This window comes from Rhodococcus koreensis (assembly GCF_900105905.1).
Classification (GTDB): Bacteria; Actinomycetota; Actinomycetes; order Mycobacteriales; family Mycobacteriaceae; genus Rhodococcus_F; species Rhodococcus_F koreensis.
Genome location: NZ_FNSV01000004.1, coordinates 228,113 through 285,783 on the forward strand (window position 1 = coordinate 228,113; position 57,671 = coordinate 285,783).

52 protein-coding genes and 3 pseudogenes (1 of these 55 cut by a window edge) are annotated in these 57,671 nt (G+C 64.6%); 35 read left to right on the forward strand and 20 right to left on the reverse strand.

Annotation, left to right across the window (positions count from 1 at the left end; genetic code table 11):
- Positions 1–479: 479 nt before the first annotated feature.
- The 3 genes from BLV94_RS51455 to BLV94_RS03775 all read left to right on the forward strand — a co-directional run bounded on the left by BLV94_RS51455 (position 480) and on the right by BLV94_RS03775 (position 1,651).
- Positions 480–602 carry a hypothetical protein gene (locus BLV94_RS51455; protein ID WP_279635325.1) on the forward strand — a complete coding sequence of 41 codons (123 nt, stop codon included), beginning with the start codon at positions 480–482 and terminating at the stop codon, positions 600–602.
- Positions 603–645: 43 nt separating this feature from the next.
- Entirely contained in the window at positions 646–975 is a 330-nt protein-coding gene (locus BLV94_RS03770) for a hypothetical protein (protein ID WP_074933575.1), read from the forward strand.
- A 316-nt stretch (positions 976–1,291) separates the two neighbouring features.
- A complete protein-coding gene (locus BLV94_RS03775) occupies positions 1,292–1,651 on the forward strand; it encodes a WhiB family transcriptional regulator (RefSeq protein WP_072950941.1) in 360 nt (119 codons plus the stop codon).
- Between the two features lie 314 nt (positions 1,652–1,965).
- Here BLV94_RS03775 and BLV94_RS03780 read toward each other — a convergent pair whose 3' ends face one another.
- The gene (locus tag BLV94_RS03780; RefSeq protein ID WP_072950917.1) at positions 1,966–2,217 is read right to left on the reverse strand and encodes a hypothetical protein; all 252 of its coding nucleotides are present in this window, start codon (positions 2,215–2,217) and stop codon (positions 1,966–1,968) included.
- 136 nt (positions 2,218–2,353) lie between these two features.
- On the opposite strand from BLV94_RS03780, the gene BLV94_RS03785 reads away from it, so the two are divergent.
- Positions 2,354–2,698, forward strand: a complete 345-nt coding sequence (locus tag BLV94_RS03785; RefSeq protein WP_072950919.1) for a histone-like nucleoid-structuring protein Lsr2 — start codon at positions 2,354–2,356, stop codon at positions 2,696–2,698.
- Between the two features lie 163 nt (positions 2,699–2,861).
- Here the strand turns inward: BLV94_RS03785 and BLV94_RS03790 are convergent.
- Positions 2,862–3,361 (reverse strand): annotated as a pseudogene (locus tag BLV94_RS03790) (N-formylglutamate amidohydrolase).
- Between the two features lie 441 nt (positions 3,362–3,802).
- On the opposite strand from BLV94_RS03790, the gene BLV94_RS49290 reads away from it, so the two are divergent.
- Entirely contained in the window at positions 3,803–3,958 is a 156-nt protein-coding gene (locus BLV94_RS49290; RefSeq protein ID WP_167372110.1) for a hypothetical protein, read from the forward strand.
- Between the two features lie 329 nt (positions 3,959–4,287).
- Here BLV94_RS49290 and BLV94_RS03795 read toward each other — a convergent pair whose 3' ends face one another.
- Positions 4,288–5,364: a PDDEXK nuclease domain-containing protein gene (locus BLV94_RS03795; RefSeq protein ID WP_072950921.1), complete on the reverse strand. Its 1,077-nt coding sequence runs from the start codon at positions 5,362–5,364 to the stop codon at positions 4,288–4,290.
- A 401-nt stretch (positions 5,365–5,765) separates the two neighbouring features.
- On the opposite strand from BLV94_RS03795, the gene BLV94_RS50370 reads away from it, so the two are divergent.
- Positions 5,766–6,098 carry a hypothetical protein gene (locus tag BLV94_RS50370; RefSeq protein ID WP_072950924.1) on the forward strand — a complete coding sequence of 111 codons (333 nt, stop codon included), beginning with the start codon at positions 5,766–5,768 and terminating at the stop codon, positions 6,096–6,098.
- Positions 6,099–6,102: 4 nt separating this feature from the next.
- Positions 6,103–7,023: pseudogene (locus tag BLV94_RS03805) on the forward strand (hypothetical protein); the annotation flags it as partial.
- Here BLV94_RS03805 and BLV94_RS03810 read toward each other — a convergent pair.
- Positions 7,007–8,314: an IS256 family transposase gene (locus BLV94_RS03810; protein ID WP_072950926.1), complete on the reverse strand. Its 1,308-nt coding sequence runs from the start codon at positions 8,312–8,314 to the stop codon at positions 7,007–7,009. The pseudogene BLV94_RS03805 and the gene BLV94_RS03810 overlap by 17 nt on opposite strands.
- A gap of 145 nt (positions 8,315–8,459) precedes the next feature.
- Here BLV94_RS03810 and BLV94_RS49295 point away from each other — a divergent pair, with 145 nt between their 5' ends.
- Together BLV94_RS49295 and BLV94_RS03820 are read left to right on the forward strand one after the other, a co-directional pair.
- A complete protein-coding gene (locus BLV94_RS49295; protein ID WP_167372103.1) occupies positions 8,460–8,660 on the forward strand; it encodes a hypothetical protein in 201 nt (66 codons plus the stop codon).
- A 475-nt stretch (positions 8,661–9,135) separates the two neighbouring features.
- The gene (locus BLV94_RS03820; RefSeq protein ID WP_072950943.1) at positions 9,136–9,399 is read left to right on the forward strand and encodes a hypothetical protein; all 264 of its coding nucleotides are present in this window, start codon (positions 9,136–9,138) and stop codon (positions 9,397–9,399) included.
- A gap of 290 nt (positions 9,400–9,689) precedes the next feature.
- On the opposite strand, the gene BLV94_RS03825 is transcribed toward BLV94_RS03820, so the two are convergent.
- Complete coding sequence (locus tag BLV94_RS03825) at positions 9,690–9,932, reverse strand: DUF3263 domain-containing protein (protein ID WP_083395447.1); 243 nt, start codon at positions 9,930–9,932, stop codon at positions 9,690–9,692.
- 419 nt (positions 9,933–10,351) lie between these two features.
- On the opposite strand from BLV94_RS03825, the gene BLV94_RS03830 reads away from it, so the two are divergent.
- The 3 genes from BLV94_RS03830 to BLV94_RS03840 all read left to right on the forward strand — a co-directional run bounded on the left by BLV94_RS03830 (position 10,352) and on the right by BLV94_RS03840 (position 12,223).
- Positions 10,352–11,371 carry an alpha/beta hydrolase gene (locus tag BLV94_RS03830; RefSeq protein ID WP_244163473.1) on the forward strand — a complete coding sequence of 340 codons (1,020 nt, stop codon included), beginning with the start codon at positions 10,352–10,354 and terminating at the stop codon, positions 11,369–11,371.
- A 73-nt stretch (positions 11,372–11,444) separates the two neighbouring features.
- Positions 11,445–11,846 carry a DMT family transporter gene (locus BLV94_RS03835; RefSeq protein WP_244163474.1) on the forward strand — a complete coding sequence of 134 codons (402 nt, stop codon included), beginning with the start codon at positions 11,445–11,447 and terminating at the stop codon, positions 11,844–11,846.
- Between the two features lie 5 nt (positions 11,847–11,851).
- Positions 11,852–12,223 carry a DMT family transporter gene (locus tag BLV94_RS03840; protein ID WP_072950931.1) on the forward strand — a complete coding sequence of 124 codons (372 nt, stop codon included), beginning with the start codon at positions 11,852–11,854 and terminating at the stop codon, positions 12,221–12,223.
- Positions 12,224–12,346: 123 nt separating this feature from the next.
- On the opposite strand, the gene BLV94_RS50375 is transcribed toward BLV94_RS03840, so the two are convergent.
- From BLV94_RS50375 to BLV94_RS03860, 6 genes and pseudogenes are all read right to left on the reverse strand, one after another.
- Positions 12,347–13,264, reverse strand: a complete 918-nt coding sequence (locus tag BLV94_RS50375; protein ID WP_244163475.1) for a hypothetical protein — start codon at positions 13,262–13,264, stop codon at positions 12,347–12,349.
- 501 nt (positions 13,265–13,765) lie between these two features.
- Positions 13,766–14,011 (reverse strand): annotated as a pseudogene (locus BLV94_RS52310) (winged helix-turn-helix domain-containing protein); the annotation flags it as partial.
- A 7-nt stretch (positions 14,012–14,018) separates the two neighbouring features.
- Positions 14,019–15,722, reverse strand: a complete 1,704-nt coding sequence (locus BLV94_RS50385; protein ID WP_244163477.1) for a serine/threonine-protein kinase — start codon at positions 15,720–15,722, stop codon at positions 14,019–14,021.
- Between the two features lie 220 nt (positions 15,723–15,942).
- Positions 15,943–16,545, reverse strand: coding sequence for a TetR/AcrR family transcriptional regulator (locus BLV94_RS03850; RefSeq protein ID WP_072950933.1), 603 nt, complete (start codon positions 16,543–16,545; stop codon positions 15,943–15,945).
- Between the two features lie 164 nt (positions 16,546–16,709).
- A complete protein-coding gene (locus tag BLV94_RS03855; RefSeq protein WP_072950934.1) occupies positions 16,710–18,053 on the reverse strand; it encodes a C40 family peptidase in 1,344 nt (447 codons plus the stop codon).
- Between the two features lie 270 nt (positions 18,054–18,323).
- On the reverse strand, positions 18,324–19,370 hold the full coding sequence (locus BLV94_RS03860; RefSeq protein WP_072950935.1) for a TIGR03617 family F420-dependent LLM class oxidoreductase: 1,047 nt from the start codon (positions 19,368–19,370) through the stop codon (positions 18,324–18,326).
- Positions 19,371–19,550: 180 nt separating this feature from the next.
- On the opposite strand from BLV94_RS03860, the gene BLV94_RS03865 reads away from it, so the two are divergent.
- From BLV94_RS03865 to BLV94_RS03875, 3 genes are all read left to right on the forward strand, one after another.
- A complete protein-coding gene (locus BLV94_RS03865) occupies positions 19,551–20,762 on the forward strand; it encodes an acetyl-CoA C-acetyltransferase (protein WP_072950936.1) in 1,212 nt (403 codons plus the stop codon).
- A 17-nt stretch (positions 20,763–20,779) separates the two neighbouring features.
- On the forward strand, positions 20,780–22,930 hold the full coding sequence (locus tag BLV94_RS03870) for a 3-hydroxyacyl-CoA dehydrogenase NAD-binding domain-containing protein (protein WP_072950937.1): 2,151 nt from the start codon (positions 20,780–20,782) through the stop codon (positions 22,928–22,930).
- A gap of 76 nt (positions 22,931–23,006) precedes the next feature.
- Positions 23,007–23,633, forward strand: a complete 627-nt coding sequence (locus BLV94_RS03875) for a TetR/AcrR family transcriptional regulator (RefSeq protein ID WP_072950938.1) — start codon at positions 23,007–23,009, stop codon at positions 23,631–23,633.
- Here BLV94_RS03875 and BLV94_RS03880 read toward each other — a convergent pair.
- The gene (locus tag BLV94_RS03880) at positions 23,626–24,585 is read right to left on the reverse strand and encodes an NAD(P)H-dependent flavin oxidoreductase (protein WP_074933577.1); all 960 of its coding nucleotides are present in this window, start codon (positions 24,583–24,585) and stop codon (positions 23,626–23,628) included. The two genes, BLV94_RS03875 and BLV94_RS03880, sit on opposite strands and share 8 nt — an antisense overlap.
- A gap of 163 nt (positions 24,586–24,748) precedes the next feature.
- On the opposite strand from BLV94_RS03880, the gene BLV94_RS03885 reads away from it, so the two are divergent.
- The 8 genes from BLV94_RS03885 to BLV94_RS03920 all read left to right on the forward strand — a co-directional run bounded on the left by BLV94_RS03885 (position 24,749) and on the right by BLV94_RS03920 (position 33,996).
- A complete protein-coding gene (locus BLV94_RS03885; RefSeq protein ID WP_072949338.1) occupies positions 24,749–25,927 on the forward strand; it encodes a TetR/AcrR family transcriptional regulator in 1,179 nt (392 codons plus the stop codon).
- A gap of 262 nt (positions 25,928–26,189) precedes the next feature.
- On the forward strand, positions 26,190–27,302 hold the full coding sequence (locus BLV94_RS03890) for a LuxR C-terminal-related transcriptional regulator (protein ID WP_072949339.1): 1,113 nt from the start codon (positions 26,190–26,192) through the stop codon (positions 27,300–27,302).
- Positions 27,299–28,495, forward strand: a complete 1,197-nt coding sequence (locus BLV94_RS03895; protein WP_072949341.1) for a helix-turn-helix transcriptional regulator — start codon at positions 27,299–27,301, stop codon at positions 28,493–28,495. Before BLV94_RS03890 ends, BLV94_RS03895 begins: the two co-directional genes overlap by 4 nt.
- 322 nt (positions 28,496–28,817) lie before the next feature.
- A complete protein-coding gene (locus tag BLV94_RS03900; RefSeq protein WP_072949342.1) occupies positions 28,818–29,270 on the forward strand; it encodes a ketosteroid isomerase-related protein in 453 nt (150 codons plus the stop codon).
- 33 nt (positions 29,271–29,303) lie between these two features.
- Positions 29,304–29,807, forward strand: coding sequence for a ketosteroid isomerase-related protein (locus BLV94_RS03905; RefSeq protein ID WP_072949344.1), 504 nt, complete (start codon positions 29,304–29,306; stop codon positions 29,805–29,807).
- Positions 29,808–29,809: 2 nt separating this feature from the next.
- Entirely contained in the window at positions 29,810–31,384 is a 1,575-nt protein-coding gene (locus BLV94_RS03910; protein WP_072949346.1) for an AMP-binding protein, read from the forward strand.
- A gap of 63 nt (positions 31,385–31,447) precedes the next feature.
- On the forward strand, positions 31,448–32,947 hold the full coding sequence (locus tag BLV94_RS03915) for an aldehyde dehydrogenase family protein (protein ID WP_072949348.1): 1,500 nt from the start codon (positions 31,448–31,450) through the stop codon (positions 32,945–32,947).
- A 236-nt stretch (positions 32,948–33,183) separates the two neighbouring features.
- Positions 33,184–33,996 carry a hypothetical protein gene (locus BLV94_RS03920; protein ID WP_143051327.1) on the forward strand — a complete coding sequence of 271 codons (813 nt, stop codon included), beginning with the start codon at positions 33,184–33,186 and terminating at the stop codon, positions 33,994–33,996.
- 944 nt (positions 33,997–34,940) lie between these two features.
- Here the strand turns inward: BLV94_RS03920 and BLV94_RS03925 are convergent.
- The 8 genes from BLV94_RS03925 to BLV94_RS03960 are packed head-to-tail and all read right to left on the reverse strand — an operon-like array spanning position 34,941 to position 45,373.
- Positions 34,941–35,543 (reverse strand): TetR/AcrR family transcriptional regulator, encoded by a 603-nt coding sequence (locus BLV94_RS03925; protein WP_072949352.1) that lies wholly within the window; start codon positions 35,541–35,543, stop codon positions 34,941–34,943.
- A 25-nt stretch (positions 35,544–35,568) separates the two neighbouring features.
- Complete coding sequence (locus BLV94_RS03930) at positions 35,569–37,152, reverse strand: AMP-binding protein (protein WP_072949353.1); 1,584 nt, start codon at positions 37,150–37,152, stop codon at positions 35,569–35,571.
- Positions 37,153–37,181: 29 nt separating this feature from the next.
- On the reverse strand, positions 37,182–38,336 hold the full coding sequence (locus BLV94_RS03935) for an acyl-CoA dehydrogenase family protein (RefSeq protein ID WP_072949355.1): 1,155 nt from the start codon (positions 38,334–38,336) through the stop codon (positions 37,182–37,184).
- A 38-nt stretch (positions 38,337–38,374) separates the two neighbouring features.
- Positions 38,375–40,165 (reverse strand): acyclic terpene utilization AtuA family protein, encoded by a 1,791-nt coding sequence (locus tag BLV94_RS03940; RefSeq protein ID WP_072949356.1) that lies wholly within the window; start codon positions 40,163–40,165, stop codon positions 38,375–38,377.
- On the reverse strand, positions 40,162–40,983 hold the full coding sequence (locus BLV94_RS03945; RefSeq protein WP_072949358.1) for a TIGR03084 family metal-binding protein: 822 nt from the start codon (positions 40,981–40,983) through the stop codon (positions 40,162–40,164). The genes BLV94_RS03940 and BLV94_RS03945 overlap by 4 nt, the downstream gene beginning before the upstream one ends.
- Complete coding sequence (locus BLV94_RS03950) at positions 40,983–41,762, reverse strand: enoyl-CoA hydratase/isomerase family protein (protein WP_083395448.1); 780 nt, start codon at positions 41,760–41,762, stop codon at positions 40,983–40,985. The genes BLV94_RS03945 and BLV94_RS03950 overlap by 1 nt, the downstream gene beginning before the upstream one ends.
- Positions 41,763–43,766 (reverse strand): ATP-binding protein, encoded by a 2,004-nt coding sequence (locus BLV94_RS03955; RefSeq protein ID WP_072949360.1) that lies wholly within the window; start codon positions 43,764–43,766, stop codon positions 41,763–41,765.
- 8 nt (positions 43,767–43,774) lie between these two features.
- Positions 43,775–45,373 carry an acyl-CoA carboxylase subunit beta gene (locus BLV94_RS03960; protein WP_072949362.1) on the reverse strand — a complete coding sequence of 533 codons (1,599 nt, stop codon included), beginning with the start codon at positions 45,371–45,373 and terminating at the stop codon, positions 43,775–43,777.
- A 227-nt stretch (positions 45,374–45,600) separates the two neighbouring features.
- Between BLV94_RS03960 and BLV94_RS03965 the strand changes: the two genes are divergently transcribed.
- From BLV94_RS03965 to BLV94_RS04020, 12 genes are all read left to right on the forward strand, one after another.
- Complete coding sequence (locus BLV94_RS03965) at positions 45,601–46,161, forward strand: flavin reductase family protein (RefSeq protein WP_072949364.1); 561 nt, start codon at positions 45,601–45,603, stop codon at positions 46,159–46,161.
- Between the two features lie 48 nt (positions 46,162–46,209).
- The gene (locus BLV94_RS03970; protein WP_072949366.1) at positions 46,210–46,797 is read left to right on the forward strand and encodes a hypothetical protein; all 588 of its coding nucleotides are present in this window, start codon (positions 46,210–46,212) and stop codon (positions 46,795–46,797) included.
- Positions 46,798–47,240: 443 nt separating this feature from the next.
- Positions 47,241–47,654 carry an SCP2 sterol-binding domain-containing protein gene (locus BLV94_RS03975; RefSeq protein WP_005563683.1) on the forward strand — a complete coding sequence of 138 codons (414 nt, stop codon included), beginning with the start codon at positions 47,241–47,243 and terminating at the stop codon, positions 47,652–47,654.
- 47 nt (positions 47,655–47,701) lie between these two features.
- Entirely contained in the window at positions 47,702–48,940 is a 1,239-nt protein-coding gene (locus BLV94_RS03980; RefSeq protein WP_072949368.1) for an acyl-CoA dehydrogenase family protein, read from the forward strand.
- Between the two features lie 579 nt (positions 48,941–49,519).
- Positions 49,520–50,236: an MlaE family ABC transporter permease gene (locus tag BLV94_RS03985; protein WP_230990442.1), complete on the forward strand. Its 717-nt coding sequence runs from the start codon at positions 49,520–49,522 to the stop codon at positions 50,234–50,236.
- On the forward strand, positions 50,233–51,087 hold the full coding sequence (locus tag BLV94_RS03990; protein ID WP_072949370.1) for an MlaE family ABC transporter permease: 855 nt from the start codon (positions 50,233–50,235) through the stop codon (positions 51,085–51,087). The genes BLV94_RS03985 and BLV94_RS03990 overlap by 4 nt, the downstream gene beginning before the upstream one ends.
- 15 nt (positions 51,088–51,102) lie before the next feature.
- Entirely contained in the window at positions 51,103–52,299 is a 1,197-nt protein-coding gene (locus BLV94_RS03995; RefSeq protein ID WP_072949372.1) for an MCE family protein, read from the forward strand.
- Positions 52,299–53,321: an MCE family protein gene (locus BLV94_RS04000; RefSeq protein ID WP_016881222.1), complete on the forward strand. Its 1,023-nt coding sequence runs from the start codon at positions 52,299–52,301 to the stop codon at positions 53,319–53,321. The genes BLV94_RS03995 and BLV94_RS04000 overlap by 1 nt, the downstream gene beginning before the upstream one ends.
- Complete coding sequence (locus BLV94_RS04005) at positions 53,318–54,565, forward strand: MCE family protein (protein WP_072949374.1); 1,248 nt, start codon at positions 53,318–53,320, stop codon at positions 54,563–54,565. The genes BLV94_RS04000 and BLV94_RS04005 overlap by 4 nt, the downstream gene beginning before the upstream one ends.
- Before the next feature lie 2 nt (positions 54,566–54,567).
- Positions 54,568–55,845: an MCE family protein gene (locus BLV94_RS04010; RefSeq protein ID WP_244163479.1), complete on the forward strand. Its 1,278-nt coding sequence runs from the start codon at positions 54,568–54,570 to the stop codon at positions 55,843–55,845.
- Positions 55,845–56,990, forward strand: coding sequence for an MCE family protein (locus tag BLV94_RS04015; RefSeq protein ID WP_072949378.1), 1,146 nt, complete (start codon positions 55,845–55,847; stop codon positions 56,988–56,990). The genes BLV94_RS04010 and BLV94_RS04015 overlap by 1 nt, the downstream gene beginning before the upstream one ends.
- On the forward strand, positions 56,987–57,671 hold the start of the coding sequence (locus BLV94_RS04020) for an MCE family protein (protein WP_072949380.1). It continues 737 nt past the right edge of the window; only the first 685 of its 1,422 coding nucleotides appear in the window; the start codon lies at positions 56,987–56,989; the stop codon falls past the right edge of the window. Before BLV94_RS04015 ends, BLV94_RS04020 begins: the two co-directional genes overlap by 4 nt.

Genomic DNA, 57,671 nt, shown 5'->3' on the forward strand with positions numbered 1-57,671 from the left:
GACAACGGACCCTCCCCCCGGGGGGCGGGCGGTCCAACCGTCGGCGGACCGGTTGCACGCAGCCGCTGCAGTCCTGCGCGTCCGGAGGTGCGTGCATCGGTAGTTGCACCGACGGTGCGGCGGAGTGCGCTGGGCGTGCAGTCTCATATCGGCCGGCGTCGCCGACGACGGCACTGATCGGCGGTGGCGAACCGCGGGCCGGCGAGCGGTGACGGATCCGTGGCTTCTGCCCTCGTCGGGGGGCTTTCGTGAGAGTTCACGGGGACGGGCCCGGTGCGGGGGGACGTGTCATCGGACCAGGTGGGCGTAGTGCGCCACTCGTGCGCGACGCGCTGAGTCTTCGCCCTTCATTGAGCCGGGACACTCGGGCTGCGAGGGGGTCGAGGAGCGGATCGCTACCCAACCCTAAAGAAGCTAAAAAAGCTAAAAGGGACGTCCTGACCTTCCTGCGGCGTGCCGACCGACATTCCCTGGGTGCGGTGCCCCTCGACGAGGTGGCGCAGGCCATCCGGGAGCCGATCGAGGGCACCGAGCGCTCGATCGCCGAGGCCGACTGCCGCACCGCGGCGGAGGCCACGAACGGGTTATCCGGTTCTGATTAAGCTTGTCGGATAACACATTTGGCGGCAGAACCGGACCGCGGCGGTGGTCTCCACCGGCGATGTCACCGTGGGTGTCGCCGCGGCCCGCCGCCGGATCGGATCGTTGGTCCTCGAGCCGAGCCTCGCGGGGATCTCCGACGTCGACCGGAGTTTCCTGGTCGCGATGTCGCAGGACGACGGCCCGAGCCGGATCGGCCAGATCGCCGTCCGACTCGGCGTGGACGGAACCTATGCCAGCCAGTACCGGTTGCGGCTGATCGACGCCGAACTGGTCGCGTCGGTCGGTCACGGGATGCTCGACTTCACCATGCCGTACCTGCGCGAGTACTTGCGCGAGCACGCCGCCGCGCTGGGGCTGCCGAGGCATTCCTGAACTCTGAGGTCGCGCCGCCGGCGGATCCATCGGTTGCCGTGTGAAATGAACAACGCACGAATGCCACCGAACGTGCAGGTGAACCGCCCTGGTCGGAATCCTGGGGCGGGCCGGGATGTTGGACATGCGACCGAGTGGCGCCGGGGCCGCACGCTCCGGTATACCTCTGCAAACAGGGTGACCGGTTTCCTATATCGACACGGCGTAACCGGTACCCCGTGGCCACATGAAGGCCTGACGCCCGTTCTCCCTGGCCCGGCGATCCATTCCCGGGCTCGGAGCAACGACGGGCCCGGAAACGGAAAGGGAATCGGCAGTGTCACCCGCAGGAACCGCACCGCTACCGGCGTACCAGACCCCGACTGCCGGGGTGGGGTGGCAGGAGCGGGCCGCGTGCCGCGGACTCGACTCGTCGGTGTTCTTCTCCCCGGACACCGAACGCGGCCAGGCCCGGGCCCGGCGCGAAATGCGGGCCCAGCAGATCTGCCATAACTGCCCGGTGCTCGCCGCGTGCCGTGACCATGCCCTGGCGACGGGTGAACCGTACGGAACCTGGGGCGGGATGACCGAAACCGAGCGCAGGCGACATGCCCGCCGCCGCGGCGAACGCCGATCGCTGCCACCGCGGCGACCGGAATCCGGCGATGCCGAACGCGAGTGGGCATCCGCCCGGTAGCGGACGCGGCACCGATCCTCGGACGCACCCAGGGTCGCCCGCGCCGGCGGCCTCCCCCGTGCCCTGCTGGAGGCACCCACCATCTGCGTAGGGTGTTGGATCGGCCCCCGGAAGCACATCACCGGAGGCGGTGGTGGTCGGCTTCCACGCGGCTGGATGGGGCGGCCTTGCCGTCGCACCCGTTTGTTGCCATGCGTCCTCGAGCCGCGCCGTAGCCGTCGTCGTCGATCATGTTCGGCAGGCCGGCACCACCCCCACGCAGGGCGGTTCGGCACCCCATCTCGGTCCTCACCCGTGGTGAGGTCGGTGTTCGTCTACTGCGTGGGGTTGCTGCGACCACGCAGTCGGTCCCGGTAGTCGTGCAGCCGGACCACCGCCGAGTGCTCGGGGTCGACGAACAACAGACTCTCGTCCCGCAGGATCCGGGCGGCGACACGATCGCACCGATAGGCGAACGCTGCGATGTGTTCGGACGCGGTGACGTCCTCCGCCAGCCGCAGGGGAAGGCGCGCGATGCGGTAGCCGAGTCTGATCGCGTTCAGCGGTAGCGACCTCATCGTCGTCATTGCACGATGCTAGGCCGGTGCGCACGCCCGGTGGTTCGGCGGATCCCGCTGTCGGCCGCTGAGCTCGGCGGGGTTATCTGGTACTTCCAGTACTGTCATCAGATCCGGACCGACGAAGAACGCGAGGAGTGGATCTGTGGCACGCAAGGTCGTGGTGGAGCTGGTCGACGACATCGACGGCACCGTGTTCGGTGACGACGGCGAGAGCATCCACTATGCCGTCGACGGCGTCGAGTACGTGATCGACCTGAAGGACGAGCACGCCAGGGAGCTCCGCGAGACGTTCGAGTACTACATCGCCCACTCCACCCGGGTCGGCGGCCGCAAACACCGCGCGGACCGGTCGGCTGCCCCTGCTGCGCGGCGGTCGTCGGACGAGACGAAGAAGATCCGGGCCTGGGCGCGCGAGCAGGGCTACGAACTGTCTTCCCGTGGCCGTATCCCCGCCGAGATCGAGCAGGCCTTCCGCGACGCCCACTGACCACGGGTGACCCGTACTCAGGGTCGTTCACCGTCGGCGAACACACCGGCTGCGGAATGCCCGCGCAGGGGTCCGCCGTGGAACAGGCCGATGGTGGCGCGCAAACCCCGGGTGCCGCACCGGAACTGTCGCCGCGAGCGACCACGTGCTGCACGTCGTGAGGTCACGCAGTGGTGACGATCCGAATCTCGGGATCGGTACCGCCCGTGCGCATCCGGTAGTGCGGACAGCCGACTACTTGGTGGGGCACGCGGATCGCCTGCCGGTCGGTATCGAGGTAGAGCCGGTACGCCAGTTGCCCGTCCCGGTGCTCGCCGGTGTGCGGGTCGACGGCGCGAGGAAATACCCCTGCCCAGCGTCGACATCGGCGAAGATCGCCCGCGCCCACTCGTTCGGTTCGGCGGTGGACAGATGCCGCGGCAGGCCGGTGGCGGTGTCGATGCTGTGTACGAGCACGGTGACCACGAACCCCGAGACCGCCGGCGCCCACGGTGCGGCCGGGACCTCGAACACCGTCAGCGAGGTGTGGATCCGCAGTGCGATGTTGGTGCCGGTCCGGGCCGGGGTGGTGATGATGTGCGGGTGCGCCGAGGGCACCAGTGTGGTCAGTAGCGGGAGCGCTGGAGGTTGCTCGGCGGGGAGGTCGCCGGAGGGAGCGGACACCAGCAAAGGCTACGGGTTCACCCGGTTCACGGCCCGCGCGGTCACCGGCACGGCGGCAACATCCGGTGCTGGTGGACGCGAATGCCCACAATCGGTGTGTGCTCTGCGCTGATTCTCGGGCCGGGCGGGGGCCCGCGGCGGGGATCGGGGCTGGGTGCTGATTGTCGCCGAGACCACCGATTCGTCGGCGCTCCGCGATCGAGAGGTCCTCGGCTTGCTGTGCGCCCGTCACCCCGAACCGGGCTGCAACCGAGAACCGACAGATGTTCGAACACACGTTCGAAGTGCGTGTTAGGCTCTCCCTTGCGGGGCGGGTGGAGGCCGAGGGTCTCGGGAAGCATCCGCCCCGCGCCAACTCGAGTGCCGAGGTGAGACCGATGGACAGTGTGATGCGCAAGGCCGATGAACTCGATCGTCTGGTGGGCGAGCTGGTGAGCCTGGATGAGCAGCGCGTGGGTATCGGTACCAAGCTCGTCGAGCTCGAGCACTATTTTCCGCAAGGCCGGCTACCCCGAGTTGTCGCGGCGTGCGCTCGATGCCTTCATGACGCGGTACCTGGGACGCGTCCTCGAGCTCGCCGACGGGATGCGCGAATAAGTGTGGACCCCAAACGCGTTGGCCTGACCGCGGAACCGTAGCCGCGCGAAGTTCGTGTCGGTCGTGGTGTGTAGTCTTTGCGCGGTTCCGGGGATCCTCCCCCCAATTCGATTCTCGGAACCCCTGCCCCGGCGTCACCCCCCGACGTCGGGGCACCTTAATGCCCGGACCTTGGGGTTTGACGCCACACCGGCGACGACCGCGGCTCGTGCAGCCCGGCCCGGGCCGGTGCCCCCGCCGCCACGGGCGATCCGGACGCTCCGACGCCGACGTCGGGTGCGGGCCCGATCCCCGTCAGCGGATCCCCTGTCGGACACGCATGTCCCGCATCACCCGCCGGATCCACTGCGTGACGTTTGTTTCCGATGGGGTTGTGTCGGCTGCGGGGTGTGGTCGTCGAACTCGAGGGCGACCGCGCGCGTGAGGGCGTCCTCGGCAGGGAGCGCGGCCTGCTCGGCGGGCGAGAGATCGTAGCGGGAGACGGCGATCGGCTGGGTGGTGCCGGCCAGTGCGTACCGGACGACGGACTCGTTCTTGTCCGCCACCAGCAGCATCCCGACCGTGGGCTGGTGCTGCGGCCTGCGCAGCCGGTCCTCGACGAGGGCGACATAGAAACCGAGCTGGCCGGCATCGCGCGGGTCGAACTTCGTGGTCTTGAGTTCGATGACCACGTACCGCAGTTGCTCGACGTGAAAGAAGAGCAAATCGACAAAAAATTCATCGCCCTCGACATCGAAGTGGACCTGGCGGCCCACAAATGCGAACCCGGGGCCCAGCTCGCGAAGGGTATCGATGATGCGCTCGACGAGCCGATCCTCGAGCTGCCGCTCGGCGGCATCGCCGTCGATGGCGAGGAACTCGAGCGTGAACGGATCCTTGGTGATCTGCTGAGCGAGCTCGGAATCGGTGCGCTCGAGAGCGTGCGGGAAGTTGGACGGGGCCGCACCCTCACGCAGGTGCAGTCGGGTCTTGATCTGGTGTGCCAGCACGGGACGACTCCAGCCGTGTGCGATGTCCTTGGCGCTGTACCAGTCACGCAACTCGGCATCGTCGAGCTTCTCGAGCAACTCGATGACATGACCCCAGGGCAATTGGCCAACGGGTCGTTGACCGATTGCCTCCTGGTCCGGCCACGCCTCGGCGAACCTCCGCATGTACTTCAGGTTGGCCGGCGAGAAACCCTTCGCATTGGGGAACTCTGTGCGCAGATCCGCGGAGAGCCGGGACAGGACCTTACTGCCCCACGGTGCCGTCTTCTGCCGCTCGATGATCGTCGCCCCGATCTGCCAGTAGAGCCTGAGCAGTTCGGTGTTCACCCGGCGCTGGGCGATGTAGCGCGCCTCGTGCACGAGCCGCTTGATGCTCTCGAGCGTGGCGGAGTAGTCGGTAGGGACAGGGGAGGACATTCCTCGAGGCTAATGGAAACCGCTGACCCCTCTCGTATCGCGGGGATGCGACCCAGCGGGACGAATCTGGGCCACTGACCAGGTCCATCTGAGGATCGATGAGCGGTCGCGATGGCGAGCCGATCGAGGACAGTCTGGTTACCCGTGTCGGTGATACCGATGGCGGTTGACACGCTCGCGTGGACGCCAGCGATCGTCGACCCATTCGACGTCGCGCGTTCGGGAGATAGGGGGGAACCGGCGACCCGACCGGAGCCCAGGTCGCAGAGTTCAACGCGCAAATGTGCGTGCAGTACTGCGCGTAATACAGCGTGTTACCTTGCGCGTATCGACTAGTCTGGGTCCAGCGGCCGCCGGCAACACGGACGGCGGCCACAGGGGTGCGGGCAAAAGGAGTGGGTATGGCGCAGGCCGGAAAGCGGGGAGGCCACTCGTCGCGGACGAGCGAGGGAGGTCGAACGTCGAAGCCGCGCAAAAATACCCGAAACTCGGGCGGCGGTCCCGTCGCCGCGGCGCCCACCGAGAGGTTGACCTCGAAGCTCGAGTCCCGCAGGGGTCCGGTGAAGGTGCAGCTGAACACCTGGGTGCTGGCGTCGACGGAGGCCCGGTTGAAGTGGCTGGTGAAGGACCGAGGGTTCACGGTGACCAGCGTCGTGGACGTGGCCCTGCAGGAGTTGCTCGACCGCTACGACGTACCACCGGCCGACCCTGATGGTCGGATCGGGGAACGGTAGAGCGATGAGTCGTCCGTGGGAGCAGATTGCCCTGTTCGACCTGCATCAGCCCTCCGCCCCGGATCCTGACACCGTCGAGGCCACCGAGATCGACGCGGAGCAGACCGCCGCGCAAGAACCGCCGACACCTACCGCTGATGCAGAATCGCCGCCACCGACCGCTGCCGCGGAACCAGCGGAATCGCCGACTGTATCGGCACCCGAGCCGGCGACAGCATCGGGCCGGCCGGTGTGGGAGTCGTTGCCGGTGGGTGTGGAGGCGGATGAGCACGCTGTGATCGTGACCGCCGCGGGAACCTATACCCCGTCGGGGCGGGAGTTGACGGGTCCGGTCGATTCGGTGGAGAAGCTGGACAAACTGGTGCGCTGGGCCGCTTTGACGCCGTTGGGTTCGCCGCCGCAGGTGTGGATCGTGGGCCAGGGCGCGTGTGAGGCGTTGGGGTGGGTGATCGACCCGGGCAGTGAGGACGACTTCGACGACATGGAGGCGCTGCGTACCCGCGCCGCCGCCGACCTGACCGCGGTGCTGCAGGCGACGTTGACGCCGATGCTGACCGCGGGGTGGGAGCTGCGGGGTGATCCGGGGCACGTGGTGCATCTGTCCCGCAGCATCGGCAAGTTCACCTCGATGGTCGATGTGGTGCTCGAGCCGTACGTGTGGACGTACTGGAACAAGGACTTCGGTTGGAACAACCGGGTCGGGGAGATGGGGATCCTCGGCTCACCGACGGCGGGAACGTATCTCCCCGACGAGGACCTGCCGGCGGCGCGGGAATTGGGTCGCCGGTTGGCGTGGTGTGCGAAACACCTCGGGGTGCTTCCGGGGCCGACACCGGCGCGGACCGGTGCGGCGATCGTCGACAAGATCAAGCGGGGAGATATTGTCAATACCTGTGGACGAGTGAGTTTCAGGCGACCTCCGCTCCGGTGCTTTCGGGCTCAACCGCCCCGGTGTTGGGGCTGATGTCGGTGGGTCGTTCGAGCAGCTTGCCCTTGTGGAACACCGCGCCGGCACGGACGAGCGCGACCAGATGTGGTGCGTTGACCGCACGCCAGCGTGCCTGGGCGGCGTCGATCAGCTTGTAGGCCATGGCAAGTCCCGCCGCACGGGATCCGGGACCCTTGGTGACCTTCGTCCGGAGCCGCACCGTCGCGAAGGTAGATTCGATGGGATTTGTGGTGCGGAGATGCACCCAGTGCTCGGCCGGATACTTGTAGAACTCGAGCAACACATCCATGTCGTCGGTGATCTTCGCGACCACCTTCGGATACTTCGCGCCGTAGTCGAGTTCGAAGGCCTTGATCGCCACTTGCGCCTTGTCGATGTCCTCGGCGTTGTAGATTTCCTTCATCGCCGCGAGCGCCCCGGGATGTGCCGACTTCGGTAGCGCAGCAAGTACATTGGCCTGCTTGTGGAACCAGCACCGCTGCTCCCGGGTTTCCGGGAACACCTCCCGCAACGCCCTCCAGAACCCCAGGGCGCCGTCACCGACCGCGAGAACGGGAGCGGTCATGCCGCGGCGTCGGCAGCCGCGCAGCAGGTCCGCCCACGACTCGGTGGACTCGCGGTACCCGTCGGTGAGGGCGACGAGCTCCTTCCGGCCGTCCGCGCGGACCCCGATCATCACCAGCAGGCACAGTTTGTCCTGCTCGAGCCGCACCTTGAGGTGGATGCCGTCGACCCACACATAGACGAAGTCGGTGCCCGAGAGGTCCCGATCCTGGAAGGCCTTGGCCTCGTCCTGCCACTGGGTCGTCAACCGGGTGATCGAGGCCGCCGACAACCCGGCACCCGATCCGAGGAACTGCTCGAGCGCCGGCCCGAAGTCGCTGGTGGAGAGCCCGTGCAGATACAGCAGCGGCAGCACCTCGTTCATCTGCGGGGACTTGCGCACCCACGCCGGCAGGATCGCGGACGAGAACCGCTGTCGCTCGCCGGTGTCCGGGTTGACGCGCTTGTCGTTGACCCGCGGGGCCTTCACGCTGACCGCACCAGCGGCGGTCAGCACGTCGCGTTCGTGGTGGTAGCCGTTGCGCACCACCAGGCGGTGACCGTTCTCGTCGACCTGATCAGCGAACTGTTCGATATAGGCGGCGACCTCCGCCTGCAGCGCGGCCGCCAGCATCTGCCGGGCACCGTCACGGACGATTTCGTCGAGCAACGACCGCCCGCCGTCGTCGGTGGAGCGGTCGTTGTCATGTACTACCGTGAGCACGGGCGTACCTTCCCAACCAGCGTTGCAGCGCTGGTCTTGATCGAATACCTGTTTTCTTGCAGATCATCATCCGGGAAGGTACGCCCTCCCCGACCCACAGGTATTGATCATTTCTCCCTGCAGTGACGACAGGTCCCCTAACGGAATGACTGGGCCGGTGAATGTGGGTGACCGCGTCAAGGTGCATAGCGACGCCACCTCGGAGTTCGTCATTGTGAGCCTCGACGGCGAGGACGCGGTCATCGAGTCGGTGCGCGACGACGTCCCGGCCGGTTCCCCTTCCATGCCCGACTCGACCGGTTGGTTCCGGTCGAGTCCTGACCCAGACAAGAAAATTGCCATCTGAACAGCAGAGATGACACGTCCCCTCGTGTGGGTTATCGTCCGCTCGTCGCGGCGATCGCATCGGTGATCTGCCCGCGCTGCTCGGCGGTCGGGTCGCGGACCCGGGCATCAAGGCGATGCCGAGTATGACCATGACCCCGGCCGGCCCGATCCCGGATCCGCGCATGTACGTGACGGCGACGACCTACGCCAATTATTCGCTCGCCACGACAGACGCGACGGCCGACAGTCGCGGGCGCATCCAACCTCTACGTCGCGGCCCCCCCGCCCCTGTCGGCCGATGCTGCACAGATTTTGTGTGGCAGCAGGTTTCACGCGCCAGGTGCGGCGATGTTTAGAGTCACCTCATTGCTGTGACTCAGAACATATCTCGAACGGGGTACAGAGATAACCCTGAGGGGGACTGTCACACGCTTCCAGCAGTGGTTTGCTTCAAGTTCTCCGCAGTCCACCTGATTCTCGAAATGTGAGTGACCATGACTCAAGATGAAGTCGCCATGTTTACCTTCGCCCTGCGCTGGGCGCCCTACGGTGGCGGAGACGAGCACATCCTTCCCGAGTTCGGACTCCTGCCCGCAGTGTTCTACCGGCGTCTCCAGGCCATACTGATGGCGCGCGCGCTCGACGGAGTCGAATTCGCAACAAGGCGTGGTCTGCTCGAACTGTGCGCGGTCAAGACTTCGGGGTCGAGTTCATCGGCATCCAGTGCCGGACGACGAGAGGTAACACAGAGCGTTTAGGCGGCTCTCCGGCACAAGGCTCTGCGGTCGATCGGTTCGTCGATTTCTGACGTTGAGAACGACCTCAGCGGTCGGTGTCGATACCCCAGCGCTCGACAGGAATCGTGGATGCAGCGAATATTTCGTTTCGAAGCCGCCGGGATGTGTCAGGGACTCACGTCGCGGGACTCGCTGCGATGTCGGCGGCCGGCTCACCGCCGAATCAAGCTCGGGACAGCCAGGTGCATACGCGGCAGCACGGTGCAGCCGTCGATTCCGCCGCGGGGTGTCCCCGTCGCCGAGCACCGTATCTACGCCGTAGGGGCGGGCCGTGAGGTGCGTAGGGACACGAATCGTCGGAGGTCGTCTCGGAAGTTGGGATCGAGTTGGTCGGCTGTCGGTCCTGCCAGGATGCTGTTCAGTCTCGCAACGTAGCAGGCTGGAGTCATACCGAACTCGACCAGAAGGTCGCCGGTTGTGCCACCGCCGTAGGGAAGCCATCGGCGCGCGAACTCGATGATCCTCATGTCTTCGATGACAGAGTCGTCGATCACGGTGCTACCTCCAACCGTCATACCATGGACAAACGTGGAGAGATGCGTCTTCCCGACCGAGGTGTTCCGGGACGGTGCCCCGGAACCGGTCAGGCTGTCGCCAGAAAGACACTGCTGTGTGAAATTCATGCTGAGTGCGCGAGACCATTCGATCTGTCTAGTGCACCAGCGCGCGGACTGGACTGCAACTCCTTGTCTGAAGGATCCCCCTGTTGGGGAGTGTGTTTCCCCCTCAGGGGGAGTCCGGTCGGGTGGCGTGAGCCATATCTTGAGAGATGTCTTGGTACGGCGTTTGGGGTCTATGTGGCTCAATCCCGGCAGTTCATCCCTGGAAGTTTGGAGCTCCGATGTCAGCCGTCAGGTCGGTGAAACAACCCGGGGAGGGGGTTGGCGTTGTGGGAGGGAACCACTCACGAAGGGTGGGGACCGAATCGGACTTCTCGACACGTTCGAGCTTCTTTCCGGGCAACAGCATTCAGTCAAAGCTCCTGACGCACGCGTTGCGTGTGACCGTTAAGCCGGCGCTCGGCGTGTGGGCGCATATTCCGAGCGCACGTTGGACCGCGCGGGTGGTTGACCAGGCCGCGCGTGTGCTACCCGCGCTCGATGGGGTCGGGCATCGTCGTGTGCGCTTGACCGATTGTGACGCGGATTGGATCCAGGCGCACAACGCCGACCTACACAGCGTGGTCCTCTACCTACATGGTGGGGGTTTCCTGACCGGTGGCCTCAATACGCATCGCCGTCTCGCTTCTCGGATTTCGCAGTCGGCCGATGCCAGCGTGCTCAGTGTCAACTACCGACTGATGCCCACCCATGCGATAGGGGATGCGGTCGCCGACGGGATCGCCGGCTATCGCTGGTTGCTGGCACGAGGATTCTCCCCGACCCAGATCGTCATCTCCGGCGATTCCGCCGGCGGATATCTCGCGTTCATGGTGGCACTGGCACTCGCCGACCTGGATCTGCCGAGACCGGCCGGTCTGGTCGCATTGTCACCGCTCACCGACTTGGACCCGACCGTCAAGTTGCAGCATCCCGCGTCTGCACGATGTCCGATCCTTCCCAGTTCTGCGCTGGTGGCGCTGACCGCCCTCACCGAGCGCGTGGAGCACCGTACTCGTGGCGTCTCGGGACTGCCGTTGTCGCCCGTCAATGCAGACCTGCGCGGGCTTCCGCCAGTACTACTTCAGGTCGGATCCAGAGACATGCTGTATCCCGATGCGCGGCTGATGTTCGAGTGCCTCACCGATGCCGGGGTTCCCGTCGCCCTCGAGATCTGGGACGGCCAGTTCCACGTCTTTCATGTGGCTGCGGATCTTCTGCCCGAGGCGCGCAGGGCAATTGAGCACGTCGCGGAGTTCATTCGCGCGGTGACCACCGCTCAAAACGGCGATTCGGCGCCGGACCCCCTCGATTCGGACCGCGAGATCGCGTGACACAGGTCGGTACGGCGATGCTCTGGGATTGAATCCCGTACGGCAGATCGCTGCGATGTGACAGCAGATCTGTGTGAGCAACATTGTCGGCACGAGCCGCACAGGCGATTTTGCGTGGACGGGTACGGCAAATCCTCACGACGGATGGGAATCGATTTCAATGGCGTGGCTGTTGCTTGTTATAGCGATTGTTCTCGAGGTTGCGGCTACGAGTATGTTGCCGCTCACGCAGGAGTTCACCCGATTTCGGGTGTCTGCGGCGGTGTTGGTGCTCTATGGGGGTGCGTTCTTTCTGTTGGCGAATGCGGTCAGGCAGATCGACATCGGCGTTGTGTACGCGCTGTGGTCCGCGCTGGGGACGGCGGCGGTGGTTGCACTCGGCGTCCTCTTCCACGGAGAACGTGTCTCGCGGGTCAAGGTTGCCGGTCTGGCTCTCACCGTCGTCGGTATCGTCGCGATGAATTTTGGAGGTTAGGCGCCATGGGTTGGTTCTACCTCATGGGTGCGGTTGTCGTGGAAATCTTTGCCACCACCGGCCTTCACTCGACTGACGGGTTCACGCGGCCGCTTCCGACGGTCGGGGTTCTCGCTGGATACCTCCTTTCATTTTTCTTCTTGTCGAAGGCGCTCAGATCGCTCCCTCTCGGGGTCTCGTACGCGTTGTGGTCGGCAATTGGCACCGCCTCTATTGCGGTGGTGGGAGTGCTGCTGTTCGGTGATGCTGTATCGGTTCCACGAGTGGCTGGATTGATATGCATCATGGCCGGTGTGGTCATTTTGAACATGGAGGCGGACCGTGATTCCAGGCCTACCGTGTCCGTGGACACCCTGCAATCGGTGGAGTGCGACTGAATTCACTCTCGCAGGGCGTGGGCCTTGTGATGACGTGCGAGCGTTCCCCGCGCGGAGGAAGGTCGATCGTGGGCGGACTTCTCGTCGATGGTCCGGTTGGACGACTACGTGTGTGCTGTCATATCAGGTCGGGGCCAGTAGGTTGGCGATGCGTGCGTCCTCGTCCAACAGTATTTGGGGTAGTCCGAGCTCCGTGCATTTCGCCGCGACCGGAGCCAGCACGGTGCGCGCTTCCGCGAACCGCTCGGCGACGGACAAGCACATCGCCAACAGCAGTTTCGCGCGGATGAGCGCCCGGGGTCTGGCCTGACTTTCGATGCTGAGCACGAGGTCCTTCGCCCGCGCGCAGGCATGCTCGATCTCCTCCGGGGAACCCTCGCGGAGTAGCAGTCTGATCGACGAATCTTCGTCGAGTTCGGATGTGATGGTGGCGATCCCGTCTGCTTGCGGGCGATACGCCGTCAACGCCATCAACCGCGTGCGGATCTCGTCGCCGACGGGAAGCCCTGCGCGGATCCGCTCGTTGACCATCCGCGCGGCCAGACGTGGCAGCCGCAGCGATTCGGCAATTCTGGCGCCCTCGTCCAGCCGATTCTCGGCCTCCGCATGATGTCGGAGTGAGGCTTTGACCCGTGATCCGGTGCCGTAGGTGGCGAGCATGAATTCCACCAGCCCGCCGCCCTCGGAACCGAGTTTGTAGCTTTCGTCCAGGAGCTGTTCGGCCTCTGCGATCGTGCCCATCTCGTAGAGGAGCGCTCCGAGCAGAGCCCCGGCGAGTCGTGCCGCGTGGGCGTGAACCCCAGATTTTCCGGTCATCGCTACGGCGGAGCGGAAGTAGTTTTCTGCCGCAGGAATGTCGAGTTGTTCGTATGCCGCGGCGCCGGCCAGACAGTATCCGTACATCACACTGAAGGGGCCGCTGGTTTGTGCGTGATATGCGGCGGCCCAGTCCTGCCAACGGCGCGCTGCATCGAAGTCGAATGTGTAGAGGGCCACGAAGGAAGCGATGCTGCCGGCGCCCGACGCGAGGAAGGGCCGCACCGTGTCAGGGTGGTGCAAGCAATCGGTGACGAGTTCCTGTACCCCGGCGATCTCATCGGCAAAGAGTTTGCCGGATGCTTGGACGACGGCAGCTTCGACGCGAAGGGCGTGGATTGCAGCCTCGTCTACCTCGGTGTTCGTGAGTGCGGCATCGAAGAGATCGAGGGCAGCTCGCATCTGTCGTGGACGCTGCATCAGTATGTTCGCCCACGCGATGTTCAGTTGGAGTCGGGCACTTGTCACAGCAACGTTCGGGGGAAGTTTCGCGACCAGGCCGAGGAGGGTTGTCATCCGCGAGTCCTCGATGAGTGTCATGCCGCCGTCCTCGACCAGTCGAAGGGCGTGGTCGGTGTCGCCGGCGGCAAGTGCGTTGTCGACAGCCTCGCTGAGCATATTGTGGTCGGCAAACCAGTGCGCGGCGATCCGGTGAAGTTCTTCGCGACGGCCCGGATGGAGGCGTTCGAGGCGGCGATGAAGGAGATCGGCAAAGAGGTGGTGATACCTGAACCAGTCCCTGTCGTCATCGATGCTTTGCAGAAACAGGTCTCGGCGTTCGATTTCCTCGAGCATCTCTTGGCCGGATGGAACGTGTGTCAGCAGGCCGGCGAGGTCACCGCAGATCTTCTCCGTGATGGCGGTGGACAGGAGGAACTCGAGGATTGTCGGCTCGAGCGTGCTCAGGACGTTCTCCACCAGGTATTCGTGGATGGCATGGTGGCCTCCGGAAAGATGCGCGATGAAGTCCATACGATCGCTACGCCCGCGTAGTGACAGGGACGCCAGTTGCAGCGCCGCGACCCACCCGTCGGTCGAGCTTCGAAGACTGCTCACTTCTTGGTCGTCGAGTTGTGAGTCCGTTGACGTCGACGAGGAATGCCCTGGATTCTGCGGTGTCGAAACGCATTGCCGTCGGCCCGATCTCGACGAGTTCGTCGCGTACTCGCATGAGGCTCAGCGGGAGACCGGATTGGGATCGTGTTGCGACGATCACCTGGACGTGATGGCATCCGTTCTCGAGCAGGAAGTCCATTGCCGCCACAGTGTCGGAAGAGGTCACCCGGTGCCAGTCGTCGATCACAATGGCGATCGCGCGGCCGCCGTCGTGGATGTCGTTGATCAACGAGGGCAGCACATATCGCGCGGCATCTTCGTAGTGATCTTCGAGGATGCGCTCGAGGTCGGGCGCGATCGTGGGCAGCGCGGTGTGGATCGCCTTCACCAGGTGGGACAGAAACCAGGCGACGTTGTTGTCATCGCGGTCGATGGTGAGCCAGGCGACGGGCATTCCCTCGGCTATCAGAGCGTGCCGCCATTGGGAGGCCAGCGTGCTCTTACCGAAACCTGCGGGGGCGTGGATCACTGTCAGGCGCCGCCCAGCGCCGGCGCGGAGGGTCTCGAGGAGTCGTCGGCGCTCGACCAACGGCCGTGCCGAGGTCGGGGGACGAAATTTCGTGGCGGCGGTGGGCGGGGTGTTCGGGATTGCTGCCGGGGTCTTCGCCGGGGGAGCCCCGCCGGTGCCGGGCGGGGGCGAGGTGGCTCGGAACGGATCGGCGGGCATCGCCATCGCATCCATCTTCAGCCCGTGCAAGAGCTGCACCGTTCGAAGCTCGTTTCCGAATGCGTCGGCCGATGCTGGTCGATCGGCGGGATCGCCCGCCATGGCGTGTTCGATGGCGGTGCACACGTCATCGGGAATGCCGTGCTCACGCAGGTCCGGGATCGGTTGGTTGGTGACCCGCACGAACTGGGCAACCACCCCTTCCCGGGTGCGGCGCTCGAAGGCGGCGTGTCCCGTCATCAGGCAGAACAGCGTCGCACCGAGACCGTATACATCGGACGCGGGACTCGGTGGTTGGCCCTTGAGCACCTCAGGGGCGGTGAAGGCGGGGGTGCCGACGACGCTGCCCGCGGATGTTTCGAAATCGCCCCCGATCCGGGCGATGCCGAAGTCGGTCAGTTGCGGCTCGCCGTATCCCGTGATCAGGATGTTGGCGGGTTTGATGTCACGGTGGAGGATGCCCTCACGGTGAGCGGCCGCCAGAGCCCCGGCCAGTTTCACTCCGATCCCGAGCACGGTGGGCAACGGGAAGGGACCTTTCTGCCGAAGCAGGGTTTGGAGAGAACCGTGTTCGTGGTAGGGCATCACGAGAAAGAGGGAGCCGTTCGCGGTGACGCCGACGTGGAGAATTTGGACGATGTGGGGATGGCTGGAGAGTTTGCCCATGGCGCGTTGTTCTCGTACGAAGCGGGTGCGGTCGTCGGGTCCGACCTCGGAGGTCAGCACCTTGACGGCGACCGTTCGATCGAGGGAACGCTCGGTGCAGCGATAGACCACCCCGAATCCTCCGCGTCCGATTTCCTGTGCATTCTCGAGTCCGGCCATGTCCAACTCGGTGGCGATATCACGGCTCACATCGCGCTGAGTATTCGGCAGGTCGACTTCGTCGCACTCGTCCATCGGTAGCTCAATCCTCTGTGTACTTCTACCTTATTGTGGCAGGTCAGAGGATGTTCCACGGCTGTGGGCCTCGGCATTCGGGGCGACGTCCGCCCGCAAGCGGCTCATGCGCACCTCCAACCATGTGATCCACCTCACATGCTAGCCCAGTGCGATTCGGTGCTGTTCCCAAATCCGACTGGACAGCCAGGGGTGGCGGCAGATCCCAACTGGTCAGCCGCTACCGACGCCGCATTCCCTCGAAGGTCAGGCGTAGGACTGCGTCGGCGAGATCCTCGGCTGATCCTCCAGCTCGCGGCCGGTGCCACTCGATGAGCGAGTTGATCATGCCGAACACGAGGCGGCCGGTGAGCGCGGGATCGATGCCTGGCCGAAGGTCACCCTCCTCCGCGGCCCCGACGACGAGGTCACGCACAAAGAGATCGAATTCCCGTCGACGGGCGAGGGCGCGGCGTTCCACGGGAGTGTTCCCACGAACGCGCAGCAGGAGGGTGACGTAGGGCAGTTCTGCGACCAGGATCTCGGCGGTGCGCCGGACGAGGTATTCGAGGCGGTCGATGTGTCGGCCGCTGGTGGCCTGCCGTTCGGTGGTGAGGGCGAAGAGTGCGTCGAGCGCCCGCGTCAACGCTCGCTCCAGCAGTTCGGGCTTTCCTGAAACATGTTGGTAGATAGACGACTTCGTGATTCCCAGCCGCTGGGCCAAGGCTTCCATGCTGGTGCCCTCGTAACCCTTGTCGTTGAAAACTTTCACGGTGACGGCGAGGAGGGATTCGAGGTCATAGCCGGGTCGGCCGGGCCGCTGAGCGGGGTGTGCGGTCGTCATGGGTTACGGTCCTTCCCGGTGCGCCCGTGCGACATTGCTGTGCCCGTCGAGATCGTCTGCCATGTCCGTTTTCGCCAAGGTGATGGTGCTCTGGCTCCGCGGTTCGGCAGGGGCGCACTCCGGATGGTGGTCGAGCCCGTGTCGACGGATCCCCGGGTGCCGTCTCACACCACTCGCCGCGCTTTCATTCCGTCGAACACGGGAGCGATGCGAACCACGTCGCCGGTGGTGGGCGCGTGCACCATTTTGCCGTTGCCGAGGTAGATTGCCACGTGCCCAGGACCGGCTGGGCCCCAGTTGCCGAACAGCAGATCACCGGGTCTGGCGTCGGCGAGGGGAATCTCGGTACCGACGTTCCACTGAGTTTCCGAGGTGCGGGGGAGGGATACGTTCTCTGTTGTTGCGGCGTGGACGGCGTAGGAGGTGAGTCCGGAACAGTCGAAACCGCCGCCGGAGGGCCCGTTCACGTTGCCGCCGCCCCACACGTAGGGAAGGCCCAGATAACGCAGGGCGGCCTCGACGATCCGGCCGCCGACGCCTCCCCAGTCGCCGGACCCAGGGTCGAGGATCGACGCGAAGCGGGATTCGGCCGCGCGGATCTTCGCCACGTAGGGCTTTGTCTGATTCTCGTAGTCGGGGAGTCCTGAGGGCATTCCGCCCGATCGGCGGACGGCTCCCACGCCGGCGTTGTATCCGGCGAGTGTCAGGTCCAGCACGTCACCCGAGACGAGGCCGGCCTGCTTCCACGAATCGATCTCCTCGTACATGTCGCAGAGCAGATGTCCTGATGCCATGACCGAGTCGCCGACGGCGAGGACGTCCGCCTTTCCGTCGCCGTCGGCGTCGCGCCCGTATTTTGCCCAGGTGCCGGGCATGAACTGGCCGGGACCGCGGGCGCCATCCGGCGACACGGGCGCCGAGGCGCCGTATCGGAAGTTGTTCTCCGCCGAGTACAAGGCTGCCAGGACAGGGGCCTTGATGCCGTCGCAGATGCTTCCCGCCTTCTGAAACCAGGGGACGAATACTGCGATCGCCCCCAGCTGTGAGGCGGCCCGAGTGGGGGCGTCGTAAACGGTGGTGAGGTGGGAGATTTCGGAGACGGCAAGCGGCGTCGAGTCGAATTGTTCAACGGGGTCACCGTATTCGGGGATCTTCCCGTCGGATTCGAATTCGGGTTCGTGCTCGGTGGCAGGAATATCGCCCGTGGTGTCACCGGTCGCGTCGGGTGGGGGAGGGGCGCTCTCGGGTGGTGGCGCGTAGGTTTCTATCGCATCTTGGAAGGCATCTGCGGTCTCGGTGATTGCTTGCTGTGCTGCGTCTTGCGCCTCGGGAGGTAGCTGCTCGACGGCGTCGTTGACCTGTTGCCCGATCGCGGGTGCGGCATCGGTGATCTGTTGTACCTGTTGGGTGCCATAGTCTTTCAAGGCCGGAGGCGCATCCGATCCGTGTATCGCGCCGCCGAGCGCTGTGGCGACTGCGACAATGATCGCCGAAGGATCGACCGACATCTACTTCCTCCCGTGCTGTGACCCAACCCTGTGAAATCTTCTGATGTGATCCAAGTCTCGACCACTGGGCGGCGATGTTCCTCACACCATTTGGGGATAAGGGTCCACCTTTGGAGAGATTCGCCGGGTGTCGTGTCGGGACTTCCCTTGCGGGCGGGACGCGCCCCTCGAATTGAACTGGCCGATCCCGCGACGATCGCGCCGGGTCGGTCCAGCGATGATGTCGCCGCCTCACCAGGGTGACCGCGGGTGGGCGGTGGGTGTTGCGGATCAGGGAGTTGTGGGCCGATTGTGGACTCCGGAGACAACCGTGCTCCGGGTCGCTGCGTCGAGGCCGTACGGGGTGTACAGGGTGAATCGGTCGATGATGCCGCCGAACCTGCGTGATATCTCGGCCGCGGCCGCGTCGGGCTCGCCGACGACCGCGAAGGTGCGCAGGACGGTGTCGTCGATCAGCCGGGTCATGGACGCCCAGTCGTCGATCTTGGACAGCCGGTGGAGCTCGGTCTGCAGATCACCCCAGCCGTGAAGGTCGAGGACCGCCCGGTACGCCGGTGTGGACCCGTAGAAGGCGATCTGTTTGCGCACGGCGGTTGCCGCTTCCTCGAATTGCCGTTCATCGGACCCTGTGACGACGAGTCCGGGGTAGGACAGGGTGAAGTCCTCGAACGTCTTTCCGGCCTTGGCGAGGGCCGATTTGACCTGTGGGACGGTCACTTCCCGGAGATATCGTTCCGTGGTGAAGCCGTGTACGAGCATCCCGTCCGCGACCTCGGCGGCGACGGAGGTCATCTGCGGGCCCACGGCGGCGATCATCACTTGGGGCGGCCCGAATTCGTTACGCGGAGGCCGGAACATCGGTGTCATCAGGGTGTGGTTGTAGTAATCCCCGCGGAAGTCGAGGGCTGTCTGGTTTTGCCAGCTCTCCCAGATGGCGTGGAGTGCCCTGACGAATTCCCGCATCCTCGGCGCCGGCGCGGACCACGGCATGCTGAACCGGCGCTCGATGTGCGGCTTGATCTGTGACCCCAGTCCGAGCGTGAATCTGCCGGAGCTGAAGGACTGCATGTCGTTGGCAACCGTGGCGAGAGTCATGGGATTGCGTGCAAATGCCACGGCGATGGCGGTGCCTACGTGGAGTCGGGGTGCGTTCTCCGCGGCGAGCAGAAGCGGTAGGAAGGGGTCGCGACTGACTTCCGTCGACCACACCCCGTCGAAGCCGGCCCGTTCCGCGAGTCCCACCTGCTCCTGTATCTCGTGGAGACTTGCCCCGGCCGTCCCGTCGATGGATCCGCCTATGTTGCCGTCGATCAGCATCCGAACTCCCTACACTCCAACATCCAGTCAGGGTTGACTGGATGTTGGTTCGACGATACCGTGAGCGAACGGTCGGCGACAGTGGTTCGACCGCAGGTTCTTCACTTCGTCCCCTGTGGCTCTGCGCGTCTCGCAGATCGCGTCCCAGGGGAATTCGTTCACGATCCGAGGAGAGTTGCCTTGTCTGAAGAGGCATTTGTTTACGAGGCCATTCGCACGCCTCGCGGTAAGGGCAAGAACGGAAGTCTGCACTCGGTCAAACCGATCGACCTCGTGGTGGGCCTGATCGACGAGCTGCGCGCACGGTTTCCGGACCTGGACCCGGGCTACATCGACGACATCGTGCTGGGTGTGGTCTCCCCGGTCGGCGAACAGGGTGGTGATATCGCCCGGGCCGCGGCGTTGGTGGCGGGCCTGCCTCTGACGGTGGCCGGACTGCAGATCAACCGGTTCTGCGCATCCGGACTCGAGGCGATGAATCTCGCCGCCCAAAAAGTACGGTCGGGCTTCGAGAACCTGGTGATCGCCGGTGGCGTCGAATCCATGTCGCGAGTGCCGCTGGGCAGCGACGGAGGTGCCCTCTTCAACGACCCGACGACCGCATACGACCTCCACTTCGCTCCCCAGGGAATCGGTGCGGACCTGATCGCCACGATCGAGGGTTTCAGCCGCGAAGACGTCGATGCCTACGCTGCGCGGTCGCAGGCCCGCGCCGAGGCCGCCTGGTCCGGTGGATACTTCGCCAAGTCGGTCGTTCCGGTCAAGGATTTCAACGGTGTCCCGCTGCTCGATCACGACGAGCACCGCCGTCCAGGCACCACCGTCGAATCGCTGGCCTCGTTGAAGCCGTCCTTTGCGGCACTCGGTCAACAGGGTGGCTTCGATGCTGTTGCGCTGCAGAAGTATACGTCGGTGGAGCGGATCAACCACGTCCATCACGGCGGTAACAGTTCCGGCATCGTGGACGGCGCGGCGCTGGTCCTGATCGGCAACGAAAAGGCCGGCAAGCAGTTCGGCCTCACACCCCGCGCCCGGATTATCGCCACCGCTGTCACCGGGGCAGACCCTACGATCATGCTCACCGCCCCCACCCCGGTGGCGCTGAAGGCACTCGATGTCGCCGGACTCACCGTCGACGACATCGATCTGTTCGAACTGAACGAGGCGTTTGCCTCGGTGGTCCTGAAATTCCAGAAGGATCTGGCCATTCCGGACGAGAAACTCAACGTGAACGGCGGCGCGATCGCCATGGGCCACCCCTTGGGAGCGACCGGCGCGATGCTCGTCGGAACGGTGATCGACGAGTTGGAGCGGCGCGGCGACCGGCGCGCATTGATCAACCTGTGCGTCGGTGGCGGCATGGGTATCGCGGCCATCATCGAGCGAGTCTGAAAGGCAACGGCAACAACATGAGTGCAACATCAACCATCACGTGGTCGCAGGATTCGGACGGAATCGTGCTGCTGACCCTCGACGATCCGGCCCAGTCCGCAAACACCATGAACTCGCAGTACGTCGAGTCCATGGGCAACGTACTCGACCGGCTCGAGGCCGAGCGTGACTCTGTCACCGGTGTCGTGATCACGTCCGCGAAGAAGACCTTCTTCGTGGGCGGTGACCTCAACGACCTGGTCCGTGCCACCGCGCAGGATGCGGTCAGGTTCACGGACTTCGCGAATGGGATCAAGGCCCAGTTCCGACGTCTCGAGACCCTGGGCCGTCCGGTGGTGGCGGCGGTCAACGGTGCCGCCCTCGGCGGTGGCCTCGAGATCACCCTGGCCACCCACCACCGCATCGCGGTCGATTCGAGATCGGTGATCTTCGGACTGCCCGAAGTGACGCTCGGGTTGCTCCCCGGTGTCGGCGGAATCACCCGGACCGTTCGGATGTTGGGGCTCGAGAAGGCACTGACGAGCCTGCTGCTGACCGGGAAGACGTTCAGCCCCGCGGCCGCGAAGACGCTCGGCCTCGTCGACGACCTGGTGACCAGCGCCGACGAACTCGTTCCCGCCGCCAAGAAGTGGATCAAGGACAACCCCGAGGGCGGTGTACAGCCGTGGGACCGGAAGGGATTCCGGATCCCCGGCGGCACCGCGCTCAATCCGGCGGTGACGGCGAACCTGCGCCGCACCGTGGCGGGGGCACCCCTCGAGGCGCCGCGGGCCATCCTCGCCGCCGCCGCCGAGGGTGCGTTGGTCGACCTCGACACGGCGGCGCAGATCGAGACACGCTACTTCGTCGGCCTCGTCACCGGTCAGGTGTCGACGAACATGATCAAGGCACAGTTTTTCGATCTGCAGAGCATCAAAGCCGGCGGAAGCCGGCCGGAGGGGCATCCCAGGTTCGCGGCCCAGAAGGTCGGCGTGATCGGCGCCGGGATGATGGGTGCCGCGGTGGCCTACGTCTCGGCGAAGGCGGGAATCGACGTCGTGCTACAGGACGTCTCGATCGAGTCGGCGCGAAAAGGGAAGGCCTACGCCGAGAAGCTGGAGGCCAAGGCCCTCGCTCGTGGAACAACGACCGAGGAGAAGTCCGCCGCGCTGCTCGCCCGCATCACCGCGACCGACAATCCGGCCGACTTCGCGAATGTCGATTTCGTCGTCGAGGCGGTCTTCGAGAGCGTGGAGGTCAAACAGGCGGTCTTCAAGTCGATCCAGGACATCGTCGCCCCCGACGCCGTGCTGGGCTCGAATACGTCGACGCTGCCGATCACCACGCTGGCCGAAGGCGTCGACCGTAAGGAAGACTTCATCGGGGTGCACTTCTTCTCCCCGGTCGAACGGATGCCGTTGGTCGAGATCATCGTTGGCGCACACACCGCACCGGCAACATTGGCGAGGGCGTTCGACTTCGCGCAGCAGATCAAGAAGACCCCGATCGTGGTCAACGACAGCCGCGGCTTCTTCACCAGCCGCGTGATCACGAAATTCCTCGACGAGGCCGCCGCCGCGGTCGGTGAGGGCATCGAACCGGTGATCATCGAGCAAGCGGGGGCCCAGGCCGGCTATCCCGCACCCCCGCTGCAGCTGCTCGACGAGCTGACGTTGACCCTGCCGCGCAAGATTCGTCAGGAAGCCCGTGCGGCGGTCGAGGCGGACGGCGGCGTCTGGGTCGAGCACGGATCGGAGGCCGTCCTCGACCGGCTGGTCGAGGAACTCGATCGTCGAGGTCGGTCGACCGGTGGCGGCTTCTACGAGTACGACGAGTCGGGCAGCCGCGTCGGCCTGTGGCCGGGGCTGCGCGACGCCTTCCAGTCGGGGAGCACCGAGATCCCGTTCGACGACCTCAAGGAACGGATGCTGTTCGCGGAGTCCCTCGAGACGGTGCGCTGCCTCGACGAAGGGGTCCTGACGTCGGTCGCCGACGCCAACGTCGGATCCCTGCTCGGTATCGGGTTCCCGGCGTGGACTGGCGGCGTCCTCCAGTACATCAACGGCTACCCGGGTGGGATCGCGGCGTTCGTCCAGCGGGCACGCGTACTTGCCGCCCGGTACGGCACTCGCTTCGAGCCGCCCGCCTCACTGGTGGCCAAGGCCGAGCGCGGAGAGACCTACGAGTAACGGCGTCATTTACGATCGGGGTTGGCACCACTGTGGGCAGTGGTGCCAACCCCGTTGAGGGCTTTTCTCCGAACGGATGGAGCTGATGTCGGTGTCGATCAGTGACGCCTCGGTCAAGCGCACCCAGCAAGAACGGCGGGCGATCACACGCAGGCAGATACTCGACGCCGCCGTTGCGGTGTTGTTCCGGGACGGCTACTCTGCCGCCACCACGTTGCGGATCCAACACGAGGCGGGGGTGTCCCGCGGCCGTCTCTTACAACAATTTCCCTCCCGCGAAGCGCTGCTCGTCGCCGCCGTCCAGCATCTCGCGACGGCGCGGATGGAGGACATGCGGCATCGCGAAGATTGGCCACACGACCCCACAGAGCGCATCGACTGGGCGATCGAGATCATGTGGCCCACCTTCCACCAGCCGTATTTCTGGGCCGCGACCGAGCTGTGGCTCGCCTCCCGCGCCAACGACAAGTTACGCGAAGCGCTGCTGCCGGAGGAGCGCCGGCTGGGCCACCTCGTGAGAGCAACGACCGACGCGTTCTTCGGCGGCGAGTTGTGCGCACGCCCGCGCTACGAGTTGGTACGCGAACAACTCAACACCTCGATGCGGGGTGCCGCACTGACCTATGCGCTCGATCCGCGCGATCCCGCCACCGACCCGCACCTGCACGAGTGGAAACTGATGGCGCGAGAACTGCTTACCTGACGGCCTGTACGGCGGAGCTATCCCGCGCCACCGATCTGGCGCGGGATTCCTCGTATTCCCGGGCGGTCTTCTCGATGAGCGCGGCGACCGAGAGGACCGCGTCCACCCCGGACACGCTGTGCCCACCACTCCACGCCGTGCGGTTGCTGAGCAATCGGTCCTGGCGGAAACCCTCGGATGCGGGATGCTCGGCCGCGGCAGCGTCTCCGGCCTGCCGATCGACCCAGCACTTGAGCAGGCTCGCCGGAATGCCACCTACCTGGGTCGAGAGCACGACGTCGTCGAGGCTCGCCTCGACCAGCGCCCGCCGATAGTCGTTGTCGGCCCGACTTTCGTCGGTGGCGATGAACTTCGTGCCCATGTACCCGAGGTCGGCGCCGAGAACCTGGGCGGCGTGCAACGCCACGCCGTCACTGATACCGCCGGCCAGAACGATGGTGCCGTCGAAGCGCTCGCGGACGGCGCGGACGAAGGAGAACGGGTTCGCCCAGCCCGTCTGGCCGCCGGCACCCGCGGTCAGGAGCACCAACCCGTCCACGCCCAAGGCGATGGCCCGGTCCGCATGCTGCAACGTCGCGACGTCGGCATAGACCTGGCATCCGATCGCGCGCAGGGGGGCAAGAACGGGCTCGGGGGACCCGACACTGGTGATGACGAGTTCTACGCCGTGATCCACCAGGCACGCGAGGTCTTCGCGCAGTCGCCGGTTCGATCGGTGCACCACGAGGTTCGGCGCAAAGGGCGCCGACCTCGGGACCTCGCTCAGGGCCGTCTCGATGCGGGTGAGCCAGTGGGCGAGTTCACCGGTGGTGGCCGCGTTGTGGGTGGGCACGGATCCCACGACGCCTTCGCGGCACGCCGCGATGACCAGATCGGGGCCGGATACCTCCGTCATCGGGGCGGCGATCAACGGAACGGTCAATCGATTCGCCAACGCTTCGGAAATGGACACGTCAACTCCTTGCGAGAACCACGAGAGGCAGGGTGCGCACCTAAGTAAATGCCGGAAAAGCGGCGATGACGCATGCTAGGTTGAAAATCAAGCTACAACCCCGGTAAGTAAATCTCAAGCCACATCGAATGCGTCGAAAGGGGCGGGAAGCATCGACGAACTAGTGCGCCCGAGGCGAGCTCGGCTCACCAGCACTCCGCGTCCCCGCAACCGCAGGGCCCAGATCCTGGTGGCCGCGAGCGCCCTGTTCTCCGAACGCGGCTACCACAATGTGAGCACCGAGGACATCGCCTCGTCCGTCGGGATCACCGCCGGGGCCTTGTACCGGCACTTTCGGAGTAAACAGGAATTGCTCGCCTGCACGGTGGCCGAGAGCTTCGATCAGGCGGGTGAGCTGCTGCTCTCACGCGGAATCGATGACCTCCCGGCGCTGCTGCACGGTCTGGCGGAAACGGCCGGCACTCGACGTGACCTCGGAGTTCTGTGGAATCGCGAGATTCGACACCTGCCACCGGAGCAGCACGCGTCCCTGCGTGGCCGATTGCATGATGTGGTGTCGCGTCTCTCCGCGGCGCTCGGCCATTCCGTGCCGGGGGCGGGCGCCGCTGACGCGGAACTGCTGGCGTGGTGCACTCTTGCGGTTCTGACCAGCCCGGGCTATCACCGCACCGAGATCCTGCCGGGCCGTTTGATCGACCTGCTCGCCACCATGTCCGTGGCCGTCAGCGCGGCGCCGCTGAACAGTACAGCTGAACCGGCCGCCGATCTTCCCGGACGGGGCGGCATGGCGCCGGCATCGCGCCGCGAGGCACTCCTGGGCGCGGCCGCCAGACTGTTCGGCGCGAAGGGATACCAAGCAGTCACGATGGACGAGATCGCAGCCGCTGTGCAGGTCCACAGCGCCAGCGTGTACCGGCACTTCGATACGAAGGCCGATCTCCTGGCCGCCGTGATCGACCGGGGCGCGGAACCGCTCCAGTTGGGGCTGTCGCAGGCACTGTTCTCCGCGGACACCTCCCAGGAGGCTCTGGACGCCGCGGTCGATGCGTACATCGCGTTCGCGATGATCCACCACGACCTGCTGGCCGTGCTGACCTGCGAGGTACTCAGCCTTCCACCGGCCAGACGACACGCTGTGCGCAGCGCGCAGCACGACTACGTCGGGCAGTGGTTCCAACTGCTGCAAGAATCCCGGCCCGAACTCGACGACACCGAGGTGCGATTTCGTGTTCACGCTGCGCTGACAATCGTCAACGATGTATCCCGGACGGTACGGTTGCGCTGCATGCCCAACGTGCAGGAACGTGTGCGCCTGGCCGCCCGCCGCGCATTGTATGGCTGACACTCACCGCCCCCATAGTTAAGGGCGATTCACTACCGATCGTGACCTCAACCCCGCACGATTTCAGCGCATACCCCCTGACAAGGCAGTTTTCGAGGTCACCGCGTTGACAATAGTGATGCGGGTCACCACAATGGCAGACGTAAGTAAATCGTGAGCCACGACATGGTGAATTGAAGGCAGGTGCAGTGCCGCAGCATCCCGAGGAGGACGTCGCCGATATGGCGGCAATGGATGCCCCGCACCCCGAGATGGAGGAACAGTGAATACTTCCGCCGCCCAGCCGTCCGTCGCCCACCGGCTGAGCGAGATGGCGGCCGCGATGCGAGAAATGGCGGGGGTGGAGGTCACCGAGACCCGAAACGCGGGTGACACGATCGATGAGACCGGTGCTTTGTCCGCCATTCTCGACGAGCTACACCACGCGCAGGGCGTCCTCTACGAGCAGGCCTGCCTGACTCCGCAGCGCGGTCTGGAACGCGTGCTCGGTTCGCTGGCCCGCCTGCGCTCGGCGGCGACCGGGCCCGGCCAGTTCTTCAGTAGTTCGGCCGAAGAACTGTGTACCGCAGGGGGATTCGACCGGGTTCTGGTCTCTCGCATCCAGGGTTCGATGTGGATTCCGCACACCCTGCACCTGGTCTCCGAGGCCATCTCCGCCGCGCTGCGCAACTATCTGAGCGATCTGGAGATCCCCTTGAGCGCGTCGCCGCTCGAGGCCGATGTCGTACGGCGCCGGATCCCGATGCTGGTGAGCGATGCCGGGGCAGAAACCCGGACGTATCGTCCGCTCATCAGGTTGTCGAGGACCACAAGCTATGTCGTTGCGCCGGTGGTGGTCGACGGAACAGTCGTCGCCCTGCTTCATGCCGACACCAATATCTCCGGGCGGGTGCTGACGTCCGCGGACCGTGACATCGTTCGGCTCTTCGCCGACGGGCTGGGACCGATCTACGAACGGATGGTGCTGACCGAGCGACTGCGTGAGCAGCGTGACCGGCTCGGTATGGTCTTCAGTGCCACGGAAGCGATGATCGACGACGTTCACGGTGGCCCGCTGACCCTCGACGCCCCCATCGGGATGTTGCCTCCGGCGGCTGTCGATCCTTCTCGCCGAGATCGTGGGGCGGCGGGCGGATCGTCGGAGGTGCGGGTCACGGGTCGGCCCGAACGGCACTTGACCGCACGCGAGATCGATGTGGTGGAACTGCTGTCGAAAGGCGCGTCGAACGCGGAAATCGCCGCCCAGCTCACCGTGTCCGAGAGCACCGTGAAATCCCACGTGAAACACATCTTCCGCAAGTTGGGTGCCACCAACAGGGCCAGCGCCATCGCGCGATACGGGAAGATGAAACGCTCGATGGGACGGACACTATGACACAGGCATTGATCGCAACGACGCAGCACCAGACTGCACGGGGATCCTTGCAGGGGTGGCGACGCAAAGACATCGAGCTGATCACTCGGCTGGAGGCCATCCGGGACGAGATCTTCGCTGATGTCGGTTCGACCACTCTTCCGGGGATCCGGCACGAGCGTCCCGCCCATTCCGCAGAGGCGATCTCAGTCCTGACGCATCACTGCGTCGACGAGCTGCGACGGGCCGCGGCAGCCGACACCGCCAAGGTGGAGCGACTGACCAAGACAGTCCTCGACCTGCAGCAGGTGGCGATGGATCTGTACCTGAACGAAATGGGCCGCAGGACCGAACGTCTGGCGGAGTGTTCGGCGGGACTCCACCGGTTGCGGACCGTCCCGAGCACCTCCGACCTCCTCGACCGCCTCTGTGAGGACGTGGCCGTTCGTTGCGGATTCCGGCGGGTGGTGTTGTCGCGGGTCGAGGCGGGAACCTGGAAACCGTGGAAGGCGTATCTGGGCGAGGGCGATGAATCGGACTCATGGTTCACCGACTGGATCGATCGCGGGATACCGTTCGACGAGCGGGCTCCTGAGGCGCGGCTGCTGACCGATCATCGGCCGGCGATCGTCTACGACACGGAAAACGCGCCGGTATACCGGCCGATCATCGTCGAGTCGGGTCGCTCACGCTCGTACGTGGTCTCCGCCCTGGTTCTCGACAACAACGTTGTCGGTTTGCTTCATGCCGACCACTTCCCGGTTCCGAGCCGGATCGACGAGATCGACCGCGACGTCCTGTGGGCCTTCACCGAAGGGGTCGGTTACATCTACGAGCGGACGTCGCTGATGGAACGGTTGCGCAGCCAACGCGACCAGATCAGGGAAATCCTCTCGTCGACGGTGGCGACGATGGACGAGCTGTGCGAATCGGGGATGGCCTCGGCCGGGCGGGCAGACTCCGATCCTGCTGGAGTCGACTCGTCGGCGGAGTTCGCCTCGCGTCCCAGCTTGGTCCCGCTCGCCGAATTCACCTCCCGCGAACAAGAGGTGTTCACATTGATGGCGGCGGGGGCGACCAACAACGACATCGCCGAGTCCCTCGTCATCACGGAGGGGACGGTGAAATCGCATGTCAAGCACATCCTGCGGAAGCTCGGTGCGACCAACCGTTCACAGGCCATTGCCTGGTCGATCGGCAACCGCATCGCGTAGTCGATTCGGCACCATCTCCTCAGCGTCACGCCGCCCGGCACTGTGCCGGGCGGCGGTTCTATTCTGGTGCCAAACCATGCTCCCCGGGTACGCCCGTTTCGGAAACTGACGACCGCTCGCAGCCGCGTCGGCATTCCGGACCGGAACAGCCGGCTCGGTGATCGACCGAGTATCCCCCTGTTGAGGGGTGGGTTTCCTCCCCAAGTAAGTCGCCGCCGGTGTGACCTACGCAATACCTTGATGGTGTTCCTGAAGTGAGCGGAGCACATCGATATTCGAGTATCCGCGGGGACTATGACAACCACCGAGGAGAGCGATATTCATGAGTCATTCCTTTGCTGTCAAGTGGCTGAAGGCCTTCCGTGAGAGCCCCGAAGCGGTCGTTGCGTTGTACGCCGACGACTTCCTCTTCGAGGATCCCATCCTCGGCCAGAAGATCACCGACAGGGACGAGCTCCTCCGTGTTTTTGCGCCGTACGCCAACAAGGACACCGAAAACGGCATCGGCATCAACAACTTTCGGATCGATGAGGTTGTCGGCGACGAGAAGTCGGCGATCTACCGGTGGACCTGGAAGGCGCCCACGGCGACCGCTTTCGTCGGCGTCCCGACGAACGGGAAGGTGCCCGGAGCGCGCGGACTGACGTTCCACATCTACAACGAAGCAGGCCTGATCACCCGGGAAGCGAGCCTGTGGGATGTCGCGACGGCAGCGGCGGATCTGGGACAGCCCATCGACCCGTCCAGCGTGACCAAGTCCGCTGTTCTCGTCTGACACCGAACCCTGCGAAAGGAAACTACGAGCATCATGAGTAAGCACGAAGAGCACGCCCGGCGCTGGATCACCGCGTTGACCACCGACACCGCGGCGGCGGTCGCCCTGTACGCCGACGACCTGGTCTACGACGACCACGCCGATTCCGACCACGTCACCGACACCGCCATCACCAAGGATGAGCTGGCGCCGAAGCTCGCCCCGTACGCGAACACCGACACCGCCAACGGTGTCGGCCTGCACTCCTTCGAGATCACCGACTCGTTCCCGGTGGCCGGCGTGGCCGGCAACCCGGCCGTGGTGATCCTGTGGAACTGGACGGGCACCGGTCTCGAGACCTACAAGGGCGTTCCGGCCCAGGGCAAGACGCTGTCCACCCGCGGCATCACCTGGCACCAGCTCGACAGCGACGGACAGATCGTCCGCGAAACGACGTACTGGAACGACACCCCTGTGCTGCAGGAACTCGGAATCCCGATCATCACGCCGGAGTACTGGGTCGAAGGATTCGACCCGTCCGTCCTCGTTGGATCCTGACCATGTGGGGGCCGTTGCCGGACGTGCTCGATCGGGCATGTACCTACTACAAGGACAAGGTCGCGATCGTCGATGGTGATCGTCGGGTGACCTATCGCGAGCTTCTCGACTGGCGCAACCAGGTAGCGAACGGACTCGTCTCTCTGGGGCTGCAGAAGGGCGAGCGCGTCGGCCTGCTGATGCCGAACTGCTTGGAATTCATTCCCACGCAGCACGGAATCTGGGCAGCCGGCGGGGTGTTGGTGCAGATGCCTACGCGTAATGCTGCCAACGCATTCCGGTCGAGTCTCTCCCAGACCGATGCCACCACGCTGATCTATCACGCCCAGTTCGACGCAGTCGTCGCCGAGATCAGAGGCGACCTGCCGAAGCTGCAGACCGTGATCCGGATCGGGAGCAGTCCGGCTTCGGCGCCCCCCGAGATCGGCGAAGTGTTCGGCTACGACGGACTCTTCCGATCGCAGCCGACGGTTCGTCCCGAGGTGGAGATCGACGTCCACGACGAGGCGTACGTCCTGTTCACCTCCGGGAGCACCGGGGACCCCAAGGGTGTGGTCAACTCGCACTTCACCTGGGGCCACTACAGCATCACCGCGGGTCTCGAGATCGGCGACATCGCCTGGGGTGAGGTCTTCGCGCACGGTGCGCCACTGACCCACTACACGCAGATCTTCGTCATGCCGACGTTCCTGCGGGGCGGCACCAACGTGATGCTGCCCGGGTTGGACGTGGACAAACTGCTCACCACCATCGATCAGGAGAAGGTGACCGCCACCGCCGTCGTTCCCACCATCATCTACCTGCTGCTCGACCATCCGCGCCGCGAAGCGCACGACCTGACTTCGCTGCGGACGATGATCTACGCGGGATCTCCCATCGCACCCGACCGGCTGCGTCAGGCGCTGGACGTGTTCGGCCCGATCTTCATCCAGGCCTATGCCGGGACCGAACCCGGGTACGTCTCCTGTCTGCGCAAAAACGAGCACCGCGTGGACAGCGAGGTGTGGATCAAACGGCTCGCCTCGGCCGGTCGGCCCCTGTTCCACGTCGACGTGACAATCCAGGACGAAGCGGATCAGGTGTTGCCGCTCGGCGAACCCGGCGAGATCGTGTCCCGCCAGCTCGGGCAGATGCTCAGCTACGTCGACGTCTCCCGCAACGCCGAGGCGCTGCGGGACGGCTGGGTGCACACCGGCGATATCGGTCGCCTCGACGAGGACGGGTTCCTCTACATCGTCGACCGCAAGAAGGACCTGGTGGTCACCGGCGGATTCAACGTGTTTCCGCGACAGGTTGAGGACGCCCTGGCCGGTCATGCCGCAGTTGCGCAGGCAGCAGTGATCGGAGTCCCCCACGAGAAGTGGGGCGAAGCGGTACATGCGGTCATCGTTCTCAAGAGCGGTGTCGCGGCAACCGAGCAGGAACTGATCGATCACGTCAAAAGGGAGATGGGCAGCGTCCACGCGCCCAAGACGGTGGCATTCGTCGACACCCTTCCGGTCAATCCGGCCGGAAAGATCGACAAGAAGTCGATCCGTGCCCCGTTCTGGGAAGGGCGGGCCCGCCAGATCAGCTGACCGTCGAAACCTTCGACACCGCATTGCTGTCGCTAGTCACATCAGAGAAAGAGGAGCACGCCGATGAGCGTCCCGCACTACTCGCTCTATATCAACGGCGAATGGGTTGATACCGGCGAGAACTACGAAATTCGCAGCCCTGCAACCGAAGAGCTCGTCGCCACCGTCGCCAAGGGCGGCGTGGCGCAGGTCGACCAGGCCGTCGCTGCGGCCAAGGCGGCGCACGAAGAGGGCACCTGGCGGCGCACCCCGCCCGCGCAACGAGCAGCCCTGCTCAACGATGTCGCCACGCGCCTCGGCGGCCGTATCGACGAGCTGGCCGCGCTCCAGACACGGGAGAACGGCGCCACCATCCGGATCACCGGGGCCCTGCATATCGGGTTGTCGATCGCTCAGATGCAGTACCTGGCCGACCAGGCCGCCACCTACGAGTTCGAGACGGCGGGTCCCGAGATCGGGCCAGTGCCGGCCGAAGGCCTCGTCCGGCGCGAGCCGCTGGGTGTGGTGGCGGCGATCGTGCCGTGGAACATTCCGCTGCTGGTCATCGTGTGGAAGATCGCCCCGGCCCTCGCCGCGGGTAACACGGTCGTCCTCAAGCCCGACGAGCACGCCCCCCTGGTCGCGCTCGAGCTGGCGAAGGAGTTCGAGGCGGCGGGCCTGCCGCCCGGCGTGCTCAACGTGGTGACCGGCGACGGCGAACCCACCGGCGCGTACCTCAGCGGTCACCCCGATGTCCGCAAGGTGGCCTTCACCGGTTCCACCGCGGTCGGCAAGAGCATCCTGCGTCAGTCGGCCGACACCGTGAAGCGAGTGACCCTCGAACTCGGAGGCAAGGGACCGAACATCATTCTCGACAGCGCCGACCTCGACACCGCGATCGACGGTGCGCTGTTCGCGGCCCTGGCCAACAACGGCCAGGCCTGTGAAGCCGGCACCCGACTGCTGATTCCGTCGAGCAACCGCGACGAGATCGTCTCGCGGCTGGTCGAGCGTGCCCGCACGCTGAAGGTCGGTGATCCACTCGACCCCGCGACCGGAGTCGGGCCGATCATCTCCAAGGTCCAGCATCAGCGGATCCTCGACTACTTCGCGATCGCCGAAACCGAGGGCGCCAAGGCCGTGATCGGCGGCGGCGTTCCCACCGGTCCCGGGTTCGACAAGGGCTACTGGATCGAACCGACGATCTTCGTCGGTGTAACCAACGATGCCAGGATCGCACGTGAAGAGGTGTTCGGACCGGTCCTGGTCGTGCTCACCTACGACTCGGTCGAGGAGGCGATCAAGATCGCCAACGACACCGATTACGGGCTGTCCGCCGGGGTTTGGGGCGATGAGGACCAGGCGATCGAGATCGCCCGCGAACTCGATGCCGGCATGGTGTGGATCAATGACTGGCACGTCATTCACCCCGCCTACCCGTTCGGTGGATTCAAGCAGAGCGGTCTGGGCCGTGAAGGTGGCCCCCACGCACTCGACGAGTACACCGAGGCGAAATTCATTTCGTTGAATCGCTCCCCGGGTCCGGAGGCGCGGGCCTTCGCGATCGTGATCGATCCGGTCTGACATTTTGCCCCTGCACGATTCATCCTCAAGGATCGTGCAGGGGCAACATTTCGTGGGAGTCCGGTGGGTTGAGTCGGTGAACCAACTCCCCAAAATGTCAGGACCTCCAGAGCGAGAAACCCGGACCACACGGCCCCAGAGCCGTCCCCATCACCCGGCCAGTATTGGATACCGGAGTTGGCCGAAATCGGGCGCTGGGAAGTTCAACCCGTCTACTTCACTTCCCGGAGGATTTGATGCCTACACCACCGTTCGATGCACCGCTGAATCTGGCGATGCAAACTGTTGCAACAATTGTCCTGTGGGCTCTCACGGCCGTGTTGTTGGCGTATGCGGTCCGGCAATCGGTGCGGGATCGGAGTGCCTTTCCGGTCGTGCTGGTCTTGGCTGTTGCCGTCGGCAGCATCATTGAACCGCTTTATGACATTTCCTATCATCTGCTGTGGCACATCCCCGGGCAGTGGACGCTGTTCACGTCGTTCGACCTGCCTCAGCCGGTATGGGTGATGCCTGCTTACGTAGTGGTGTTCGGCGCGCCGGCACTCTTCTTGTACAAGGCCTTCGCCGAGAAGGGGACCACCTTATCGACCGTATTCAAATTCGCGGGCTTTACAGCCTTCACGACGGCGGTATTCGAGATCACTGCGATCAACCTCGACCTCTACCAATACTATGGCGAACACCCCATGCGCTTCCTGGGCTACCCAATGTGGATCGCGTTTATGGAGGCCGCGCAGATAACCGGATTCGCTATCCTCGCCGCCGCCTTGGAGCGTCGGTCAACGCGGGAGTGGCACTGCCTTGCATTGTTTGTCATATTTCCGGCGAACTTCGCATTCGATACCCTCGGGGCGGGCTTCCCTACCATTATCACGATCAACGCCACCGACCCATCGACGTTGCTGATCTGGGTCACAGGGTTTATCAGCATCGCCTTCGCGGCAACCGCGTTGTGGTGGACATCGCAGCTCCTAGTGGCGCCGCAGCAACGACTTCCAATGAAGACGCCCGTCGACGCCGCACAAACCCAGGCGGAAGCCGTCTCTTAGCTCATTGCCATGAGCCTGATCGGGATGCCGGCGCACGGCCGGGAACTCGCTGGACGCCATTATGGCGGAGCGTTGTTATCTTTGTCGCAGTCGTCAGTCCAGACTGACGACTGTTGCGCCAGTGCAAGGCATGCCCCGGTGTGGCATGTCTCGGGACCGATTGGTGGTTTACTGCACTGGCGAAGATTGGTGCCTCTGCCCAACCGCTTTGACGCGGCGACGAGATGCAGTCCAGAATCTCACGGTTGTAAAGTCGGACATACTCGGGCAGAGTTTCCGAGATCTGACAATCAGTAACCGAGAGGACACGCCATCAGCTTCCTTTTGCCGATAGAATGATCCCGCACGCGATATCCCGCAGCCGATTCGGGCGCATAGCGAATAGCTCGTGTTATGCGAGTGCGACGATATTCGTCAGATTGCGCCAACCCAAAAAGCGCTGTACGCGTTCGCCGGTATCGAACTGCTGATCCTACATCTCCGAAATAATTGGTATGAACGGCAACGCCGCCATACCTACTGGAGACCGCACGTGTTCCGGATATTCGACTGCCCGTTGGCGCGTGAGGCCCTCGAGGCCGCTCAGGTTGTCGCCTTCACTGTCGGCGCCACCGTGCTAAGTCAGCGCATGTCGCACCCGGCCGGACTGCCCGGCAACGTCGTTCCCTTCCCATGCACTTTCGTGGGAGTGAAAAGTCGGCGCCAGGCTGGACGATGATCATTGCGCTGCACGACAGGAATTCGTCGATCTGACTCGTGGCGATCGGTTCGATTGCTACTGCCGCGGGGACTTTTCCGGCATCCGCGGTGCAGCACGTTTCGCTCCGAAACGCACAGCGGTAGACGATGTCGAGTCGGGACAGCGGCGGCGGTCCGGTTCGGCGGATCCACCAACGAGTCCTGCAGCGGTCATCCCGACACCCGCCGCAGGACTCGCTGTGGCGCTAGGTCGTCGTCGAACTCACGCCGAGGACCGCGAGTGCCGAATCGGCGAGAATCTCCCGGAGGCGGTCGATCGGTAGCCCGACACTGTGGAACAAGCTGGACTGAATCGCCCCGATCGCGGCGTGCACGACCGCCCGGGCTTCTCCGTCGTCGAGATCCGAGCGCAGTTCGTCGACCAGGTGTACCCACTCCTCGATGTAGAGTCGCTGCTTTCGGCGCAGGCGCCGGCGGTCGTCTTCGGGGAGGTTGTGGATTTCGTTGTGGTAGACCTGCGCGACCTCGCGTTTTCCCACGACAAACTCGATCTGTCCTGCGACCAGATCGCGTAGTGCCTGCTCGAGTCCTATACCGCTGTCGAGGGTGCGCTCCGCGTCTTCGAGGAGGCGGTCGATCGCGCTGTCGAAGAGTTCGACGAGGACGGCGGACTTGCTGTCGAAGTGCCGGTAGATCGCCGAGCCGGTGATCCCGGAGGCTGCACCGATGTCGGCCATCGACACGGAATTGAAGCCATTGCGCGCCACCAGGTCGGCCGCGGCGGCCAAGATCCTGTAGCGGCGCGCCGGGTCCCGTGTGCGTACCGGCCCGATTCTGTCCTCGATCATCCCACTACTCTCCACCATCGTCCTATCACCTTCTCTCATAGTGCTCGGCAAACCGGTCCCGAACCACGTTCTTTTGGATCTTGCCAGTCGAGGTTCGCGGGAGCGCATCGACCACGATGATCGACTTCGGGGTCTTGTACGGATCGATCAACTGTTTGATCTTGTCGATCAGTGACGCGGGGTCGACCGTTGCCCCTGTTGCCGGCACCACGACCGCGGTGATCGCTTCGCTCCATCGGTGGTGGGGAAGCCCGACGACAGTTGCCTCCGCGATGCGCGGATCGGCCTGATAGATGGCGCGCTCCACTTCGAGGGAGGAGACGTTCTCGCCGCCGGTCTTGATGACGTCCTTGAACCGGTCGCTGAACCAGAGGATACCGTCGTCGTCGAACCGTCCGATGTCGCCGGAATGGAACCACCCGTGGTCGAAGGCCTTCGTGGTGGCCTCGGGGTTGTCCAGGTATTCGGTCATGGTGTGTGGGCTTCGGTAGACGATCTCTCCCTCGTCCCCCGTGGGCAGGAGTCCGCCGTCCTGTCCCATGATCGCCGCTTGTACCCCGATCACCGGAGTTCCGACAGCGCCGGTGTGGGTCAACTGGTGTTCGGGTCGGAACAGCGTGGTCGTCGGGCTCATCTCCGTTTGGCCGAACAGCAGGTAGAAGTCGCATGCAAAGACCTCGATGCAGCGTTCGATGAGATGCCGCGGCATGGGGGCCATGGCGTACAGCGCGCGGCGAAGCGAGGAAAGATTACGGAAACCGATGTCCGAATGCTCGAGCATTTCGCTGTACATCATCGGGAGGGCGAAGATCTGGGTGATTCGTTCGGATTCGATGAGTGCCAACAGGCGGCGAGCGTCGAAGCGTCGTTCGATGAAGATCGTCGCTCCGACGAGGATCGCGGCGGTGCAGTGGGTGTTGAGTTGCGCGGTGTGGAACATCGGCATCATTGCCACGAACCGGTCGTCCTCACGGAACTGCGCCTCGAGCGCCATGGTCATCGACTCGAGGTAGATGGCGGCGTGGTTTCCGACCACCCCTTTCGGAAACGAGGTGGTGCCACTGGTGTACAGGTACGACAGCGGTGCGCGGTCGGCGATCACATGCTCAGGTTCGGAATCCGGCAAACCGCTGGCCAGCTCCGCGAAGGCTGTGACGGTGGGATCACCCGAGACCGCGTCGCCGCCCAGGAGAAAGATGTCAACGCCGCCGACGGAATCGGCGAGGGCATCGTGGACTCGCGGCAGGAATTCGTTCTCGACGACGACCGCTTTGGCCGCCGAGTGGTCAAGCACGTAGGAGATTTCGCCTGTGCCCCAGCCAAGATTGATCGGAACGCACACGAGCCCCAGTTTCGCGCAGGCGTAGTAGGTGACGAGGAACTCCGCGCAATTACCGGACGCGAGGGCGAGCGCGTCGCCGCTGCGAAGACCGTGACGGTGCAGCCCGTGTGAGACCCGGTTGACCCAGTTGTTGAACTCGCGGTAGGTGAATCGGCGGTCCCCGTCGACCAGCGCCAGTGCCTCGGGTCTGCGCCACGCCGACCGGGTGAGGCTGTCACCGACGTTGATCCGGTGGATCAGATTGCGGCCGATTTCGGTGGTGGACATCGTGTTCCTCGGTTCGTGGAAGGGCGCTGTCAGTAGGACCGGGGCAGTTGCAAGCTGTGTTGGGCTACGTAGTTGAGGATCATCTCGCGGCTCACCGGGGCGATCCGGAGAAGCCGGGCGAGGCCCCACTGCGGGAGAAGCCCGTAGTCGTTGCTCAGTCCGTTGCCGCCGTGCGTCTGGATGGCGGCATCCGCCGCCGCGACCGCCGCCTCGGCGGCCGCGTACTTCGCCACGTTCGATGCCTCGGCTGCGGGTTTTCCGTGCTCGTACAACCACGCGGCCTTCGCAGTGGCCAGAGCGGCCAGTTGCACCTCGATCTGCGCCTTTGCCAGCGGGTGAGACAGTCCCTGATGCATCCCGATCGGCTGGCCCCAAACCGTGCGTGTCCGGGCGTACTCGGCCGCGCGGCCCAGGGTGAACCGGCCGACTCCGACACAGATCGCGGCGCCGGTAATCCGCTCGGGGTTCAGGCCGTCGAAGACCTGGGAAAAGCCCTCGTGTTCGACTCCCAGCAGGCTGTCGGCCGGAACCCGTACGTCGTCGAAGTGCAGGGTGAACTGCCTTTCGGGGAGCGCGACCCCGACCGGGAGCACGTTTTTGACCAGCCCCGGAGCATCAGTGGGGATCAGGAACAACGACAGTTGAGCCCGCCCGGTCACCTCGTCGTGCCCGGTACGGGCGACGACCACGAGCGCCTCCGCCTCATCGACACCCGAAATGTAGTACTTCGTGCCGTTCAGAACGTAGTCGTCGCCGTCGCGAACGGCGTGCGTGGACAGTTGGTGCGTATTCGACCCTGCGTCGGGCTCGGTGATCGCGAAGACCACCTTGGTCTCGCCCGACGCCATGCCCGGAAGCCATCGCTGCCGTTGGTCGTCGCTGCCGTACTTGGCGATCAATTCCCCGGAGATGGCGCTGGAGACGAGCAGGAGCAGAAGCGGGCAGCCGTGGGCGGCGGTCTCCTCGCACACCAGCGCCAGCTCCGTCATGCCGGCGCCGCCCCCGCCGTACTCCTCCGGGAGGTTGATGCCGATGAAACCGCTGTTACCCAGTGCCTTCCATAGATCCGTGGTCGGTTCGTGGGCCAAGGCGTGGCGGGTGTAATAGTCGGGACCGAACTTGGTGGTGATGGCGGCGACCGCCTCGCGGATCGCGACGTGCTCGTCGGATTCGATGAAATCCATGGTGGTTCCTCCGTGGGGCGGCGGTCGCCGCCGGTGCGTCAGTTGGTCTCGGGGAGCAATGTCGTCGGGATGTCGGTGTGCCGGGCGCGCAGGTACTCACCGAGACTCTTGGCCTGTGCATCGGTGCGGGTCGAGGACGCCACGCCGTCGCCCAGGAATCCGACGATGACGAAGTTCAGTGCCCGAAGGTTCGGGAGCTCGTAACGGTGTACGGGCAAGGACGCCGCCTCGGGGACCAGGTCGATGAACTTCTCGACGGTCAGGTGACGGCGCAGCCAGTCCCACCGTTCCGGGGTATCGGTCCACACACCGACATTCGCCTTGCCCCCCTTGTCGCCGGAGCGGGCGGCAACGACGGACCCCAACGGCAGACGAGCGGTGGATACCGTGTCGGCCACGTCCGTGTGCGGCGTCGACGGTGCCGGCGTCAGTGCCGGTCTCTGGGTCCGCGGGCAGTGGTCGATGAGTTCCTTGGTTCCGTCGGCATGGAGGACCACATGCTCGATTTCGTTCGCCGGGATGAGCGAGGGCCAGTAGACCCCGAACTCCGATGCCGACGACGGCGGAGTGGTGGTGTGGAAACCCGCATAGCCGGCGACGGCGATCTCGGTGACCGAGTTGGAGAACGCGCGGTCGACCTTGGCGCGATCGGCATCTTTGACAGTTACCCGCAAGTGCGCTGTCGATTGAGCGGCGGTGGGCGGGTCGGGAATGTCGTAGCGGAGCAGTTGGATATCGACGTCGTCGAACTTTTCTTTCCCACCCAGGATCTCAAACAGCTCGTCGACCGCCCAGGCGGCCTTTTCTTCGATGTCGAGTCCGGTGAGGACCAGGGTCATCGTGTTGCGGAAGCCGCCGATGTAGTTCATCGCCACCTTCAGATCGGGCGGCGGGGGACTTCCCGTGGTTCCGGCCACCCGGACCCGGTCGGGTCCTTCTTGGGTGATCTCGATGGTCTCGAAGTGCGCGGCGACGTCCGGGTTCAGATAGAGGGGGCCATCGATCTCATACAACAACTGGGCCGTGACGGTTCCCACGGACACCAGGCCCCCGGTTCCAGGGTCCTTGGTGATGACAAAGCTCCCGTCGTGCGCAACTTCGGCGATCGGGGAGCCCGGATACCGACGATCGTGCACTTCCCGGATTTGTGAATAGTTGCCCCCCGTTGCCTGAGGGCCGCACTCGATGATGTGTCCGGCTGCCACCGCCCCGGCAAGGGCGTCGAAGTCGGTGCGCCCCCAGCCGTGCCACCACGCGCTGGTGCCGACAACGAGTGCTGCGTCGGTGACGCGTGGACAGATCACCACGTCGGCACCGTTGTTCAGTGCTGCGGCGATACCCCAGCCACCGAGGTAGGCGTTCGCCGACACCGGGCTCACCCCGGCCTCTGCCAGCGTGAGCCCCTTGTCGAGGTGCCGGAACTCGTGCCCGTCGGTCAGAAGTGATTCGAGCCGGGGCCGGATGTCATCGCCCTCGAGATGCGCGACGGACAGGTCGAGCCCCTGATCGGCGATGAGCTTGCGGACCTCGTCGGCGAGACCGGCAGGATTGAGGCCGCCCGCATTCACGACGATCTTGATTCCCTTGGCGGCGCAATCGGCGAGTGATTGACGGGCCTGGGTGAGGAAGGTCTTCGCGTAGCCGGTGGCGGGGTCCTTCTTGCGGGCCTTCCAGAGGATGAGCATGGTCAGTTCGGCCAGGTAGTCACCGGTGATCACATCGACCGGGCTGCCGTCCACCATATCGCGGAAGGCGGAGAGCCGGTCGCCGTAGAATCCCGATGCGTTGCCGATCCGGATCGGCCGACGCGGGGCGTCAGACTCTCTCATCGGGTTCCTCCAGTGGTTGACGGGGCGGCGAGACTGGGTCGGCCGGGGCCGGGGGCCCCGGCGAAGGCTTGGGCGATGCCCATCCAGGTGTGGGCGACGGGGCCGGTGACGACGAGGCGGGTGTCGGCCACGTTGCGTCGTTGCGTGACGACGAGGACGAAGTCCTCGGCCGGACCCACGACGGCGTTCTCGGCGTCAGCGGGCCCCCACGTCCACGCATCGGCGTCGGGGTCCGGGGCTTGCAGCACCACCCGGACAGGCTGCTCGGGCATGGGAAGTCCATTGAGCTGATGGGCGAAGGCGAAGGTACTCACCCCCAGGTGCGCGATGCTGCGCAGACCCGGACTGGCCGGATGTCGTATGCCGAGGGCATCGTAGATATCCCGGCCGTGGGCCCAAGTCTCCATCAACCGTGCGGTTGCTGAAGAGGCGGCACTCATATCGGGTCCATACCAGGGCATCCGTGCCTTCGGATCGGTCCGCCGCAGCGTCGTGAGTAACTCGCTTCGAGAGTGCACGAACCAGTCGATCAGGTCCTGGTGGGACATCGTTCGCAGGTCACGAGCGATCCGGTCCGGAAAATCCATTCCGCCGGAAATCAGGGCGGCGGATTCTTCGCGGAACCGCTGGGGATCGTCCATCGCAGTACGTGCGGCGTCGTCGAAGAAGGCCAGATGCGAGACCTGATCGCGCAGGGCCCAGCCCTCGGCTGGGGTATCGATCTCCCATTGATCCGGTGTGAGGTCGCGAAGAACGAGGATCAGCCGTACGGTCTCGACATCGAGGTCGTCGAGAAGTGCCTCATAGTCCAGTGCCATCAGTGCCCCTTCCAGTGCGGGCGCCGTTTTTCGCTGAAGGCGAGCATTCCCTCTTGGGCATCGTCGCTGAGGTACACCGGTTCCCAGATCTTTTCGGCCATCTCGAACGCGCCGGACAGTGGATGCTCGGCGGTCAGCTTGGCCGTCTTCTTTCCCGCACTCACCGACAACGGGGCATTCGCTGCGATCAGTTCGGCGAATCGTTGTGTCGTGTCAACTAATTCGTCGGGCTCGACGACGCGGTTGACGAAGCCGATCTCGTAGGCGCGCTGGGCGGTCAGCGGCGCGCCGGTGAGCACGATTTCCATCGCGATCCGCGGCGGGATCATCAGCGGCAGCGGAGCCGCCCAGGGCGAGCCGCGGCCGATCTTCACCTCGGAAATGGCGAAGGTTGCCGTACTCGAGGCGATACAGAGGTCGCAGGTCTGTGCCAGCAGGAAGCCGCCGGCGAAGGCGGCGCCGTTGACCGCCGCGATGGTCGGCTTGTCGACCTCGATGTTCCGCCCGAACTGGGGGACGAAGTCCACGGGCGGAACGGTGAGTTGTTCCTGACTCATCTCCTTGAGATCCCCGCCGGCGCAGAACGCCTTCTCGCCGCTGCCGGTGAGGACGAGGACCTTCGCGGACTCGTCGTCGTTGAAGCGCCGGACGCCGGCGAACAGGCCCTCTCTCACCGCGCGGTTGAGACTGTTGCGGGCATCGGGACGGTTGATCGTGAGCCAGGCGATGGAATTGCGCACCTCGTAGGTGACCGCCGCGGTGGAGATGTCGAGTGCCATCTATGCGTCCTCCTGCCCGTCGTGCACCACCGCGAGCACGGTGCCGGAGTCGACCTGCTGGCCGACGGTGACGGGAATCTTCGTCACCACTCCGTCGATGGGGGCCTTGACCGTGTGCTCCATCTTCATGGCCTCGAGCACGACGACCGCGGCCCCGGCCGTGATTTCGTCTCCCTCGGAGACCTCGATCCGCACGACCGCGCCGGGCATCGGCGCGAGCAGGGAACCGGACTCCTGCACATCGCTCGGGTCGGGGAACCGCTCCACCTCATGCAGTTCGGTGGCCCCGAGGGCGCTGTTGACGAAATGCGCGGCACCGTCTCGGACGATCGAGTAGCGGCGGCGCACCCCCTCGATGACCGCGTCGACGAGAGTGGGGGAGGCCTCGATCAGCTCGATGTCTTCGATGTCACGTCCGTCGGCGGCCGCATTGATCCGGTCGCGGAGAAACGCGTATGCGATCTCGATCTCGTTGTCACCATGGCGGAACAGCACTGCCTGCGGTGCGCTGCGGACGGTGCGGAAGCCGGAGGGCAGTCCCGGCAGCGTCGCCGTCGTCGCTCGGCGCTCGGTCTGAGCGGCGAGCGCGGCGACGAGCGCGTGGGTCGCGGTAGTGGCATCGCCGTTCACGCGGCTGGCGGTCAGATCGGCGACCGAGTGCCGGTCGAGGTAGCCGGTGTCGGTCTGCCCGTTGCGGAACTCGGGTTCACGGAGAATGCCGATCAGCAGGTCACGGTTGGTGGTCACGCCGTGGATGAGTGATTCCTCCAGGGCCCGGGCCACCCGGTCGCAGGCCTCTTCCCGGGTACTGCCGAATCCGATCACCTTCGCCAACATCGGATCGTAGAAGGTACTGACAGTGGACCCCGAGGCGAATCCCGCGTCGACGCGGATGCCGGGAAGGTCGGCGATCTCGAAGGTGGTCAGCTTCCCGGACACCGGCACGAATCCGGCCGGTACGTCCTCGGCGTAGAGCCGAACCTCGACCGCGTGCCCGTCGAACTCCGGTGATTCGATCTCGGGGGGCAGCTTCTGGCCGGCGGCGACGAGGAGCTGCCCGCGCACCAGGTCTGTCCCGGTGACGAGTTCGGTGACCGGATGTTCCACCTGCAGTCGGGTGTTGACCTCGAGGAAATAGAAGGCGCCGTCGGGTGCCATCACGAATTCGACGGTGCCGGCGCCCTCGTAGTTGAGCGCCTTACCCGCCGAGACCGCGGCGGCGCCGAGTTCTTCCCGCAACTCCCGGTCGACCGCCGTCGAGGGCGACTCCTCGACAATCTTCTGGTAGCGACGCTGGATGGAGCACTCTCGTTCGCCCAGATGAACGACGTTGCCGAAGCTGTCACCGAAGATCTGCACCTCGATGTGCCGCGGCGACTGGACGAACTTCTCCAGGAAGACCGTGCCGTTGCCGAACGCCGACTGCGCCTCGCGGCGGGCGCTGCGGACCGCTTCGGCGATCTCGTCGCGGTCGGTCACGATCCGCATCCCGCGGCCGCCGCCACCGAACGCGGCCTTGACCAGCACCGGCAACCCGATGTCGTCCGCAGCCGCCCGCAGCCGCTCGGGATCCTCGTCGGATTCGTTCTCGATCACCATCCCCGGCAGCACGGGGACTCCCGCATCCGCCATGATGCGTTTGGCCTCGATCTTCGATCCCATCGCGGCGATCGCCTCGGGTGAGGGACCGACGAAGATGATGCCCTCGGCTTTGCACCGTCGTGCGAAGTCCTCGTTCTCCGAGAGGAACCCATAGCCGGGGTGGATGGCGTTCGCGCCGGTTCGGTGCGCGGCCGCGACAACCAGATCGACCCGCAGGTAGGTGTCGGTGGGGGTGGTGCCGGGAAGGTGGATGGATTCGTCGGCCTCGAGCACGTACGGCGAGTGCCGATCGGCGTCGGAATAGAGCGCCACCGTCGAGATGTCCATTTCGCGCGCCGTCCTGATGATGCGCGACGCGATTTCGCCTCGGTTGGCGATCAGCAGCTTGGTGATCGTTGACACTGCGGTACTCACATTCTGAAGACGCCGTAGCCACGCTGGCCGGCAATGTGGTTGGAATGGGCGGCGGACAAGGCGATCGCGAGGATCGCGCGGGTGTCACGCGGATCGATGACGCCGTCGTCGTAGAGGCGTCCGGAGATGAAGAAGGGATGTGATTCGGCTTCGATCTGCTGCTCGATCGCGGCGGTGCGCGCGGCATCGGCCTCCACGTCGAATTCACGACCAGCGGACTCTGCGGCGGTCTTGCCGACAATCGACATCACGCCGGCGAGTTGCTGGGCACCCATCACCGCGAGCTTGGCATTGGCCCACGTGAACATGAAGCGGGGATCGTAGGCCCGGCCGGACATTCCGTAGTTTCCGGCACCGAAGGAACCGCCCACGTTGATCGTGATGTGCGGGACCTTGCTGTTGGTGACCGCATTGATCATCTTGGCACCGTCCTTGATGATGCCGCCCTGCTCGTACTCGGTGCCGACCATGTAGCCGGTGGTGTTGTGCAGGAAGATCAACGGGGTGTCGGTCTGGTTCGCCAACAGGATGAATTCGGTGGCCTTCTTGGCTTCTTCGCTGAAGAGGACGCCGCGGTGGTTGGCGAGGATTCCGACCGGAAAGCCGTGGATCGACGCCCAACCGGTCACCAGGCTGGACCCGTAGCGTGGTTTGTACTCGGAGAACCTCGAGCCGTCAGCGACCCGGGCGATGACATCCCGGGGATCGAACGGGACCCGCGGGTCCCCGGAGGCGATACCGAGGAGTTCCTCGGGGTCGTACAACGGGTCGTCGGCGGTCGCGGACGGGGCGGGTCCGAACTTGCGCCAGTTGAGGTGGCTGACGATGTCGCGGCCGATTCTGATGCAGTCGTTCTCGTCGACGGCGAACTGGTCGGCCACACCGGACACGCGCGAGTGCATGTCGGCGCCCCCGAGGTCCTCGTCGTTGGCGTCCTCTCCGGTGGCCATCTTCACCAGCGGGGGACCACCGAGGAACACCTTGGCCTGTTTGTCGACCAGCACCGCGTAGTCGCACATGCCGGGGACGTACGCGCCGCCGGCGGTGGCATTGCCGAAGACCAGCGCGATGGTCGGAATTCCCATCGACGACAGCTCGCTCAGGTCGTGAAAGATCTTGCCGGCGAACACGAAGAGTTCCGATTGCGTCGGCAGGTCCGCGCCGCCCGACTCCACCAGGTAGACCACTGGCAGCCGGTTCACGCGAGCGATCTCCAACGCGCGCAGATTCTTCTTCAACGTGAAGGGATTCATCGTGCCGCCCCGCACCGTGGGGTCGTGGGCGATGATCATGGTTTCGACGCCGGAGACGACGCCCACGCCCGTCACGATGGCCGCCCCGACGTTGAACTGAGTTCCCCACGCCGCCAACGGTGACAACTCCATGAACGGGGCATCGCGGTCGATGAGAAGCTCGATCCGTTCGCGGACGAGTAGGCGTCCGCGATCGTGGTGGCGTTGGGTGTACCGCTGGCCACCACCGGCGATGACGAGCTCGAGTTGCTCATTGAGCGCGGCGACCGCGGCGAGCTGAACTCTGCGGTTCTCCTGATAGGTATCCGATGATGTGTCGATCACCGAGTCGAGTACGGGCATCCGTACGCCTTTCTGTCAGATCTGGGGACTCTCACCGACGAGGGCGAGCATCGAAGCTGTGACCAGAGTAACCCAAAAGTGAATCGCCGTACACTTACATCTTGAGATCACCCAGAATCGGCGCTATCGTAGGTGGTAACGCAGCGGCAATCTCAGATCATGTACATCAGGCTTCACTAAATGCCGAGGAAGATCGCCGTCGGCTGCAGAGAACCCTTCCCGCTTGAATGGAGAATCCGTTGTCCCAGTCCCTCGACAACTCCGCCCACAGGGCGGGAGCGTCCACCACCATCGATGCCGATCTCTACCGGACGGCACTTCGTCGCCATCCTGCCGGCGTCACGATCATCACCCTCGACTCCGCGAACGGACCGGTCGGGTTCACCGCGACCTCGTTCTCGTCCCTGTCACTGAACCCGCCACTGGTGTCCTTCAATATCGCACACACCTCGTCGAGTATCGCTGCTCTACACCAGGCGCAGTCGTTGATCGTCCACTTGGTCGGAGATCACCAACTCCCACTCGCGCAACGCTTTTCCGCGAGTGCCGATCAGCGATTCGCTGACGAATCGGCCTGGGTGACATTGTCCACCGGAGAGCCCCTCCTGCGCGGCACGCACTGCTGGTTGCGGACCGGTGTGCATCAGCTGATCGAGGCCGGCGATCACACCTTGGTCATCGGGGCGGTCGAGGAAATCCACATCGAAGACCCCGACGCAACGTCGGACGCGGCCCCACTGCTGTATCACGAGGGCCGCTATCACCGGGCCGTACCGTTCGGGTCGTAGACCGCCACGGCCACTGCCTCCCCGCACCCCAACTGGAGAAAATGTGCCATGACACGCCTGCACGGAACGTCCCGACCCGCCCTGAGGATCGCCGCGGAACTCAACGGCCACGGCCACCACCCCGCGCTCAGCATCGACCCCCGGGCCGGACGTCCAGAGTCTCGCTGGGTTGACCTGCGCCGAGCCGACGACGACGGCGGTCTACCGCACGATCACGCGACGATCGTGCGGATACAGGCCTCAGACATGGCCCAAGCTCATCGAGAACGCGCGACGCTGCGCGCGGAGATCCAGGCCAAGGGAGGCCATCCCGACGACATCGCGGTGCTCGTCGACATTGCGGTGCTCATCGCCCCGGAGGCCCGGACCGCGCGCAAGGAACTGATGACGCTCGACAGCACGCTGCCCGGCCCACGGCCGAGCGAGTCCCTGGAATACATCGGCACGCCCATCGGACTCGCCAGCCTGATCGCGGATCTGTACGTCGTCGGCGTCGTCGACGGCGTCACCCTTCTGCCAATGTCGGAACCCGCAGTGCTGGACCACGTTGTGAACGAGTCACTGCCGTGGTTAACGCTGCGAGGGGTCTACCCGCCCCCCAGAGGGGCAGCCCTGGCACGAACACCCCTCCGGTAGATCGTTGCTGTAACTCGCTCACGAAGGCCGCGTCGAAGACGACGCGGCCTTTCCGCGTTTCGACGGGGGAGGGCGCTGCCATCCGCCGACCTGAAGATCTGTGGGACGCCGGAAGCGGATGAGGCGCGCAAGGCAACCGTGTACTTCCGCCGTCTGCCACCCCCCGAGCCAGATCCGGCGAACCTCGATCCGGTCCTGCCAAGTCCAAACGGCCGACACTCTCCCTGTCGTTCCGCTTGAAACTGTTGCGAAATAGCCCATCTCGGGAACCGGCGAGCTCGTCGCCGGCGCGCAAAGGCACCCTCAGGGCCGTGCGGGCATCTCGAACTGCGTCGCCGACTTATCTCCCCAACGTGGGGGTGAAATCCCTCTTCAGAGGGGTGTGGACACGGAGTGACCGCTGCCACACTTGGTTCATCCAGCACCGGAACCGAAGGGTCGACATGAGTACATTCGCCAACGCCGACGAGGTCTACACCTATATCGGTGGAATTTTCGACAGAGCCACGAAGGAAAAGACCTTCATCGACGCGACCGCGGGGACCGGTCTGGTGATCAAGCTGATCCAGACAGATCCGGACGCGGTGATGATCATCGACTTCCCGGGACAGAAGGTCACCACGGGCGATGCGACCGAGGGAATGGCGTCCACGGTGCAGTTGCGGATGTCGTCGGACAACAGCAACAAGTTCTGGCAGGGCAAGCTCAACTTCACCCTCGCGATGGCACAGCGGAAGGTCAAGCTCGACGGCAAACGCTCGGTGGCGCTCAAGCTTCTCCCGCTCACGGGCGGCCTGTTCGACGTCTACAAGCAGCTTCTGAAGGAAAACGGCCGCGAAGACCTCTTGATCGACTGACACCACGCTTGAACAACTCATTTAACGACACAGCAATTGGAGTGCACATGCTAGAGCAGGACATGACCGACGAAGAGTTTCAGCCCTACTTCGAAAAGGCGGAAGAGCTGTCCAAGTTCTTCCGCGAGATCGGCCCCAAGTACGACGCGGAAAACACGTTCGCATACCCGTCCATCAAGGCGTTCAAGGAATCCGGGCTCGGAACCCTTCCGGTGCCGAAGGCGTTCGGCGGGCCCGGCGGCAACCTGCTGCAGGCCTCGAAGGTCATCAGTGAGTTGTCGAAAGGCGACTCCGCAATCACGTTGGCCTACAACATGCACTACATCATGGTCGGCATCGCCGGCAACCTGATGAGTGAAGAGCAGAACAAGTACTGGCTCGGGCGCGTCGCCGACGGCGAGATCATGTTCGGTCCCTTCTCCGAGCAGCGGGCCGGATTCAGCGGTCTCGCCGACATGAAGGCCATTCCCCAGCCCAACGGCGGATGGAAGCTCTACGGCAAGAAGACGTGGGGAACACTCTGCGAGGCCGCGGACATCATCACCACCAACGCGACGATCACCGACGCCGAGGGAAATCTCCCGGAGGACTTCCAGGACCGCGTCAACGCGGAGAGCTTTTTCATCGGCGACTTCAACGTCGACGAGAACGGCCAGGGAGACGGCATCCGCATCGAAAAGACCTGGGACGCTCTCGGTATGCATGCCACCGGTACGCAGACCATCCACTTCGATGGCTACTACGTTCCGGAAGACGGGTTCATCTGTGAGTGGCGCTCCGGTGCGTTCGGCGTCCTCGAGTGGGCGTCACTGATGTTCGCGAGCATCTACCTGGGTATGCAGTACCGCGTTCTCGAGGAATCTCGCGCCACCCTGTCGAAGAAGACCCTCGGCGCCACCTTCGGTGCCATCGTCGCAGAAGACACCAAGGTCTCCGGCGTCGGCCACATCATCGACGGTATCGGCGACATGGCCTCGCGGGTGGAGATCTCGCGCCGGGTCCTCTACCAGACCTGCCAGGAACTCCTCGACGGCAAGGACGACGAATGGCCGTTGGAGCTCCGCTTCCCGTACATCGGCCTGGCCAAGACCTTCGTCGCCGAAAACGTCATGCACATGACCAGGCACGCCATGAGCATGGCCGGTGGGTCGTCGTTCCGTAAGGGGGCGATCTTCGAGCGTCTGTACCGCGATTCGGCGGCCTCGATGTTCCAGCCGCTCAACTCCGACCAATCTCGCACGTACATCGGCGAGTATCTTCTGCAGCCCGAGCAGCTCAACGACTGATCGGCTGCCACGAAGCCCTCCGGTTTCCTGTCCCGAGCAGGACGCCGGAGGGCTTTCGTGTACGCGCCGAGAACCCCATCCGCGCGCGGCGACAGCAGGGGCGACAGGGGCCTGTAGCCGCGTCGCCGGCGGTTGTCTCCTTGCCGCTGGGCGGGTCGGCCGTTCCCTACGCCGCTACGGGAGGTCCCACGGGCGAAAGTACATTGCGGATCACTTTCTCCTCCCCTCATCCCCCCTCGGGGGGAACTCCGACGCGGTTTCCTGCCACTTCGGGGTGAGATTGCTCCCCCAAACGGAGGAAGTGAATCGCAATTTACTTGTGTTGTGATCGAGCGTAGCCCTACCATTCAAATGTGATGCGGCGCACAACATATCTGGTTGTGGATGGGCCCGAGTAGCCCGATTAGTCGCTCGACACACTTCATTTTCCATTTGACGAGGAGGAAACCGGTGACCGGTTCCCCACCGCTCGCTGTAGATCCGCGTGCACCGGGCCGCGACGACGCGCCTGTCCGCAAGCCCGGGAAGGCTCGGATCTGGGCCGAATCGGCAGTGCGGCCCCTGGGCGCATTCTTCGAGATGTGCGCGGCGACATTCCGGGCGCTGTTCCGGCCCCCGTTCCAATGGCGAGAGTTCGTTCTGCAGTCCTGGTTCATCGTTCGTGTCGCGTTGCTGCCCACCCTGCTGGTCGCGGTGCCGTTCACCGTTCTGGTGGTCTTCACCCTCAACATCCTCCTGGTCGAGTTCGGTGCTGCCGACCTGTCCGGTGCCGGTGCGGCACTCGGCGCGGTCACCCAGATCGGCCCGCTCGTCACCGTTCTGGTCGTGGCCGGCGCCGGAGCCACCGCGATCTGCGCCGATCTCGGAGCCCGGACGATCCGCGAGGAGATCGACGCCATGAAAGTCCTGGGCATCGACCCGATCCAGCGTCTGGTGGTCCCGCGCGTGCTCGGCTCCACCCTGGTGGCGCTGCTGCTGAACGGGCTGGTGATCACGATCGGCATCGTCGGAGGCTTCTTCTTCTCCGTCGTCTTCCAAAACGTCACCCCGGGCGCATACGTGTCGTCTCTGACCTTCGTCACCGGATTGCCGGAGGTCATCATCTCCGAGGTCAAGGCGTGCTTGTTCGGGCTCATCGCGGGTCTGGTGGCGTGCCATCGTGGGCTCACGGTGAAGGGCGGCCCGAAGAGCGTCGGCGACGCCGTCAACGAGACGGTCGTGTACGCCTTCATGGCCTTGTTCGCGGTCAATGTGATTGTCACCGCCATCGGCGTGAAATACGGAACGGGGCGATGACCGTGACAGGCAGCCTGACCGGCAAACGACGAGCATCGAAGGTCGCGGCGGCGCCGCTGCGGTTCCTCGAATCCCTCGGTGAACAGGCAGTCTTCTTCTGGCGAACCATCCGGTTCACTCCGCACGCCCTGAAGACATACTCACGCGAAACCCTCCGGCTGATCGCCGAAATCGGCATGGGATCCGGGGCCTTGGCGGTGATCGGCGGCACCGTGGCGATCGTGGGATTCATGACCTTCGCCGGCGGAACCCTCGCCGCTATCCAAGGATTCAACTCGCTGGGCAACATCGGCGTGGAGGCACTGACCGGGTTCTTCGCCGCGTTCTGCAACGTGCGGATCATGGCACCCGTGGTCGCCGGTATCGCGCTGGCAGCGACCATCGGTGCGGGCGCCACCGCCCAGCTGGGGGCGATGCGGATCAGCGAGGAAATCGACGCACTCGAAGTGACCGGCATCCGGTCGATGTCCTACCTGGTGTCGACCAGGGCCATCGCCGGCATCGTCGCGATCATCCCGCTGTACTCCATGGCCGTCATCATGTCGTTCCTCGCGGCGCAGGTGACGACCACCGGGATCTACGGCCAGTCCGCCGGCGTCTACAACCACTACTTCTTCACCTTCTTGCGGACGAGCGACCTGTTCTGGTCCTTCCTGGAGGCCTTACTGATGGCCACCGTGGTCATGCTGATCCACTGCTACTACGGCTACAACGCCGCCGGTGGCCCCGCCGGCGTAGGCGAGGCGGTCGGACGGGCCGTACGCACATCACTGATCGCGGTGGTGATGGTGGTTCTGTTTGCCTCACTTGCCATTTACGGAACATCCGGCAATTTCAACCTGGCCGGTTAGACGGGGGACGCGCTGATGGGAACACGCAACAAATCACACTACAAACAGCCACCGCTGCGGGTCGCCGGCGCCGCGATGCTGGTCGGCGTCATCACGGCCCTGGTGCTGTGCATGCAGACATTCCGCGGGGCCTTCGAGGAAACCGTTCCGTTGACCGTCGTCGCCGACAGGTCCGGCCTGGTGATGGAACCCGGGGCCAAGGTCCAACTCAATGGTGTCGAGATCGGCAGGGTCAAGGAAGTCCAGCAGGTGGCCGGCACCTCGCGACTGAGCCTCGATATCGATTCGGCACGCTTCGACCTGCTCTCGGCCGACACCACCGCCGAGATCAAAGCGACGACGGCGTTCGGCGCCAAGTATGTCGCACTGACCAGCGCAGGACAGGACAGCAGCCCGCTGGCCGCAGGAAGTGAAGTCCGGTCGGGCAACGTCACGACCGAGATCAACACCGTATTCGAGAACTTGACGTCGGTGATGCACCACGTCGACCCGGCGAAGCTGAACTCGGCACTCGGCGCGGTCGCCGAGGGTCTGCGCGGCCGCGGGGAGCAGCTCGGCGACACCATGGTCAAGGCCGATTCCGTCCTCGTTCGACTCAACCCAGCTCTGCCGCAACTGCAGAGCGACCTCCGCGACACCTCCACCGTCGTCAACACCTATGCGGATGTCGCGCCGACCCTGATGGACCTGCTGAAATTCGCCTCCACGACGTCGGATTCGGTCGTCGAGAGAGAGGACCAACTCGATGCGACGCTGACCGCGGCGGTGAACTTCGGCAACGACGGCGCGGCGCTGACCAATGACCTCGAACGCGGGCTGGTCGATTCCATGCGGCTACTGCTGCCGACCACCGGCCTTCTGTCCAAGTACAGCCCCGAGATCACCTGCCTACTGCAACAATCCGTCGACGCGCGCAATGCGCAGATGCACGCGTTCGGTGGCAACACCGGATACTCCGCCGACCTCGATGTCGGATTCCTTCCCGGCGACGACCCGTATCGCTACCCCGAGAACCTTCCGAAGGTCGAGGCCTCCGGCGGTCCGGGCGGGCAGCCGGGGTGCTATCCGATGATCACCAAAGACATGTACCCGGCGCCCGTGCTGGTCACCGACACCGGCGCCTCGATCGCCGATTCGACCACCCCCCGTCTGGGTTCCCCGTTCTTCGTCGACTATCTGTTCGGGAATATCGTGGGAGGGCCTGCACGCTAATGAAAATCACTGGAACCATTGCACGTTTGGCCCTCTTCGCGGTGATCATGGTGCTCTTCACCGCCGCGGTCGTCGTGGTCTTCTCGCAAGTGCGATTCGGCAGCGAACGAACCTACAAGGCCGCCTTCGCGGACGCATCCGGTTTGAAGTCGGACGAGTTCGTGCGGGTCGCCGGCGTCGAAGTCGGGAAGGTGAAGTCCGTCGAGATCGTCGACGAGGCCACCGCCCTGGTCGAGTTCTCGCTCACCAAGGCCGTGCCGTTCACCGAATCCACCAAGCTCGCCGTGCGGTACGAGAACCTCATCGGAGCCCACTACCTCGAACTGCTCGACAGCCCCGGGTCCAACACCACACAGCCCGAGGACTCGACCATCCCGGCAGATCGCACGATGGCCGCGCTGGATCTCGACGCCCTGATCAACGGCTTCCGGCCACTGTTCAAAGCACTGGACCCCGACCAGGTCAACAAGCTCTCCACCTCACTTGTGCATGTCCTGCAAGGACAGGGCGGAACGGTATCGGACTTCCTGAAACAATCCGGCGAACTGACCTCCGCACTGGCCGACCGGGATCAGCTGATCGGCTCGGTGATCGACAACCTCAACCGGGTCCTCGGCACGGTCGACGAACACAACAAGCAGTTCGACGAAGGTGTCGACAAACTGCAGCAAGTCATCAGTGGACTCTCCGAGCAGTCCGACCCGATCGGCGATGCCCTGGTCCGCGTCAACGACGCGTCCGCCTCCGTCGCCGACCTCCTGGTGAACGCCCGCCCGGCGATCAGGAACGACGTCACCGAGATCGGACGAGTCGCCGGCAACATCAATGCCGACAAGGACTACGTCAACTGGGCGCTCAGCGCACTCCCCGATGCGTATGGCCGCCTCGCCCGACTCGGACTCTACGGCGACTTCTTCACGTTCTACCTCTGCGATGTCACATTGAAAGTCAATGGCCCTGACGGCAATCCCGCCCTCATCCCGATCATCGGACAGCGGGCAGGAAGGTGTACAGCACAGTGAGCCGAACACAGAAATCCAACACCGTACGCACCGGTCTGATCGGCGTCCTGGTGGTCGCGGCCCTGGTGCTGATCTCGGTCAACTTCGACCGCATCGCCTCCACACTGAGCTCGTCGGTGACCTACACCGCATACGTCGGTGACACAGGCGGGCTCGAGACCGGCGACAAGGTGTTCCTCTCCGGCGTCCACGTCGGGGATGTCGAAGACATCGACCTCGACGGCGACAAGGTCCGGATCGCATTCAGCGTGGACGGACCGCGTCTGGGCGAGGCCTCCGAGGTATCGATCAAGACACTGACCGTGCTCGGACGAAAGTTCCTGCAGGTGACGCCGAAGGGCGACAAGGCGCTCTCACCCGATCAGCCGATCCCGCTCGAGCACACCTCCACCCCCTATCTCCTGACCGATGCGCTCGGCGACCTGTCCACCACCGTGAGCAACTTGGACACCGACCAGGTCACCAACGCACTGGACACCCTGAGCCAAACTCTCGATCAGACCGCACCGAACCTCAGTGCCGCGCTCGACGGGGTCTCCCGGCTCTCGGACACCGTGGGCACCCGTGACCAGATGGTCAAGGATCTGTTCCACAACGCGGAGTCACTGACCAAGGTCCTCGGCGGACGCAGCCAGCAGATCAACAAGCTGCTCCTCGACAGCAACACCCTCTTCACCGCGCTCGATCAGCGCCGACAGGCAATCGACACGCTCCTGGTGAACCTGTCCGCCGTCACCGCGCAGGTGGCATCGCTGGTCGATGACAACGAAGCCCAACTCCGACCAGTACTCGATCAACTCAACGGTGTGACAGCACTTTTGAACGAACGTAAGGACGATGTGAAGAAGGCGATCCTGCCGGCAAGCCAATATGTCACCTCGCTCGGTGAATCGGTGGCCTCCGGCCCGTTCTTCAAGGCCTACATCATGAATCTACTTCCCGGCCAGTTCCTGCAGCCCTTCATCGACGCCGCCTTCCGGGAGCAAGGCGTCAACCCCGGCACGCTCAACGGGCAAAACCAGTTCCCGGTGACATGTGGACACAACGCGGCCCCAGGACTGGTCCCGCCCGGCCACACCACCCCGCTACCCGATCCGAGCACCTGCCCCGTCCAACCCGGCGACCCCGCCGCTCCCGCAGCCGCTCCGGCCCAGCCCGGACCACCCGCACTGCCGGGCCTGCCTGGCCTGCCGCCACTCCCGCAGCTGCCTGGACTTCCGCCGCTACCCGGACTGGGAGGATGAGCATGTTCGCGTCTTTGATGACACGCGGATCGACCCGACGGCAAATCACCATCCTGACCATCGTCGTCCTCCTCGTGGCCGGAACACTCGGCCTCGCATGGCGTGCGTACGACCGCGTCACCACGAGGTCCGCGGTCGCGTACTTCGAGAACACCAACGGTCTGTACGTCGGGGACAAGGTCAAGATCCTCGGCGTCGACGTCGGGGTGATCGATTCCATCGATCCGGACGGCGAGCGGATGCGGGTGGGGTTCCACTACGACGCCGACTACAAGGTCCCTCAGCAGGCCAAGGCGGCGGTACTCTCGCAGAGCCTGATCTCCTCACGTGCGATCCAACTGACACCCGCGTACACCGGCGGCCCCGAACTGAGTGACGGCGGACAGATCCCGATCGAACGCACCGCTGTGCCAGTGGAATGGGACGACCTTCGGGAACAGCTGCAGCACCTCGCCGAATCGATCGGCCCGACCGAGGCCAACAAGGCCGGCTCTCTCGGTGACTTCGTCGACACCGCAGCCGAGTCGTTGGCCGGCAAGGGGGACGACATCAACTCGACATTGACCAAGCTCTCCGATGCCATGTCCACGATGTCGGACGGCCGCGATGATCTCTTCGCCACCGTGCGCAACCTGCAGGCCTTCATGACCGCACTCGCCGCTAGCGACGATCAAATCGTCGAGCTCAATCAGAACGTCGCCTCGGTGTCGTCGGTGCTCGATAACTCCGATCAAGAACTGGCGACCGCATTGCAGAACATCGATGCGATGACCAGCCGGCTGGGGCAGTTTGTGAAAGACAACCGCGACGGGCTCAGCAAATCGGTGAGCGACCTCGCCACCGTGACAACGTCGTTGAACGAGATACGGCCAGACATCGAGCAACTCTTGCACGTCGGTCCGACGGCGATCCAGAACTTCTACAACATCTATGAACCCGCGCACGGGTCCTTCACCGGCGCGCTGGCTGTCACCCAGCTCCAGAACCCGGTGCAGTTCATCTGCGGTGCAATCCAGGCGGCAAGTCAGCTGGGTGCGGCCGAGGCGGCGAAACTATGTGTCCAACAGCTGGCACCGGTATTGCAGCTCGTGCAGATGAATTACCCACCGGTCGGAATCAACCCGGTGGCCGGCAAACAGGTCAGACCCGAGCAGATCGACTACAGCGAAGAGTGGCTGCGCGGCACGGTCCCTGCTCCCGCAGCCGTCGAGCCCGTCGGCGCACCTGCGGGGCTGGCAGGGCTACTCGGAATCCCGGCACCCGCTGGAGGTGGGCGATAATGGCCAACAACAAACTCACCCGGGGTGCCCTCGTGGCTCTGGTCGTCGGATTCACCCTCACGGTGTCGGGGTGCGATTGGCAAGGCGCCAATTCCCTGCCACTGCCAGGAACCGCCGGTTCCGACGACGGCGCGTACACCGTCAAGATCGAGATGCCGAATGTGACATCGATCCAACGCAACAGTCGGGTACGCGTCGGCGATGTCACGGTCGGCAACGTCGACGATGTGCAGCTCGCCGGATGGCACGCCGTCGTCACGGTCTCACTCGAGTCCGACGTCCACCTCCCCGGCAACGCGACGGCGAAGGTGGGGCAGACCAGTTTGCTCGGTTCGCTGCACATCGAACTGGCACCACCATTGACGGAACCGCCCGCGGGCGAACTCCGCGACGGTGACACGATCCCGATCGACAACGCCAGCACGTATCCGACCACGGAACAGACACTGGCGTCGGTGTCGACCGTGCTCAACGGCGGAGGCCTCGCACAGATCCAGGAGATCAGTGGTGAACTCAACGCCGGGTTGTCCGGGCACGAGGTAGAAGTCCGCGACCTTCTCAATCAAGCGGACACGTTCAGCGGCAGTCTGAACGAACAGCGCGACGACATCATCACCGCCGCCGAAGGCCTCGATCGCCTTGCCTCGACCGTCGACCAGCAGAACGCCGTACTGGCCGGCGCGCTCGAACGGATCCCGCCCGCGCTCGCCGTCCTCGACGAACAGCAGAGGAAGCTCACCGACACGGTGACCTCCGTCGGAAACTTCGCCGACTCGGCGAACCGGGTGGTCACGGTGAGCTCGCAGGACGTACAGACCAACGTCCGTGAGCTCGAGCCGGTATTGCGCGAACTCGGCAACTCCGGTTCCGACCTCACCCAGGCATTGGGGCTGCTTCCCACGTATCCGTGGCCGCTGGAAAACATTCCGAAGTTCTTCAAGGGTGACGCCGGTAACCTCTCCGCCACCGTCGATCTCACCATGGGACGCCTCGACCGAGGATTGCTGCAGGGCACACCCCTCGAGGGGTCGCTCACGAACGCCGAAACCGCCCTTGGTCGTACGGAGGGTCGAATTCCGGCGGTCTCGACGAAGAACCCGCTGACGGCGGGACTCGACAACGTTGCGATGAGGGGTACCCGATGATTCTGTCGAAATTCGTCAAGATTCAGCTGATCATCTTCGCCGTCCTCACCGTGATCGCCCTGATCACGATGGGTGTCGTGTACATGCGGTTGCCCGCGCTGGTAGGCATCGGGCGCTACTCGGTCGCCGTCGAACTTCCGACGAGTGGTGGGCTGTACAGCAGCGCGAACGTCACCTATCGCGGGTCGACCATCGGTACCGTCACCGACGTCACGCCCACCGCCGGCGGGGCACGTGCCACGTTGAATCTCGATAGTTCGGTCAGCATCCCGGTCTCAGCCGAGGCTCAGGTGCACAGCAGGTCCGCGATCGGCGAACAGTACCTGGACTTCGTTCCCAGCTCGCTCGAGGGACCGTTCCTCGAGGATGGGGCGGTCGTACCAGCGAGCCAAGCGAGTGTGCCGCAAGACATCGGACCGATGATCGACACCCTCAACGCCAGCCTCACCTCGATCCCGCAGCAACAGCTGAGCGCACTGATCGACGAGACCCACACTGCGTTCGAGGGCTCCGGCCCCGCGCTGCAGCGGATCCTCAACGGGTCCGACCGTGTCCTGGATCAGGCCTACACCGACGCCGACGCCACCACCACGTTGATCAACGACGCGGCACCATTTCTGGACTCCCAAAAGGTCAGCAGCCCCGCGATCCGCGAGTGGGTGGCGAACCTGGCGGGCACCG

Coding starts and splice junctions, on each gene's coding strand:
- BLV94_RS03910 (WP_072949346.1), top strand. CDS start 29,810: ATGTGGGGGCCGTTGCCGGACGTGCTCGATCGGGCATGTACCTACTAC.
- BLV94_RS03860 (WP_072950935.1), bottom strand. CDS start 19,370: ATGCTGATCGACGGCAACATAGGCGGATCCATCGACGGGACGGCCGGG.
- BLV94_RS03850 (WP_072950933.1), bottom strand. CDS start 16,545: ATGACGACCGCACACCCCGCTCAGCGGCCCGGCCGACCCGGCTATGAC.
- BLV94_RS03975 (WP_005563683.1), top strand. CDS start 47,241: ATGAGTACATTCGCCAACGCCGACGAGGTCTACACCTATATCGGTGGA.
- BLV94_RS03855 (WP_072950934.1), bottom strand. CDS start 18,053: ATGTCGGTCGATCCTTCGGCGATCATTGTCGCAGTCGCCACAGCGCTC.
- BLV94_RS03970 (WP_072949366.1), top strand. CDS start 46,210: ATGACACGCCTGCACGGAACGTCCCGACCCGCCCTGAGGATCGCCGCG.
- BLV94_RS03780 (WP_072950917.1), bottom strand. CDS start 2,217: ATGACGACGATGAGGTCGCTACCGCTGAACGCGATCAGACTCGGCTAC.
- BLV94_RS03995 (WP_072949372.1), top strand. CDS start 51,103: ATGGGAACACGCAACAAATCACACTACAAACAGCCACCGCTGCGGGTC.
- BLV94_RS03950 (WP_083395448.1), bottom strand. CDS start 41,762: ATGGCACTCGACATCTCCACCGCGGCGGTCACCTACGAGGTGCGCAAT.
- BLV94_RS03795 (WP_072950921.1), bottom strand. CDS start 5,364: ATGTCCTCCCCTGTCCCTACCGACTACTCCGCCACGCTCGAGAGCATC.
- BLV94_RS03915 (WP_072949348.1), top strand. CDS start 31,448: ATGAGCGTCCCGCACTACTCGCTCTATATCAACGGCGAATGGGTTGAT.
- BLV94_RS03820 (WP_072950943.1), top strand. CDS start 9,136: ATGACTCAAGATGAAGTCGCCATGTTTACCTTCGCCCTGCGCTGGGCG.
- BLV94_RS03840 (WP_072950931.1), top strand. CDS start 11,852: ATGGGTTGGTTCTACCTCATGGGTGCGGTTGTCGTGGAAATCTTTGCC.
- BLV94_RS03870 (WP_072950937.1), top strand. CDS start 20,780: ATGAGTGCAACATCAACCATCACGTGGTCGCAGGATTCGGACGGAATC.
- BLV94_RS03920 (WP_143051327.1), top strand. CDS start 33,184: ATGCCTACACCACCGTTCGATGCACCGCTGAATCTGGCGATGCAAACT.
- BLV94_RS49290 (WP_167372110.1), top strand. CDS start 3,803: ATGAGCAGCGCGTGGGTATCGGTACCAAGCTCGTCGAGCTCGAGCACT.
- BLV94_RS03895 (WP_072949341.1), top strand. CDS start 27,299: ATGACACAGGCATTGATCGCAACGACGCAGCACCAGACTGCACGGGGA.
- BLV94_RS03930 (WP_072949353.1), bottom strand. CDS start 37,152: ATGTCCACCACCGAAATCGGCCGCAATCTGATCCACCGGATCAACGTC.
- BLV94_RS50385 (WP_244163477.1), bottom strand. CDS start 15,722: ATGGACGAGTGCGACGAAGTCGACCTGCCGAATACTCAGCGCGATGTG.
- BLV94_RS03980 (WP_072949368.1), top strand. CDS start 47,702: ATGCTAGAGCAGGACATGACCGACGAAGAGTTTCAGCCCTACTTCGAA.
- BLV94_RS04000 (WP_016881222.1), top strand. CDS start 52,299: ATGAAAATCACTGGAACCATTGCACGTTTGGCCCTCTTCGCGGTGATC.
- BLV94_RS03990 (WP_072949370.1), top strand. CDS start 50,233: ATGACCGTGACAGGCAGCCTGACCGGCAAACGACGAGCATCGAAGGTC.
- BLV94_RS03900 (WP_072949342.1), top strand. CDS start 28,818: ATGAGTCATTCCTTTGCTGTCAAGTGGCTGAAGGCCTTCCGTGAGAGC.
- BLV94_RS03965 (WP_072949364.1), top strand. CDS start 45,601: ATGGAGAATCCGTTGTCCCAGTCCCTCGACAACTCCGCCCACAGGGCG.
- BLV94_RS03940 (WP_072949356.1), bottom strand. CDS start 40,165: ATGAGAGAGTCTGACGCCCCGCGTCGGCCGATCCGGATCGGCAACGCA.
- BLV94_RS49295 (WP_167372103.1), top strand. CDS start 8,460: ATGACTGGGCCGGTGAATGTGGGTGACCGCGTCAAGGTGCATAGCGAC.
- BLV94_RS03925 (WP_072949352.1), bottom strand. CDS start 35,543: ATGATCGAGGACAGAATCGGGCCGGTACGCACACGGGACCCGGCGCGC.
- BLV94_RS03905 (WP_072949344.1), top strand. CDS start 29,304: ATGAGTAAGCACGAAGAGCACGCCCGGCGCTGGATCACCGCGTTGACC.
- BLV94_RS04015 (WP_072949378.1), top strand. CDS start 55,845: ATGGCCAACAACAAACTCACCCGGGGTGCCCTCGTGGCTCTGGTCGTC.
- BLV94_RS03875 (WP_072950938.1), top strand. CDS start 23,007: ATGGAGCTGATGTCGGTGTCGATCAGTGACGCCTCGGTCAAGCGCACC.
- BLV94_RS03960 (WP_072949362.1), bottom strand. CDS start 45,373: ATGCCCGTACTCGACTCGGTGATCGACACATCATCGGATACCTATCAG.
- BLV94_RS03935 (WP_072949355.1), bottom strand. CDS start 38,336: ATGGATTTCATCGAATCCGACGAGCACGTCGCGATCCGCGAGGCGGTC.
- BLV94_RS03945 (WP_072949358.1), bottom strand. CDS start 40,983: ATGGCACTGGACTATGAGGCACTTCTCGACGACCTCGATGTCGAGACC.
- BLV94_RS04010 (WP_244163479.1), top strand. CDS start 54,568: ATGTTCGCGTCTTTGATGACACGCGGATCGACCCGACGGCAAATCACC.
- BLV94_RS50370 (WP_072950924.1), top strand. CDS start 5,766: ATGGCGCAGGCCGGAAAGCGGGGAGGCCACTCGTCGCGGACGAGCGAG.
- BLV94_RS03985 (WP_230990442.1), top strand. CDS start 49,520: ATGTGCGCGGCGACATTCCGGGCGCTGTTCCGGCCCCCGTTCCAATGG.